Annotated in this window: 68 protein-coding genes, 1 pseudogene and 1 other annotated feature (1 of these 70 running past the window's edge); all 69 genes and pseudogenes read left to right on the top strand. The window is 38.4% G+C overall.

The genetic code is table 11. The features are described 5' to 3' along the window. On the top strand, positions 1–1,175 hold the 3' portion of the coding sequence (clpC, locus tag ACTJJ9_RS16975) for an ATP-dependent protease ATP-binding subunit ClpC (protein WP_095301327.1). 1,267 nt of this gene lie to the left of the window's left edge; the window shows 1,175 of its 2,442 coding nt (coding positions 1,268–2,442); its start codon lies off the left edge, out of view; its stop codon occupies positions 1,173–1,175. Positions 1,176–1,349: 174 nt separating this feature from the next. Further along, the gene (gene radA, locus ACTJJ9_RS16970; protein WP_095301328.1) at positions 1,350–2,723 is read left to right on the top strand and encodes a DNA repair protein RadA; all 1,374 of its coding nucleotides are present in this window, start codon (positions 1,350–1,352) and stop codon (positions 2,721–2,723) included. A gap of 3 nt (positions 2,724–2,726) precedes the next feature. Further along, positions 2,727–3,806, top strand: coding sequence for a DNA integrity scanning diadenylate cyclase DisA (gene disA, locus ACTJJ9_RS16965; protein ID WP_095301329.1), 1,080 nt, complete (start codon positions 2,727–2,729; stop codon positions 3,804–3,806). A gap of 314 nt (positions 3,807–4,120) precedes the next feature. Then, positions 4,121–5,218: a PIN/TRAM domain-containing protein gene (locus ACTJJ9_RS16960; protein ID WP_145582381.1), complete on the top strand. Its 1,098-nt coding sequence runs from the start codon at positions 4,121–4,123 to the stop codon at positions 5,216–5,218. A 145-nt stretch (positions 5,219–5,363) separates the two neighbouring features. Continuing rightward, positions 5,364–6,056, top strand: a complete 693-nt coding sequence (gene ispD, locus ACTJJ9_RS16955) for a 2-C-methyl-D-erythritol 4-phosphate cytidylyltransferase (protein ID WP_145582380.1) — start codon at positions 5,364–5,366, stop codon at positions 6,054–6,056. An 18-nt stretch (positions 6,057–6,074) separates the two neighbouring features. After that, on the top strand, positions 6,075–6,551 hold the full coding sequence (gene ispF / locus ACTJJ9_RS16950) for a 2-C-methyl-D-erythritol 2,4-cyclodiphosphate synthase (RefSeq protein ID WP_145582379.1): 477 nt from the start codon (positions 6,075–6,077) through the stop codon (positions 6,549–6,551). A gap of 145 nt (positions 6,552–6,696) precedes the next feature. Then, positions 6,697–8,154: a glutamate--tRNA ligase gene (gltX, locus tag ACTJJ9_RS16945; RefSeq protein ID WP_145582378.1), complete on the top strand. Its 1,458-nt coding sequence runs from the start codon at positions 6,697–6,699 to the stop codon at positions 8,152–8,154. A 587-nt stretch (positions 8,155–8,741) separates the two neighbouring features. Continuing rightward, positions 8,742–9,437 carry a serine O-acetyltransferase gene (gene cysE, locus ACTJJ9_RS16940; protein WP_095301334.1) on the top strand — a complete coding sequence of 232 codons (696 nt, stop codon included), beginning with the start codon at positions 8,742–8,744 and terminating at the stop codon, positions 9,435–9,437. Further along, positions 9,388–10,785 (top strand): cysteine--tRNA ligase, encoded by a 1,398-nt coding sequence (gene cysS, locus ACTJJ9_RS16935; protein ID WP_145582377.1) that lies wholly within the window; start codon positions 9,388–9,390, stop codon positions 10,783–10,785. The genes cysE and cysS overlap by 50 nt, the downstream gene beginning before the upstream one ends. Positions 10,786–10,927: 142 nt before the next feature. Then, on the top strand, positions 10,928–11,335 hold the full coding sequence (locus tag ACTJJ9_RS16930; RefSeq protein WP_095301336.1) for a Mini-ribonuclease 3: 408 nt from the start codon (positions 10,928–10,930) through the stop codon (positions 11,333–11,335). A 17-nt stretch (positions 11,336–11,352) separates the two neighbouring features. Continuing rightward, positions 11,353–12,096 (top strand): 23S rRNA (guanosine(2251)-2'-O)-methyltransferase RlmB, encoded by a 744-nt coding sequence (gene rlmB, locus ACTJJ9_RS16925; RefSeq protein ID WP_095301337.1) that lies wholly within the window; start codon positions 11,353–11,355, stop codon positions 12,094–12,096. A 5-nt stretch (positions 12,097–12,101) separates the two neighbouring features. After that, positions 12,102–12,608: an NYN domain-containing protein gene (locus ACTJJ9_RS16920; protein WP_095301338.1), complete on the top strand. Its 507-nt coding sequence runs from the start codon at positions 12,102–12,104 to the stop codon at positions 12,606–12,608. Between the two features lie 70 nt (positions 12,609–12,678). Then, the gene (gene sigH, locus ACTJJ9_RS16915; RefSeq protein ID WP_095301339.1) at positions 12,679–13,335 is read left to right on the top strand and encodes an RNA polymerase sporulation sigma factor SigH; all 657 of its coding nucleotides are present in this window, start codon (positions 12,679–12,681) and stop codon (positions 13,333–13,335) included. 129 nt (positions 13,336–13,464) lie between these two features. After that, positions 13,465–13,614, top strand: coding sequence for a 50S ribosomal protein L33 (gene rpmG, locus ACTJJ9_RS16910; RefSeq protein ID WP_095301340.1), 150 nt, complete (start codon positions 13,465–13,467; stop codon positions 13,612–13,614). 102 nt (positions 13,615–13,716) lie between these two features. Continuing rightward, entirely contained in the window at positions 13,717–13,902 is a 186-nt protein-coding gene (gene secE / locus ACTJJ9_RS16905; RefSeq protein ID WP_095301341.1) for a preprotein translocase subunit SecE, read from the top strand. A 404-nt stretch (positions 13,903–14,306) separates the two neighbouring features. Further along, a complete protein-coding gene (gene nusG, locus ACTJJ9_RS16900) occupies positions 14,307–14,840 on the top strand; it encodes a transcription termination/antitermination protein NusG (RefSeq protein WP_095301342.1) in 534 nt (177 codons plus the stop codon). Between the two features lie 251 nt (positions 14,841–15,091). Further along, positions 15,092–15,517, top strand: coding sequence for a 50S ribosomal protein L11 (rplK, locus tag ACTJJ9_RS16895; protein WP_026561207.1), 426 nt, complete (start codon positions 15,092–15,094; stop codon positions 15,515–15,517). A gap of 112 nt (positions 15,518–15,629) precedes the next feature. Next, on the top strand, positions 15,630–16,328 hold the full coding sequence (rplA, locus tag ACTJJ9_RS16890; RefSeq protein WP_095301344.1) for a 50S ribosomal protein L1: 699 nt from the start codon (positions 15,630–15,632) through the stop codon (positions 16,326–16,328). 49 nt (positions 16,329–16,377) lie between these two features. Continuing rightward, positions 16,378–16,520: a sequence feature (ribosomal protein L10 leader region), on the top strand. Positions 16,521–16,567: 47 nt separating this feature from the next. Then, on the top strand, positions 16,568–17,068 hold the full coding sequence (gene rplJ, locus ACTJJ9_RS16885; protein ID WP_095301345.1) for a 50S ribosomal protein L10: 501 nt from the start codon (positions 16,568–16,570) through the stop codon (positions 17,066–17,068). Positions 17,069–17,129: 61 nt separating this feature from the next. Beyond that, the gene (gene rplL, locus ACTJJ9_RS16880) at positions 17,130–17,492 is read left to right on the top strand and encodes a 50S ribosomal protein L7/L12 (protein WP_095301346.1); all 363 of its coding nucleotides are present in this window, start codon (positions 17,130–17,132) and stop codon (positions 17,490–17,492) included. A 119-nt stretch (positions 17,493–17,611) separates the two neighbouring features. Then, positions 17,612–18,214 (top strand): class I SAM-dependent methyltransferase, encoded by a 603-nt coding sequence (locus ACTJJ9_RS16875; RefSeq protein ID WP_145582376.1) that lies wholly within the window; start codon positions 17,612–17,614, stop codon positions 18,212–18,214. Positions 18,215–18,569: 355 nt separating this feature from the next. Next, positions 18,570–22,151, top strand: a complete 3,582-nt coding sequence (gene rpoB, locus ACTJJ9_RS16870; protein WP_095301348.1) for a DNA-directed RNA polymerase subunit beta — start codon at positions 18,570–18,572, stop codon at positions 22,149–22,151. A 113-nt stretch (positions 22,152–22,264) separates the two neighbouring features. After that, on the top strand, positions 22,265–25,864 hold the full coding sequence (gene rpoC / locus ACTJJ9_RS16865; protein WP_440768771.1) for a DNA-directed RNA polymerase subunit beta': 3,600 nt from the start codon (positions 22,265–22,267) through the stop codon (positions 25,862–25,864). A 117-nt stretch (positions 25,865–25,981) separates the two neighbouring features. Further along, positions 25,982–26,230 (top strand): 50S ribosomal protein L7ae-like protein, encoded by a 249-nt coding sequence (locus ACTJJ9_RS16860; protein ID WP_095301350.1) that lies wholly within the window; start codon positions 25,982–25,984, stop codon positions 26,228–26,230. 108 nt (positions 26,231–26,338) lie between these two features. Beyond that, complete coding sequence (gene rpsL, locus ACTJJ9_RS16855; protein WP_095301351.1) at positions 26,339–26,761, top strand: 30S ribosomal protein S12; 423 nt, start codon at positions 26,339–26,341, stop codon at positions 26,759–26,761. A 42-nt stretch (positions 26,762–26,803) separates the two neighbouring features. After that, the gene (gene rpsG, locus ACTJJ9_RS16850; protein ID WP_095301352.1) at positions 26,804–27,274 is read left to right on the top strand and encodes a 30S ribosomal protein S7; all 471 of its coding nucleotides are present in this window, start codon (positions 26,804–26,806) and stop codon (positions 27,272–27,274) included. A gap of 53 nt (positions 27,275–27,327) precedes the next feature. After that, positions 27,328–29,406, top strand: coding sequence for an elongation factor G (fusA, locus tag ACTJJ9_RS16845; protein WP_145582374.1), 2,079 nt, complete (start codon positions 27,328–27,330; stop codon positions 29,404–29,406). A 113-nt stretch (positions 29,407–29,519) separates the two neighbouring features. After that, positions 29,520–30,707: an elongation factor Tu gene (gene tuf / locus ACTJJ9_RS16840; RefSeq protein ID WP_145582373.1), complete on the top strand. Its 1,188-nt coding sequence runs from the start codon at positions 29,520–29,522 to the stop codon at positions 30,705–30,707. Between the two features lie 385 nt (positions 30,708–31,092). After that, positions 31,093–31,401: a 30S ribosomal protein S10 gene (gene rpsJ, locus ACTJJ9_RS16835; protein ID WP_095301355.1), complete on the top strand. Its 309-nt coding sequence runs from the start codon at positions 31,093–31,095 to the stop codon at positions 31,399–31,401. 42 nt (positions 31,402–31,443) lie between these two features. Further along, positions 31,444–32,073 carry a 50S ribosomal protein L3 gene (gene rplC, locus ACTJJ9_RS16830; protein WP_095301356.1) on the top strand — a complete coding sequence of 210 codons (630 nt, stop codon included), beginning with the start codon at positions 31,444–31,446 and terminating at the stop codon, positions 32,071–32,073. 27 nt (positions 32,074–32,100) lie between these two features. Then, positions 32,101–32,724 carry a 50S ribosomal protein L4 gene (gene rplD / locus ACTJJ9_RS16825; RefSeq protein WP_095301357.1) on the top strand — a complete coding sequence of 208 codons (624 nt, stop codon included), beginning with the start codon at positions 32,101–32,103 and terminating at the stop codon, positions 32,722–32,724. Beyond that, entirely contained in the window at positions 32,724–33,011 is a 288-nt protein-coding gene (gene rplW, locus ACTJJ9_RS16820) for a 50S ribosomal protein L23 (protein ID WP_095301358.1), read from the top strand. The genes rplD and rplW overlap by 1 nt, the downstream gene beginning before the upstream one ends. 27 nt (positions 33,012–33,038) lie before the next feature. After that, positions 33,039–33,869, top strand: coding sequence for a 50S ribosomal protein L2 (gene rplB, locus ACTJJ9_RS16815; protein ID WP_095301359.1), 831 nt, complete (start codon positions 33,039–33,041; stop codon positions 33,867–33,869). A 57-nt stretch (positions 33,870–33,926) separates the two neighbouring features. Further along, complete coding sequence (gene rpsS / locus ACTJJ9_RS16810) at positions 33,927–34,205, top strand: 30S ribosomal protein S19 (protein WP_095301360.1); 279 nt, start codon at positions 33,927–33,929, stop codon at positions 34,203–34,205. A gap of 17 nt (positions 34,206–34,222) precedes the next feature. Then, positions 34,223–34,567 (top strand): 50S ribosomal protein L22, encoded by a 345-nt coding sequence (gene rplV / locus ACTJJ9_RS16805; RefSeq protein ID WP_095301361.1) that lies wholly within the window; start codon positions 34,223–34,225, stop codon positions 34,565–34,567. A gap of 3 nt (positions 34,568–34,570) precedes the next feature. Then, complete coding sequence (rpsC, locus tag ACTJJ9_RS16800; RefSeq protein ID WP_095301362.1) at positions 34,571–35,227, top strand: 30S ribosomal protein S3; 657 nt, start codon at positions 34,571–34,573, stop codon at positions 35,225–35,227. Position 35,228: 1 nt separating this feature from the next. Next, positions 35,229–35,663 (top strand): 50S ribosomal protein L16, encoded by a 435-nt coding sequence (rplP, locus tag ACTJJ9_RS16795; RefSeq protein WP_440768770.1) that lies wholly within the window; start codon positions 35,229–35,231, stop codon positions 35,661–35,663. Next, positions 35,653–35,856 (top strand): 50S ribosomal protein L29, encoded by a 204-nt coding sequence (rpmC, locus tag ACTJJ9_RS16790; protein WP_095301363.1) that lies wholly within the window; start codon positions 35,653–35,655, stop codon positions 35,854–35,856. Before rplP ends, rpmC begins: the two co-directional genes overlap by 11 nt. Before the next feature lie 21 nt (positions 35,857–35,877). After that, complete coding sequence (gene rpsQ, locus ACTJJ9_RS16785) at positions 35,878–36,141, top strand: 30S ribosomal protein S17 (RefSeq protein ID WP_095301364.1); 264 nt, start codon at positions 35,878–35,880, stop codon at positions 36,139–36,141. A 38-nt stretch (positions 36,142–36,179) separates the two neighbouring features. Further along, a complete protein-coding gene (rplN, locus tag ACTJJ9_RS16780; protein ID WP_095301365.1) occupies positions 36,180–36,548 on the top strand; it encodes a 50S ribosomal protein L14 in 369 nt (122 codons plus the stop codon). A gap of 36 nt (positions 36,549–36,584) precedes the next feature. Next, complete coding sequence (gene rplX / locus ACTJJ9_RS16775) at positions 36,585–36,896, top strand: 50S ribosomal protein L24 (protein WP_095301366.1); 312 nt, start codon at positions 36,585–36,587, stop codon at positions 36,894–36,896. Positions 36,897–36,921: 25 nt separating this feature from the next. After that, positions 36,922–37,461, top strand: coding sequence for a 50S ribosomal protein L5 (gene rplE, locus ACTJJ9_RS16770; RefSeq protein ID WP_095301367.1), 540 nt, complete (start codon positions 36,922–36,924; stop codon positions 37,459–37,461). A 25-nt stretch (positions 37,462–37,486) separates the two neighbouring features. Continuing rightward, a complete protein-coding gene (gene rpsN, locus ACTJJ9_RS16765; RefSeq protein ID WP_010285078.1) occupies positions 37,487–37,672 on the top strand; it encodes a 30S ribosomal protein S14 in 186 nt (61 codons plus the stop codon). 30 nt (positions 37,673–37,702) lie between these two features. Further along, the gene (rpsH, locus tag ACTJJ9_RS16760) at positions 37,703–38,101 is read left to right on the top strand and encodes a 30S ribosomal protein S8 (protein ID WP_095301368.1); all 399 of its coding nucleotides are present in this window, start codon (positions 37,703–37,705) and stop codon (positions 38,099–38,101) included. A 29-nt stretch (positions 38,102–38,130) separates the two neighbouring features. Next, a complete protein-coding gene (rplF, locus tag ACTJJ9_RS16755; RefSeq protein WP_095301369.1) occupies positions 38,131–38,670 on the top strand; it encodes a 50S ribosomal protein L6 in 540 nt (179 codons plus the stop codon). Positions 38,671–38,703: 33 nt separating this feature from the next. After that, on the top strand, positions 38,704–39,066 hold the full coding sequence (gene rplR / locus ACTJJ9_RS16750; protein ID WP_095301370.1) for a 50S ribosomal protein L18: 363 nt from the start codon (positions 38,704–38,706) through the stop codon (positions 39,064–39,066). A gap of 23 nt (positions 39,067–39,089) precedes the next feature. After that, positions 39,090–39,590, top strand: a complete 501-nt coding sequence (rpsE, locus tag ACTJJ9_RS16745) for a 30S ribosomal protein S5 (protein ID WP_095301371.1) — start codon at positions 39,090–39,092, stop codon at positions 39,588–39,590. 13 nt (positions 39,591–39,603) lie between these two features. Next, positions 39,604–39,786 carry a 50S ribosomal protein L30 gene (gene rpmD / locus ACTJJ9_RS16740; protein WP_095301372.1) on the top strand — a complete coding sequence of 61 codons (183 nt, stop codon included), beginning with the start codon at positions 39,604–39,606 and terminating at the stop codon, positions 39,784–39,786. Positions 39,787–39,817: 31 nt separating this feature from the next. Then, positions 39,818–40,258, top strand: a complete 441-nt coding sequence (gene rplO, locus ACTJJ9_RS16735; RefSeq protein WP_095301373.1) for a 50S ribosomal protein L15 — start codon at positions 39,818–39,820, stop codon at positions 40,256–40,258. Further along, on the top strand, positions 40,258–41,547 hold the full coding sequence (gene secY / locus ACTJJ9_RS16730; RefSeq protein ID WP_145582372.1) for a preprotein translocase subunit SecY: 1,290 nt from the start codon (positions 40,258–40,260) through the stop codon (positions 41,545–41,547). Before rplO ends, secY begins: the two co-directional genes overlap by 1 nt. Positions 41,548–41,605: 58 nt before the next feature. Further along, a complete protein-coding gene (locus ACTJJ9_RS16725) occupies positions 41,606–42,268 on the top strand; it encodes an adenylate kinase (protein ID WP_145582371.1) in 663 nt (220 codons plus the stop codon). Then, positions 42,255–43,001, top strand: coding sequence for a type I methionyl aminopeptidase (gene map / locus ACTJJ9_RS16720; protein WP_095301376.1), 747 nt, complete (start codon positions 42,255–42,257; stop codon positions 42,999–43,001). The genes ACTJJ9_RS16725 and map overlap by 14 nt, the downstream gene beginning before the upstream one ends. Before the next feature lie 302 nt (positions 43,002–43,303). After that, a complete protein-coding gene (gene infA / locus ACTJJ9_RS16715) occupies positions 43,304–43,522 on the top strand; it encodes a translation initiation factor IF-1 (RefSeq protein WP_003348578.1) in 219 nt (72 codons plus the stop codon). Positions 43,523–43,557: 35 nt separating this feature from the next. Further along, positions 43,558–43,671 (top strand): 50S ribosomal protein L36, encoded by a 114-nt coding sequence (gene rpmJ / locus ACTJJ9_RS16710; protein ID WP_003156543.1) that lies wholly within the window; start codon positions 43,558–43,560, stop codon positions 43,669–43,671. 22 nt (positions 43,672–43,693) lie between these two features. Beyond that, positions 43,694–44,059 (top strand): 30S ribosomal protein S13, encoded by a 366-nt coding sequence (gene rpsM, locus ACTJJ9_RS16705; RefSeq protein ID WP_026561242.1) that lies wholly within the window; start codon positions 43,694–43,696, stop codon positions 44,057–44,059. A 21-nt stretch (positions 44,060–44,080) separates the two neighbouring features. Beyond that, the gene (gene rpsK, locus ACTJJ9_RS16700; protein ID WP_095301377.1) at positions 44,081–44,470 is read left to right on the top strand and encodes a 30S ribosomal protein S11; all 390 of its coding nucleotides are present in this window, start codon (positions 44,081–44,083) and stop codon (positions 44,468–44,470) included. 177 nt (positions 44,471–44,647) lie between these two features. Continuing rightward, the gene (locus tag ACTJJ9_RS16695) at positions 44,648–45,592 is read left to right on the top strand and encodes a DNA-directed RNA polymerase subunit alpha (protein ID WP_072581439.1); all 945 of its coding nucleotides are present in this window, start codon (positions 44,648–44,650) and stop codon (positions 45,590–45,592) included. Positions 45,593–45,691: 99 nt separating this feature from the next. Continuing rightward, positions 45,692–46,087 carry a 50S ribosomal protein L17 gene (gene rplQ, locus ACTJJ9_RS16690; RefSeq protein ID WP_095301378.1) on the top strand — a complete coding sequence of 132 codons (396 nt, stop codon included), beginning with the start codon at positions 45,692–45,694 and terminating at the stop codon, positions 46,085–46,087. A gap of 400 nt (positions 46,088–46,487) precedes the next feature. After that, positions 46,488–47,327, top strand: coding sequence for an energy-coupling factor ABC transporter ATP-binding protein (locus ACTJJ9_RS16685; protein WP_145582370.1), 840 nt, complete (start codon positions 46,488–46,490; stop codon positions 47,325–47,327). Next, a complete protein-coding gene (locus ACTJJ9_RS16680; RefSeq protein WP_145582369.1) occupies positions 47,303–48,169 on the top strand; it encodes an energy-coupling factor ABC transporter ATP-binding protein in 867 nt (288 codons plus the stop codon). The genes ACTJJ9_RS16685 and ACTJJ9_RS16680 overlap by 25 nt, the downstream gene beginning before the upstream one ends. Then, a complete protein-coding gene (locus tag ACTJJ9_RS16675) occupies positions 48,166–48,963 on the top strand; it encodes an energy-coupling factor transporter transmembrane component T family protein (protein WP_095301381.1) in 798 nt (265 codons plus the stop codon). Before ACTJJ9_RS16680 ends, ACTJJ9_RS16675 begins: the two co-directional genes overlap by 4 nt. A gap of 6 nt (positions 48,964–48,969) precedes the next feature. Continuing rightward, the gene (truA, locus tag ACTJJ9_RS16670) at positions 48,970–49,713 is read left to right on the top strand and encodes a tRNA pseudouridine(38-40) synthase TruA (RefSeq protein ID WP_095301382.1); all 744 of its coding nucleotides are present in this window, start codon (positions 48,970–48,972) and stop codon (positions 49,711–49,713) included. 154 nt (positions 49,714–49,867) lie between these two features. After that, entirely contained in the window at positions 49,868–50,305 is a 438-nt protein-coding gene (gene rplM / locus ACTJJ9_RS16665) for a 50S ribosomal protein L13 (RefSeq protein ID WP_095301383.1), read from the top strand. Between the two features lie 20 nt (positions 50,306–50,325). Next, the gene (gene rpsI, locus ACTJJ9_RS16660) at positions 50,326–50,718 is read left to right on the top strand and encodes a 30S ribosomal protein S9 (protein WP_095301384.1); all 393 of its coding nucleotides are present in this window, start codon (positions 50,326–50,328) and stop codon (positions 50,716–50,718) included. A gap of 546 nt (positions 50,719–51,264) precedes the next feature. After that, a complete protein-coding gene (locus ACTJJ9_RS16655) occupies positions 51,265–51,543 on the top strand; it encodes a heterocycloanthracin/sonorensin family bacteriocin (RefSeq protein WP_440768772.1) in 279 nt (92 codons plus the stop codon). A 159-nt stretch (positions 51,544–51,702) separates the two neighbouring features. Beyond that, positions 51,703–53,658, top strand: coding sequence for a putative thiazole-containing bacteriocin maturation protein (locus ACTJJ9_RS16650; RefSeq protein WP_145582367.1), 1,956 nt, complete (start codon positions 51,703–51,705; stop codon positions 53,656–53,658). After that, a complete protein-coding gene (locus ACTJJ9_RS16645) occupies positions 53,655–55,601 on the top strand; it encodes a TOMM precursor leader peptide-binding protein (protein ID WP_145582366.1) in 1,947 nt (648 codons plus the stop codon). The genes ACTJJ9_RS16650 and ACTJJ9_RS16645 overlap by 4 nt, the downstream gene beginning before the upstream one ends. A gap of 21 nt (positions 55,602–55,622) precedes the next feature. Further along, the gene (locus tag ACTJJ9_RS16640; protein ID WP_145582365.1) at positions 55,623–57,200 is read left to right on the top strand and encodes a SagB family peptide dehydrogenase; all 1,578 of its coding nucleotides are present in this window, start codon (positions 55,623–55,625) and stop codon (positions 57,198–57,200) included. Between the two features lie 3 nt (positions 57,201–57,203). Next, positions 57,204–57,263: pseudogene (gene rpsI, locus ACTJJ9_RS16635) on the top strand (30S ribosomal protein S9); the annotation flags it as partial. Between the last annotated feature and the right edge of the window lie 225 nt (positions 57,264–57,488).

The following is a 57,488-nucleotide window of genomic DNA, read 5'->3' as shown; positions in this document are numbered from 1 at the left end:
AAATCCGTAAAGAGAAGGATGCTTCAGTTCAAAGTCAAGAATTTGAAAAGGCGGCTTCCTTACGTGACACTGAGCAACGTTTACGTGAACAGCTAGAAGAAACGAAAAAAACATGGAAAGAAAAACAAGGTCAAGAAAATACAGAAGTAACAGTAGAAGATATTGCGATGGTTGTATCAAGCTGGACTGGTGTCCCAGTATCTCGTTTAGCACAAACAGAAACAGATAAGCTTTTGAATATGGAAAACCTTTTACATTCGAGAGTTATTGGTCAAGATGAAGCAGTAGTTGCTGTTGCTAAAGCTGTGAGACGTGCTCGTGCTGGGTTAAAGGATCCGAAACGCCCGATTGGTTCTTTCATTTTCTTAGGGCCAACTGGTGTTGGGAAAACAGAGCTTGCAAGAGCATTAGCTGAATCGATTTTTGGTGATGAGGATGCAATGATTCGCATCGATATGTCAGAGTATATGGAGAAACATTCTACATCCCGTTTAGTTGGTTCACCTCCTGGATATGTTGGATATGATGAAGGTGGTCAGCTAACTGAAAAGGTTAGAAGAAAACCTTATTCTGTTGTACTTCTTGATGAGATTGAGAAAGCACATCCAGATGTATTTAATATCTTGTTGCAAGTATTAGAAGATGGAAGATTAACTGACTCTAAAGGTCGTACGGTTGATTTTAGAAATACAATTTTAATTATGACGTCTAACGTTGGAGCAAGTGAATTAAAACGAAATAAATATGTTGGCTTTAACGTCCAAGACGAAACACAAAATTACAAGGATATGAAAGATAAAGTAATGAACGAGCTTAAACGTGCGTTCAGACCAGAGTTTATAAACAGAATTGATGAAATCATCGTCTTCCACTCATTAGAGAAAAAACATCTAAAAGAAATTGTTTCTCTTATGTCTGACCAGCTTACAAAGCGTCTAAAGGAACAAGATTTAACGTTGGAATTAACGGATGCAGCTAAAGAGAAAATTGCTGATGAAGGAATTGACCTTGAATACGGTGCAAGACCACTACGTCGCTCAATCCAAAAAAATGTTGAGGATCGTTTATCTGAAGAGCTGTTAAAAGGTACAATTGATAAAGGTCAAAAGATTATTTTAGATGTTGAAAATGGTGAATTTGTCGTTAAAACGGCTGAAAAAGAAGAAGTAAAATAGCAGTAAACAAATGGAACATGTGAGGCATACTGAAAAATGTGTGCCTCCTTTCTTTATAGTTTCTTGTTCTCAAACGAAAAGAACTCTCCTATTTTAATCTCCTTTCTATATAATGAAGATATGTATCATAATTAGCTAGTCTAATGGCTAATCTATTAAGAGAGGAACACATTTATGGCAAAAACAAAATTAAAATATATATGTCAATCATGCGGATATGAATCCCCTAAATGGATGGGGAAATGTCCAGGCTGTCAAGAATGGAACACAATGACAGAGGAACTCTTAAAACCAGCTTCACCTCGTAAGGCAGTGTTTGCACATTCATCGCAAACTGTACAAAAACCTTCCCCAATCACCAACATTGAAACAACTCAAGAACCAAGAATATATACGAACCTAAAAGAATTTAATCGAGTATTAGGAAGTGGAATTGTTAAGGGATCACTCGTATTAATCGGTGGCGATCCCGGTATTGGAAAATCCACTTTATTACTACAAGTATCATCCCAGTTAGCTGAAAATGGAAATGATGTTTTATATATTTCCGGGGAAGAATCAGTCAAACAAACAAAACTTAGGGCTGATCGTCTAGGGGTTAAATCTAATAAACTATACGTATTATCAGAGACAGATTTAAGCTTTATTTCCAAGGCAATTGAAGAAATGAATCCAACATTTGTTGTCGTTGACTCTATTCAAACGGTATTCCATAGTGAAATAAGCTCTGCCCCAGGTAGTGTTTCTCAAGTTAGAGAGTCTACAGCTGAATTAATGAGAATTGCAAAGACAAAAGGAATTGCGATCTTTATCGTTGGTCATGTTACGAAAGAGGGATCCATAGCTGGACCTCGATTATTAGAGCATATGGTTGATACCGTTCTTTACTTTGAAGGGGAAAGACATCATACATATCGAATTTTACGAGCTGTAAAAAATCGATTTGGATCAACTAATGAAATGGGCATTTTTGAGATGAAGGAATCAGGATTAGAAGAAGTTCTAAATCCATCAGAAATCTTTCTTGAGGAAAGGTCAAAGGGAGCTGCGGGATCAACAGTCGTAGCATCTATGGAAGGTACGAGACCGGTTCTTGTAGAAATTCAAGCATTAATATCGCCGACTAGCTTCGGAAATCCTAGACGTATGGCAACAGGAATTGATCATAACCGTGTTCCTTTATTAATGGCTGTTTTGGAAAAACGAGTGGGCTTACTATTACAAAATCAAGATGCTTATTTAAAAGTAGCTGGCGGTGTAAAGCTAGACGAACCTGCTATAGACTTAGCAGTTGCGGTTAGTATCGCCTCAAGCTTTAAGGATGCTCCGCCGAAACCAACGGATGTTATCATCGGAGAAGTTGGTTTAACAGGAGAAGTTAGAAGGGTATCTCGAATTGAACAAAGAGTCATTGAGGCTGCAAAGCTTGGATTCAAGAGGGCGATTATTCCGTCTGCCAATATCGGTGGTTGGCATGCTCCAGATGATATCGAAATAATTGGCGTAAAAAATGTAGCTGAAGCCCTCCAGAAAACATTAGGAGGATAATAAATGTCAGATAAAGAGAATAAATCGGGTGATAAAACGTTAAATGAAATTTTACAATTTGTTGCACCAGGGACACCGATTAGAGAAGGAATTGAAAATGTCCTTCGCGCAAAAACCGGTGGGTTAATCGTTGTCGGACATAATGAGAAAGTGAAAGAGGTTATTGATGGCGGCTTTTCTATCCAATGTCCATTTTCATCGGCACATTTGTATGAATTAGCAAAAATGGATGGGGCTATTATATTAAGTGATACAGGGAATAGGATTGTTTATGCAAATGCACAGCTTGTTCCCGATCCATCGATATATTCTTCTGAAACCGGTATGAGGCATCGGACTGCAGAAAGAGTGGCAAAGCAAACTGGTAACCTAGTGATTGCGATTTCGCAAAGACGAAACGTTATCACGTTATATCATGGTGAATTAAGGTATGCTCTTAGAGACATAGGTGTTATTTTAACAAAGGCAAATCAGGCCATTCAAACGTTGGAAAAATACAAGTTAGTGTTAGACCAATCAATTGCAACATTAGGAGCATTAGAATTAGAAGAACTTGTTACGTTTAAAGAGGTAATTCTTGTATTGCATCGCTTTGAAATGGTTTTTCGAATTAAGGATGAGATTAACGATTATGTAAATGAGTTAGGTGCAGAAGGTCATCTCATAAGATTGCAATTAGCTGAATTGCTCTCTGGATTAGAGGAAGAAGCGGCATTATTAATTAAAGATTATTCGAATGAGAAAATAGCGGATGCCTATCAAATTCTAAAACAACTTCAGGAGCTTTCCAGCTTTGAACTTATAGAGGATTCGGTTTTATTTAAATTGCTTGGCTATTCTTCATTTACAACGGTCGAGAGCCCTGTCATGCCACGAGGATATCGCATGTTAAATAAGATTCCGAGACTTCCGACAATAATTATTGAAAATTTAGTGACAGCTTTTAAAAATTTGAAACTTATTTTGCATGCATCCGTAGAACAGTTAGATGAGGTAGAAGGTATTGGTGAGGTTAGGGCGAAAAAGATTAAAGAGGGATTAAAGAGATTGCAAGATCAACTTTTAGTAGATCGTAAAATATAAGAAATTTTAATGAAACTTGCAACATTTTTGATTTAAATTCGTCAAATTAGGGTATATTAAAATTGTTTTTTAAAATCACTTTAAGTATATAGAGTCATTTTTTCAGTAATGTTTCTTTTCTCACTGTATATCAACCTCTATTTAGAAAAGGAGCGAAACCGAAACTGACAGAAAAAATGACAAAAATTTTAGAATGCTGTGCAAAACTCTGATAGTTTACAGCATTGTATCAATCTATTTACATTTTTGATTTTTTATTTCACAAAGACAAGAAGTAAGATAAAGTAAATATAACGTAAAAAGGAGGTGAAGGTATGTTAATTAAACGCATAATACAACTGTTATTTCTATGTGTGGGTGGAATGTTAGGGATCTTCCTTATGCCCAAACTACTAGAGCTTTTATCTATGCAGGACATACCTTTTATTAATACGCCATATACCTTAGCAGTATTAGGTGCAATTATATTTTTTGTTGCAACTTTTTGGATTGTAGATTACGTCGTGAATTGGATAAAGTTGTTAGAAGAGGCTGTTGTAAAGGCTCCTGTTACGGATGTTTTATTTGGAAGCTTAGGATTAATCTTTGGTCTTATAATTGCTTTTCTTATCGGAATTCCATTAAATGAAATACAATATCAATTGTTTAATACAATTATTCCTATATTTTTAACACTTTTGCTCGGATATCTTGGTTTCCAAATTGGTTTTAAGAAAAGAGACGAATTAATTAACCTATTTTCAATGCCAAATCGTATTGGAAAGAAAAAGGGCTCAACTGAGGAAGAGCTAGAACAAGAAGAGAAGAAGCTTAAAATTCTAGATACAAGTGTCATTATTGATGGTAGAATTGCGGATATTTGTCAAACAGGATTTTTAGAAGGAACAATTGTTATTCCTCAATTTGTATTAGAAGAGCTTCAACATATTGCGGATTCTTCAGATGTTTTAAAGCGTAATAGAGGACGCAGAGGATTAGATATTTTAAATCGGATTCAAAAGGAACTTGCAATTAATGTTGAAATTTATGAAGGTGACTTCGAGGATATTCAAGAGGTTGACAGTAAGTTAGTGAAGCTAGCAAAGCTTACCTCTGGTGTTGTAGTAACAAATGATTTTAATTTGAATAAGGTTTGTGAATTACAGAAGGTCCATGTTCTTAATATTAATGATTTAGCCAATGCAGTTAAACCAGTTGTTTTACCTGGGGAAGAAATGAATGTACAAGTGATTAAAGATGGTAAGGAACATAATCAAGGAATTGCTTATTTAGATGATGGAACAATGATTGTAGTTGAAGATGGTCGAAATTATATCGGTAAGCATATAGATGTTCTTGTCACAAGTGTACTTCAAACATCAGCGGGAAGAATGATTTTTGCTAAACCCAAAATGCTAGAAAAAGCATTATAACATTGGATAATGTAGGATAGAACATAAATTAAACTTAACAAGTAGCCCATGAAGCATATGCAAGCAAATGTTTCATGGGCTGTTTTACATATTTAGGCGAATCTTTTAAGATGATGGTATACTGAATTATTGAAGGAGAAACTCTATGAATTATCAAGTAATTATTCCAGCTGCAGGACAAGGGAAACGAATGAATGCAGGGAAAAATAAGCAGTTTATTGAGCTTAAAGGTACTCCCATTATTATTCATACATTAAAGATTTTTGAAGCACATCCAAATTGTTCAGGTATAGTGTTAGTCATTAATGAACAAGAGCGTGAAGAATTTATTAAGTTACTTGAACAATATGAAATCAAAAAAGTAAAACGTTTAGTTTCAGGTGGAGCAGAAAGGCAATTAAGTGTATATAACGGATTACAAGCAGTTGATTCTTGTGATTTTATTCTTGTACATGATGGGGCACGACCATTTATATCACATGAACAGATTGAACAGCTTATTAGTGGGGCAGTGCCTACAGGTGCAGCAACGTTAGCAGTTCCTGTTAAGGATACGATTAAACGAGTAAACAATGGTTTGGTTGTTGAAACAGTCGAGAGATCAAGCTTATGGTCAATTCAAACACCACAGGCATTTCGGTTATCTCTAATTTTAGAGGCACACCAACAAGCAGCAACAGATAACTACTTAGGAACAGATGATGCCAGCTTAATTGAACGGGTTGGGAAGCAGGTTTCTATCGTTTTAGGAGACTATACGAATATTAAGTTAACGACTCCAGAGGATTTATTGCTAGCAAATGCAATTCTTGATAGTCAAAAAGAGACAAATAAGTAATGAGGAAAGAGGGACATAATGATTAGAGTTGGACAAGGTTTTGACGTACATCAATTAGTCGAAGGTAGACCGCTAATAATCGGTGGGATTGAAATACCATATGAGAAGGGACTATTAGGTCATTCAGATGCTGATGTTTTATTACATACTGTCGCTGATGCTTGCTTAGGGGCAATTGGTGAAGGGGATATTGGCAAGCATTTTCCTGATACAGATCCTAAATTTAAAGATGCAGACTCAGCAAAGCTACTAACGCATGTTTGGTCTCTTGTAAAAGCAAAAGGGTATGAACTAGGAAACATTGATTGCACAATAATTGCACAGAAGCCAAAAATGGCACCACATATAGAAAAGATGAGAGAACGTATTGCACAGTTACTTGAAGCAGATATTTCACAGGTGAATGTGAAAGCGACAACCACTGAAAAATTAGGGTTTACTGGAAGACAGGAAGGGATCGCTTCTTTAACAACGGTCTTGGTTCAAAGTGTTTAACAGTCTAAAGAGTTAAATTATTGTTAAGAATGAAATAGTGAGTTTTGTATATTGAATAATTTGGTGATAAAATGAAGTCTGTTAATAAAGCGAATTTATTTATAGAGAAAATTCTCTTATAACCAAAGCGTGTGGAGGTTTAATCATGACAAATGAAGTAAGGGTGCGTTATGCACCTAGTCCAACGGGTCATTTACATATTGGAAATGCAAGAACGGCATTATTTAATTATTTATTTGCAAAAAATCTTAATGGAAAATTCATTGTTCGAATTGAAGATACTGATAAAAAGCGGAACATTGAGGGTGGAGAGCAAAGTCAATTAAAGTATATGAATTGGCTTGGAATCACTTGGGATGAAAGTGTAGATATTGGCGGGGAATATGGTCCATATCGTCAATCGGAGAGAAATGATATTTATAAAAAATATTATGAGGAACTACTTGCAAAAGATTTAGCATACAAATGCTATTGTACGGAAGAAGAGCTTGAGAAGGAACGAGAAGAACAAATGGCTCGCGGTGAAACACCACAATATTCCGGGAAGCATGCCCATTTAACTAAGGAAGAGCAGGATGAGCTTGAAGCAAAAGGTTTACCATACAGCATACGGTTCAGAGTACCTGCTAACAAAGAATATCGTTTTAACGATATGGTTAAAGGTGAAATTGCATTTGAATCAGAGGGAATGGGCGATTTCGTTATTGTGAAGAAGGATGGAACACCAACCTATAATTTCGCAGTAGCAGTAGATGACCACTTAATGAAGATTTCTCACGTCTTACGTGGTGAGGATCATATTTCAAATACACCGAAGCAAATTATGATTTACGAAGCATTTGGTTGGGAAGTACCTGTATTTGGACATATGACGCTTATTGTAAATGAAAATCGGAAAAAATTAAGTAAGCGCGACGAGTCCATTATTCAATTTATTGAGCAATATGAAGAGCTAGGCTATTTGCCAGAAGCGCTGTTTAATTTCATTGCTTTACTAGGCTGGTCTCCTGGTGGTGAAGAGGAGCTATTTAGTCAAGCTGAGCTTATTGAACGTTTCGATGCAGCACGATTATCCAAATCACCAGCTGTGTTCGATACCCAAAAGCTTGCTTGGATGAATAATCAATATATTAAACAATTAGATAAAGAGGCTCTTGTTAGATTAGCTTTACCTCATTTAGTTAAATCAGGAAAAGTATCTGAAAACATGAGTGAGGAAGAAAAGGAAAGAATTCACCAATTAATTACACTTTATCAGGAACAAATGAGTTATGGGGCAGAAATTGTAAGCTTAACAGAATTGTTCTTTAAAGAAGAGATTTCTTATAATAGAGAAGCAGAATCAGTTCTTGAGGGAGAAACGGTTCCTGAAGTATTAAAAGCATTTGTGAGCGAATTGGAAGGCATAGAAAAGCTATCTGATGAAAATGTAAAGGCTGCTATTAAGGCTGTACAAAAAGCGACTGGTCAAAAGGGTAAGAATTTATTTATGCCAATTCGTGTTGCGATTACAGGTCAAACACATGGGCCAGATTTACCAAAATCGATAGCTATTTTAGGAAAAGAGACTGTTATTTCAAGATTAAAAAATGTTATTAGTTAACTTTTTTTGAAAAATGTAATATAGTAATGGTAATCATATAAGGTAAAGCGATGAAAAGGAGAGTAGGGTTTTACTTCCTTATTAGAGAGAACCTCCATTGGCTGAAAGAGGTTTATGTGAAGTAATGCTTGAAATGCACCTTTGAGTCTTTTTCTAAACGTCTTGAATTTGGATTAGTAAGGGAAAGCGTGTTGCTCTGCGTTAAAGAGTGAAAGTTGAGGTGATGGGCTAGCAAAAAGAGTGCTGCTCGTCCCTAAACAGAGTGGAACCGCGCCCTTTAAGCGTCTCTGTATATTGATACAGAGGCGCTTTTTTTAATTCTTAGGCCATGTTAAAGGTTATTGTAGATTTTTATGGCACTTTCTAGATTGGAGTGGAGGGCATGAGTCTTCTACTTAGAAAAACGTGTCAATGGGAGACCCACAAGGTTGCGCTAAAGGAGCCCGGACCGCCCGTGAAAGAAAGGAATGCCTGAAGCTTAAAATCAACAACTATGTTTAACAGAGCAAATTCTTAAAAAAGCTTAATAAAAGTAGTCCTTGTTAAAAAAGTATAGCCAAACGATCAAAGTGATTGGAGGGAAATAAATGCTTAAAATGATGAAGGAAGATATCGATGTAATATTTGATCAGGACCCTGCAGCAAGAAGTTATTTTGAAGTTATTTTAACTTATTCTGGTTTACATGCGATTTGGGCACATCGAATTGCACATGCATTTTACAAAAGGAAACTATACTTTTTAGCAAGACTAGTTTCACAAATTAGCCGCTTTTTTACAGGAGTTGAAATTCATCCCGCAGCAAAAATTGGTCGCCGGTTCTTTATCGACCATGGCATGGGAGTCGTAATAGGAGAGACTTGTGAAATAGGTGATGATGTAACAGTGTTTCAAGGTGTTACATTAGGTGGAACAGGTAAAGAAAAGGGGAAAAGGCATCCTACTATTAAAGACCATGCATTAATTGCAACGGGTGCCAAGGTATTAGGCTCAATTACTGTAGGTGCCTATTCTAAAATAGGAGCCGGTTCAGTTGTTTTAAAGGATGTTCCGGATCATTCAACAGTTGTTGGAATTCCGGGTCGTGTGAAGGTGCAAAATGGCCGGAGAGTCGACCAAGACTTAAATCATTGTGACTTGCCGGATCCAGTGGCAGATCGTTTTAAAGAGCTAGAGGCAGAGTTATCGAGATTGAAGTTTGAAGTGCAACAGTTAAGGAAAGGAAAGAATGAACATGACAATAAAGTTGTACAATACGCTAACGAGGCAAAAAGAAACGTTTGAACCCCTTGAACAAGGCAAGGTAAAAATGTATGTATGTGGCCCAACTGTCTATAACTATATCCATATCGGAAATGCAAGACCTGCAATCGTCTATGATACAGTACGTCGGTATTTAGAATATCGTGGTTATGAAGTAAATTATGTATCTAATTTTACAGATGTTGATGATAAATTAATAAAGGCTGCAAATGAGCTAGGGGAGGATGTCCCAACAATTGCAGAGCGGTTTATTGAAGCCTATTTCGAGGATGTTACAGTACTAGGCTGCAAGCAGGCAACAGTTCACCCACGTGTTACAGAAAGTATCGATATTATTATCGACTTCATCCAAGCTTTAATTGATAAAGGGTATGCTTACGAAGCGGGTGGAGATGTTTACTATAAAACGAGAGAATTTAAAGAATATGGAAAGCTATCACATCAGTCGATTGATGAGCTACGTTTAGGAAATCGAATCGAAGTTGGTGAAAAGAAACAAGATGCTTTGGATTTTGTCCTTTGGAAAGCTGCAAAAGAAGGAGAAATTTCGTGGGAAAGTCCTTGGGGTAATGGGCGCCCAGGTTGGCATATTGAATGTTCAGCAATGGCGAAGAAATATTTAGGTGATACGATTGATATTCATGCTGGTGGCCAAGACTTAGCGTTCCCACACCATGAAAATGAGATTGCTCAATCAGAGGCGCTTAACGAAAAACCATTTGCTAAGTATTGGATGCATAATGGATATATCAACATAAATAATGAAAAAATGTCTAAATCACTTGGGAATTTTGTATTAGTACATGACATTATTAAAGAGATTGATCCACAAGTTGTAAGATTTTTTATGCTATCTGTTCATTATCGACACCCAATTAATTTTTCGCAGGAATTGCTAGAGAGCACACAAAATGCGTTTGAACGATTAAAAACTTCATACATGAACTTACAACATCGAAAAGAAAGCAGTAATAATTTAACACATAATGATGAAGATTGGTTACAGAAAATCTCTGAAGCGCAAACGCAATTCCAGACAGAAATGGATGATGATTTTAACACAGCAAATGCCATCTCTGTACTTTTTGATTTAGCTAAACATGCTAATTACTATTTAGAGGAGCAAAATACTTCTGAAAAGGTGATACAGACATTTCTTGATGTATTTGACCAATTGGGAGAAGTACTAGGAGTTAAATTTGCACAGGTAGAGCTTTTAGATGCCGAAATCGATGAATTAATTAATCAACGAATTCAAGCGAGAAAGGATCGCAACTTCGCATTAGCTGATGAAATTCGCGAAAAATTGAAGGAAATGAACATTATCCTAGAAGATACTCCACAGGGTACAAGATGGAAGCGGGGGTAATGGATTACTTTTTGCTCCATTAGGGTATAAAGGAAATAGAAACTAAAGTCCATATACTTGAATGGCAAGCATTTCGGGCACTTGATTAGTTGCTGAAATGTTCGATATGCTTGTCAAGGCTTTAAAAGAAAAGAGGAACTAAATGTTTTTAGATTTAGAACAAATTAAAGATTCAAAGCTATTAAATAGCTTAGCCTTAGCATATATTGGCGATGCTGTTTATGAGATCTATGTTAGGCATCATCTCCTTGCAAGTGGGAACGTTCGTCCAAACCAGCTTCATAATTTAGCAAAAAAATATGTTTCTGCTAAAGCTCAAGCTAGCATCTTACATCATCTGTCAACACAAGGCATATTTTCTGAAGAAGAGGAAGCGGTCATTAGGCGCGGGAGAAATGCGAAGTCAGGAACAGTACCAAAAAACACCGATGTCCAAACATACCGATATAGCACTGCCTTTGAAGCGCTTATTGGATATCTATATTTAGAAAAAAGACATCAACGTCTAGAAGAAATTATCCAACTCGCTCTTCAATTCATTAAAGCATAAGGAAAGGAGGAGGGCTAATGGAACAAGATTATATTATTGGGAGAAATCCTGTTATAGAAGTGTTAAAATCCTCCAGAGATATTAATAAGATATGGGTTGCTGAAAATTCATTAAAGGGACAAGCTCAGCAAATAACGAAGCTTGCAAAGGAAAGAGGCATTACCATTAATTTTGTCCCGAAAAAAAAGATTGACCAAATGGTTGAAGGAAATCATCAAGGCGTTGTAGCACAGGTTGCAGCGTATGAATATGTTCATGTTGACGATATTTTAGCAGCAGCGGAAAAAAAGGGAGAAGCACCGTTTATATTGCTTCTTGATGAATTAGAAGATCCACATAATTTAGGCTCAATCATGAGAACAGCTGATGCCGTTGGTGCGCATGGTATTATTATCCCAAAAAGAAGATCAGTGGGATTAACAGCAACAGTTGCGAAAGCATCTACTGGTGCAATCGAATATATTCCAGTTGCTCGTGTAACGAACTTAGCTAGAACAATCGAGGAATTAAAGGAACGTGGCGTTTGGATCGTTGGAACAGATGCTAAGGGAGCAGATGACTACCGAAACCTAGATGGGAAAATGCCGTTAGCACTTATTATTGGAAGTGAAGGCAAAGGAATTGGAAGACTAATTAAGGAAAAATGTGACTTTCTCATTAAAATGCCTATGGTTGGGCATGTTACATCACTGAATGCATCGGTGGCTGCTAGCCTTTTAATGTATGAGGTATACCGAAAGCGACACCCACTAGGGGAGTAGTTTTTATGGATATCCTACTAGTCGATGGATATAACATCATTGGGGCATGGCCTGACCTGCAGCAGCTGAAGAAAAGTAATCTATCTGAAGCAAGAGATCGTCTAATTGAAAAAATGGCTGAATATCAAGCATACACTGGTTATCGAGTCATTGTTGTTTTTGATGCCCATCAAGTAAAAGGGATAGAAAAAAAACAAAAAAATTATCGTGTAGAAGTTATCTATACTAGAGAAAATGAAACTGCTGATGAACGTATAGAAAAGCTAGCTATCTCATTAAATAACATAAAAACTCAAGTACATGTTGCTACTTCGGATTTTACAGAGCAATGGGCAATTTTTGGACAAGGCGCGCTTCGGAAATCAGCGAGAGAGCTGTTAAATGAAATGGAATCAATTGAAGGGCGTATACAGCATAAAGTAAAGAAGATTGAGGAGAAAAAGCCAGTTTCAAAAATTTTCTTACCAGATGATGTCTTGGAAAAGCTGGAAAAGTGGCGTAGGGGTAACTGATAGTTGGTTGACGCTTTCAAAATATATACTGTATAATATTGTTATCTTGTGTACGGTCGGGGGGATCGGCTTGAATTCACCAATCAACAAGGGTAAGGTCAACAAAGAAGAGTTTGTGATTTTGGAAGATGAACAAGTGGTTGAACTCGTACATAATGGACAAAGTGAAGCACTTGACTATTTAATTTCAAAATATCGAAATTTTGTACGAGCAAAGGCTAGGTCGTATTTTTTAATAGGCGCTGACCGAGAGGATATTGTTCAAGAAGGTATGATTGGTTTATACAAAGCGATTCGTGACTTCAAAGAGGATAAACTCACATCGTTTAAAGCGTTTGCGGAATTGTGCATCACGAGACAGATAATAACTGCAATTAAAACAGCAACTCGGCAAAAACATATACCTCTTAATTCATATGTATCATTGGACAAGCCTATTTATGATGAAGAATCTGATCGGACGTTGATGGATGTTATTTCTGGTGCAAAAGTCATGGACCCAGAGGAATTAATCATTAACCAAGAGGAATTTGATGATATTGAAGTGAAGATGGGAGAGCTGTTAAGTGATTTAGAACGTAAAGTCCTCGTGCTATATCTTGATGGCCGTTCTTATCATGAAATTTCAGAAGAATTAAATAGACATGTTAAGTCAATAGATAATGCGCTACAACGAGTGAAAAGAAAACTCGAGCGCTATTTAGAGCTTAGAGAAATTAGCCTTTAGTTATAAAGGTACTTACGATTGATATTTTGAGAAAATAATGCTTCCGTTCAAGTTTTATCGTTTATTGACGAAGAAACGACACTATGTTACATTTTTAGAGAATCTATACGCAAATAGTAGGTGACGGAAGTGCGGAAAAAAGTAACATTATCATGTACATCATGCGGAAGTCGAAATTATACTACCATGAAAAATACGGTCAGTTCAAATGACCGATTAGAAATAAAGAAGTTTTGTAAGGTTTGCAATTCGCATACGAGCCACCGTGAAACAAAATAGTACTTATATTTCTTACATCTTATTTTTGCATACCTTAGTGTTGGACAAGGTGCTTTAAGAATGAATTGCTAAGTTTCCCTATTATTCCTGGAGGTAACATTCATGCAACGTTTAGTTAATTTTTTTCAAAATGTATCACGCGAAATGAAAAAAGTTAGTTGGCCAAAAGGTAAAGAACTAACTAAGTACACAATAACTGTTGTAACTACAGTTGCATTTGTTACGGTTTTCTTTGCAGTAATTGATTTAGGAATTTCTTCATTAATTCGTTTAATTTTGAATAACTAATGGAAAATCGTGCTATAATAGAAATATTAATCTTTGTCTGCGAAACCCGTTAAACGGGTTTTTTCATTGTTCAAAAAAATTTTTGAACAGCCGTTCTATCTAACTAGGGATTAGAACCACTTAAACTAGTATATATGTTTTTAAATAGTTAGGTTATAAGGGAAACATCTTGAAATGAACTTTAGAGAAAAAGGAAATATTCTTCGGTGTTATGTTGCATTAAAAGCTTGTAATTAGATATGCCCTATAAACAAGGGGAGGATCTTGATTGCAAATGAGCTAATCCTATATGAATGCCGTTCTGGAATGAATGATGTTTTCATCAGTAGGGAATGGTATCGAACACCACAAGGAGATTGAACTACATTATTTGTGGGGAGGGAAGGACAAGTTGTCCTGAAACTATGGAAAAGAATTGGTATGTAGTACACACATATTCAGGTTATGAAAACAAGGTAAAGGCAAACCTTGAGAAGCGTGTTGAATCAATGGGAATGGAAGATAAAATCTTCCGAGTTGTTGTTCCTGAAGAAGAAGAAACAGAAATTAAAGATGGCAAGAAAAAGGTAATGAAAAAGAAAGTATTCCCAGGCTATGTGTTAGTTGAGATTGTAATGACAGATGACTCTTGGTATGTCGTGCGAAATACACCAGGTGTTACTGGGTTTGTTGGTTCAGCGGGGCACGGATCAAAGCCGACTCCATTACTTCCGGATGAAGTGAATTTCATTTTAAAACGAATGGGTATGGATGAGCGTCGTGTAGAGATTGACTTTGAATTAAACGAAACTGTAAAAGTTACAGAGGGACCTTTTGCGAATTTCACTGGATCCATTGAGGAAATTGATCACGATAAAAATAAATTAAAAGTGCTTGTTAATATGTTTGGAAGAGAAACACCTGTTGAGCTGGACTTTTCACAGGTAAGTAAATTATAATCTAAAAAAACTTGAAATCAAAAGTTAAAAGTGGTAGAATTTCATAGGTCAGTATGTCTCAGAAATCTGAGATGTCATTAAGCTTTTAACTGATCAGAAATACAATTCATTTCTGAATCGAATATGGTATTCAACAAATCTCGAAATGAGTTTCTGAATATCTGATTTTACCATTCTTATCAAGAGTGGTTTAGATGAGTGGGAGGGTTTTAACCCAATTACCACATCACGGACTTAAGGAGGTGTGTCTCGTGGCTAAAAAAGTAATTAAAATTGTAAAATTACAAATTCCTGCAGCGAAAGCTAATCCAGCACCACCAGTTGGTCCTGCATTAGGTCAAGCTGGTGTTAATATCATGGGATTCTGTAAAGAGTTTAACGCACGTACAGCTGATCAAGCTGGTTTAATCATTCCAGTAGAAATCACAGTATTCGAGGACCGTTCATTTACATTTATTACAAAAACTCCTCCTGCTGCAGTTCTTCTTAAGAAGGCAGCTGGTATTGAGTCAGGTTCTGGTGAACCAAACCGTAATAAAGTAGCGACAGTTAAACGTGACAAGGTACGTGAAATCGCTGAAACAAAAATGCCTGATTTAAACGCAGCAAGCGTTGAATCTGCTATGCGTATGGTTGAAGGTACTGCTCGTAGTATGGGTATTGTTATCGAAGACTAATGTTTCGTTAGTTTAGGAATGTTTTTTAGGGTTGCGAGTTTGCTTAAAAACAAGTTCGCAACCTTTATTCGTGGGAGGTTATTCCGCTAAAACCACTAAGGAGGAAAAAACAATGGCTAAAAAAGGTAAAAAGTTAGCAGAAGCTGCTAAGCTTGTAGATCGTTCAAAATTCTATTCTGTTCAAGAAGCAGTAGAATTAGTTAAAAAAACAAGCATCGTAAAATTTGATGCAACAGTTGAAGTGGCATTCCGTTTAGGAGTTGACCCTAAGAAAGCTGACCAACAAATTCGTGGAGCAGTCGTTCTACCGAATGGTACTGGTAAAACTCAACGTGTATTAGTATTTGCAAAAGGTGAAAAAGCAAAAGAAGCAGAAGCTGCAGGTGCTGACTATGTAGGCGATGCTGATTATATCAATAAAATTCAACAAGGTTGGTTTGAATTTGATGTAATCGTTGCTACACCTGACATGATGGGTGAAGTTGGTAAATTAGGTCGCGTATTAGGACCAAAAGGTTTAATGCCAAACCCTAAAACTGGAACTGTTACATTTGACGTAACAAAAGCTGTTAATGAAATCAAAGCTGGTAAAGTTGAATACCGTTTAGATAAAGCGGGAATCATCCATGTTCCTATCGGTAAGGTTTCATTTGAAGATAGCAAATTAGTTGAAAACTTTACAACAGTTTATGAAACATTATTAAAAGCGAAACCAGCTGCTGCAAAAGGTACTTACATGAAGAGTGTAAATGCTACTTCTACAATGGGACCTGGAGTAAAAGTTGATGCTTCTAGCTTCGCTGTAAAATAATAACTATTGACTTTGATTAGTAGTTTCTATATAATAATCAATGTTGTTTAAATAAATAATCGCTATACCGTAGACAGTAGGTGCTATTATTAGCTTAATTTCCTACCGAGGTGTATTTACGAATAAAGCATATATGCTTGTTGTTGTATTTACAAACCTCCATGTCTATCGTGGAGGTTTTCTCGTGCAGTCATCACCGAACGGTACTAGTGTCATATGAAACTACAGGAGGTGTAACAATGAGCGCAATTATCGAACAAAAGAAACAAATCGTTGAAGATATCGCTGCTAAATTCCGTGAAAGCAAATCTACTATCGTTGTAGATTATCGTGGATTAACAGTTGGTGAGGTAACAGAACTTCGTAAGCAATTACGTGATGCAGGAATTGAGTTCAAAGTATACAAAAATACAATGACTCGTCGTGCTGTAGAACAAGTTGAACTTACTGGCTTAAACGATGCGTTAACAGGACCTAATGCAATTGCATTCAGTAATGAAGATGTTGTAGCTCCAGCGAAAATTTTAAATGACTTTGCGAAAAATCATGAAGCTCTTGAAATTAAAGCTGGTGTTATTGAAGGTAATGTTGCTACTGTTGAAGAAGTGAAAGCTCTTGCTGAACTTCCATCACGCGAAGGCTTACTTTCTATGTTGCTTAGCGTTCTTCAAGCTCCAATCCGTAACTTTGCTCTTGCTACTAAAGCAGTTGCAGATCAAAAAGAAGAACAAGGTGCTTAATTTAACAAATCTAGTGTTAACTATCTAATACCATTAAAGGAAAAACAAGGAGGAAATTATAATGACTCAAGAACAAATCATTGAAGCAGTTAAAAATATGACTGTTTTAGAATTAAACGACTTAGTTAAAGCAATTGAAGAAGAGTTTGGTGTAACTGCTGCAGCTCCTGTAGCTGTTGCTGGTGCTGCTGCTGGTGAAGCTGCTGCTGAGAAAACTGAATTTGACGTAGTACTTGCAAGTGCTGGCGGACAAAAAATCAAAGTTATTAAAGTAGTACGTGAAGCTACTGGCCTTGGCTTAAAAGAAGCTAAAGAATTAGTAGACAACGCTCCAAAACCACTTAAAGAAGGCGTATCTAAAGAAGAAGCTGAAGAATTAAAAGCTAAACTTGAAGAAGTAGGCGCTTCTGTAGAAGTTAAGTAATTTAAAATCATTTATAAAAGAAGTCCGCTTTTTAGCGGACTTTTTATTTATGTATTTTTGTATGTATAAATTGACAGAAGTTAGTAAAATATAAACTCCTGAAAGAGGAGGAACGATTGATGAATGATCACTATTATTCAGAAAAGCCTACTGTGGAAAGTGACCGGAAAACATGGGAATTTGAATTAAAGGGATACAACTTTACTTTTCAGAGTGATAAAGGAGTATTTTCTAAGAATGAAGTTGATTTTGGCTCGAGAATTTTGATTGAAAACTTTATCCCACCTACAATTGATGGCGATTTTTTAGATGTTGGTTGCGGATATGGACCGATAGGACTCTCACTTGCAAAACATTTTGATAGACATGTTGATATGATTGATGTAAATGAAAGAGCAGTAGAGTTAGCGAAGGATAATGCAGTGAAAAATTCTATAAACAATGTAACAATATTTCAAAGTAACTTATTTTCTAATATTGATGAAAAACGCCAATATGCAGCAATTATCACAAATCCTCCTATCCGGGCTGGGAAAAAGGTAGTTCATGCAATTTTTGAAACTAGCTATCATCATTTAGTGAATGATGGGGAATTATGGATAGTTATTCAGAAAAAACAAGGGGCACCGTCAGCAATCGATAAATTAAAAGAGTTATACTCTGAGGTAGTGGTAGTTGATAAGAAAAAAGGCTATTTTATTATTAAGGCGAAAAAAAGTTGACTCAATATCCTTGTTATGTTAACATTATAAAATGCCAATATATAATTTCCATAACTGTCTAATTTTTTGTAAAAACTTGTATGAAAATTAGATATTTGGAAATACTTATAAAATCAATAGTACGATTAAATTGTGGTTTTTCTTAGTTAGAAACCCTTTTTATTTTTTGTTTTTTCCTTGCGTATGTGCTTCGTTTTCCTTTATTTTTAACTTCAGATTTTATAGTATATATTAAGATATTGATTTTTAAGAGAATGATCATATGTGAGTTCTCTTATTCGTCTGTCTAAAAAATAAGGTATACATAATAAGTACAACGCAAGATCTATTACGCTTGATTTGAGGGGTGAATGAGTTGACGCATCAACTAGTTCAGTATGGACGACACCGCCAACGTAGAAGTTACGCACGCATTAGTGAAGTGTTAGAATTACCTAATCTTATTGAGATTCAAACGTCTTCCTATCAGTGGTTTCTTGATGAGGGCTTGAGAGAAATGTTCCAAGATATTTCTCCTATTGAGGATTTTACTGGTAACCTCTCGCTAGAATTTATTGATTATAGCTTAGGAGACCCAAAGTACTCTGTTGAGGAATCAAAAGAGCGCGATGTTACCTATTCTGCACCGTTACGTGTGAAGGTGCGACTTATTAACAAGGAAACTGGTGAAGTAAAAGATCAAGATGTCTTTATGGGGGATTTCCCTCTAATGACGGAGACAGGTACATTTGTGATTAATGGAGCAGAGCGCGTTATCGTGTCTCAGTTAGTCCGTTCTCCAAGTGTATATTACAGTGCCAAGGTCGATAAAAATGGTAAAAAAGGCTTTACAGCTACTGTTATTCCAAACCGTGGAGCTTGGTTAGAGTACGAAACAGATGCAAAAGATGTCGTTTATGTACGTATTGACCGTACACGTAAGTTGCCAGTAACGGTTCTTTTACGTGCTCTTGGGTTTGGCTCTGATCAAGAAATCATCGACTTATTGGGTGAAAATGAGTACTTGCGTAATACGCTAGATAAAGATAATACGGAAAGTACTGAAAAAGCACTACTTGAAATTTATGAGCGTCTTCGTCCTGGTGAACCACCAACGGTAGAAAACGCAAAAAGTTTATTAGATTCTAGATTCTTCGATCCTAAAAGATATGATTTGGCAAATGTTGGTCGTTACAAGATTAATAAAAAGCTACATATTAAAAATCGACTTTTCAACCAACGTTTAGCTGAAACCTTAGTAGATCCTGAAACTGGGGAAATCATCGCTGAAAAGGGTACGATGATCGATAGAAGAACACTTGATCGAATCTTACCAAACTTAGAAAGTGGAGTAGGATTTAAAAAAGAGCATCCATCTGGTGGTGTTATTGAGGAAGAAGTGACTCTACAGTCAATTAAAATCTTTGCTCCAAATGATCCAGAGGGTGAAAAAGTAATAAATGTATTAGGAAATGCCTATGTAGAAGAGGCTGTTAAAAATATAACTGTAGCAGATATTTTAGCATCTATCAGTTATTTCTTTAACCTATTACATGGTGTTGGTGATACGGATGATATCGATCATCTCGGTAATCGTCGTTTACGTTCTGTTGGGGAATTATTACAAAATCAATTTAGAATTGGTTTATCTCGTATGGAACGTGTAGTTCGTGAAAGAATGTCTATTCAGGACACGAACACAATCACACCACAGCAATTGATTAATATTCGTCCGGTTATTGCGTCAATTAAAGAGTTCTTTGGTAGCTCGCAATTATCACAATTCATGGATCAAACAAACCCTCTTGCTGAACTAACGCATAAGCGTCGTTTATCTGCACTTGGACCTGGTGGTTTAACGCGTGAACGTGCTGGTTTTGAGGTTCGTGACGTTCACTATTCACACTATGGTCGTATGTGTCCAATTGAAACACCAGAGGGACCAAACATTGGATTGATTAACTCATTATCTTCTTACGCAAAGGTAAACAGATTTGGGTTTATTGAAACTCCATATCGTCGTGTTGATCCAGAGACTGGTAAGGTTACATCTCGAATTGACTATTTAACGGCGGATGAAGAAGATAATTATGTTGTCGCACAAGCGAATGCTAGATTAGCTGAAGATGGCTCTTTCATTGATACAGATATCGTATCTCGTTTCCGTGGTGAAAACACGGTTGTTCATAGAGATCGCATTGATTACATGGATGTATCTCCAAAACAAGTCGTTTCTGCTGCTACTGCATGTATTCCGTTCTTAGAAAATGATGACTCAAACCGTGCGTTAATGGGAGCGAACATGCAACGACAAGCTGTTCCATTATTAAACCCAGAGGCACCGATCGTTGGTACTGGAATGGAGTATGTATCAGGTAAAGACTCTGGTGCAGCTGTTATTTGTAAGCATCCGGGAATCGTTGAACGTGTCGAAGCGAAAAACGTTTGGGTTCGTCGTTATGAAGAAGTAGATGGACAAAAGGTTAAGGGTAATCTTGATAAGTACAGCTTGTTGAAATTTATCCGTTCAAACCAAGGTACATGCTACAACCAAAGACCTATCGTAAGTGTGGGTGATGAGGTTGTGAAGGGAGAAATCCTAGCTGATGGTCCATCTATGGAAAAAGGTGAACTTGCTCTTGGGCGAAATGTAATGGTAGCGTTCATGACATGGGATGGTTATAACTATGAGGATGCCATTATCATGAGTGAGCGTTTAGTAAAAGATGATGTTTATACTTCAATTCATATTGAAGAATATGAATCAGAATCTCGTGATACAAAATTAGGACCTGAAGAAATCACTCGTGATATTCCTAACGTTGGTGAAGATGCATTAAGAAATCTTGACGAACGTGGAATTATTCGAATTGGAGCAGAAGTAAAAGACGGCGACTTACTAGTTGGAAAAGTTACACCTAAAGGGGTAACTGAGTTAACAGCAGAAGAGCGATTACTTCATGCAATCTTCGGTGAGAAGGCACGTGAAGTTCGTGATACTTCATTGCGTGTACCACACGGCGGAGAAGGGATTGTTCTGGATGTTAAAGTCTTTAACCGTGAAGACGGTGATGAATTACCACCAGGAGTTAATCAATTAGTTCGCGTGTTTATTGTACAGAAGCGTAAAATACATGAAGGCGATAAGATGGCTGGACGTCATGGTAATAAAGGGGTTATCTCACGTATTCTTCCGGAAGAGGATATGCCTTATTTACCAGATGGAACACCTGTTGATATCATGTTGAACCCTCTAGGGGTACCATCACGTATGAATATCGGTCAGGTTCTTGAGCTGCATCTTGGTATGGCTGCTCGTAAGATGGGTATCCATGTTGCGTCTCCAGTATTTGATGGTGCCAGAGAAGAAGATGTATGGTCAACATTAGAAGAAGCAGGAATGGCGCGTGACGCTAAAACTGTATTATATGATGGCCGTACTGGTGAACCGTTTGATAACCGTGTATCAGTAGGGATCATGTACATGATCAAGCTAGCACATATGGTTGACGATAAGTTACATGCACGTTCAACAGGTCCATATTCATTAGTTACACAACAACCGCTTGGTGGTAAAGCACAGTTCGGTGGTCAGCGATTTGGAGAGATGGAGGTTTGGGCACTTGAAGCATACGGTGCTGCATATACTCTTCAAGAAATTCTAACTGTAAAATCGGATGATGTCGTTGGTCGTGTGAAAACATATGAAGCTATTGTAAAAGGCGAAAATGTTCCTGAACCAGGAGTTCCTGAATCATTTAAAGTATTAATTAAAGAGCTTCAAAGTTTAGGTATGGACGTTAAAATGCTTTCAAGTGATGAACAAGAAATTGAAATGAGAGATCTTGATGATGATGAGGATGACTCTCAACAAGCAGAAGGATTTTCAATTACTGAGCAAGAAGAACCAGAGCTTGAAGCTGTCGAACTAGAAAAGGACACAGTAGCGAAAGAATAATGTATACCTGAGCGTCTAGATCAGTAAATCTAGGCGCTACAGTTAACATTAAGATAAGAAAATGTATCTTATAATATGGGTAGAACCTGAAGACGAAAAGGGAGGTAGGCCCCTTGATAGATGTTAATAATTTTGAATATATGAGCATCGGCTTAGCTTCACCAGATAAAATCCGTTCTTGGTCTTTTGGTGAAGTGAAAAAACCAGAAACAATTAACTATCGTACTTTAAAGCCAGAAAAGGATGGACTTTTCTGTGAACGTATTTTTGGACCAACAAAGGATTGGGAATGTCATTGCGGTAAATACAAAAGAGTCCGTTATAAAGGTGTAGTTTGTGACCGCTGTGGCGTTGAGGTTACTCGTGCAAAAGTTCGTCGTGAAAGAATGGGGCATATTGAACTAGCGGCTCCTGTGTCACATATTTGGTACTTTAAAGGTATTCCTAGTCGTATGGGATTAGTACTAGACATGTCTCCAAGAGCGTTAGAAGAAGTTATTTATTTTGCTTCCTACGTTACAACTGATACTGGTGATACTCCACTCGAGAAAAAACAATTGTTATCTGAAAAGGAATATCGTGCATACCGTGAAAAATACGGTAACACATTCCAAGCATCAATGGGTGCTGAAGCAATTAAAAAGCTTTTATCTGATATTGATTTAGATAAAGAAGTGGATGCATTAAAAGAGGAACTAAAAACAGCCCAAGGACAACGTAGAACTCGTGCGATTAAACGTCTTGAAGTTCTTGAAGCATTCCGTAATTCTGGAAACGAACCTTCTTGGATGATTTTAGATGTTCTTCCTGTCATTCCACCTGAACTACGTCCTATGGTACAGCTTGATGGTGGACGTTTTGCAACATCTGATTTAAATGATTTATATAGACGTGTTATTAATCGTAACAATCGCTTAAAGCGTCTATTGGATTTAGGTGCTCCAAGCATTATCGTTCAAAATGAAAAGCGTATGCTCCAAGAAGCAGTAGATGCGTTAATTGACAATGGACGTCGTGGACGCCCTGTAACTGGACCTGGTAACAGACCATTGAAGTCTCTTTCACATATGTTGAAAGGTAAGCAAGGACGTTTCCGTCAAAATCTATTAGGGAAACGTGTTGACTATTCAGGTCGTTCAGTTATCGTTGTTGGACCAAACTTAAAAATGTATCAATGTGGATTACCGAAGGAAATGGCTCTTGAATTATTTAAGCCGTTTGTTATGAAAGAACTAGTTGAAAAAGGTTTAGCACACAATATTAAAAGTGCAAAACGAAAAATTGAAAGAGTACAGCCGGAAGTATGGGATGTTTTAGAATCGGTTATTAAAGAACACCCAGTATTACTAAACCGTGCTCCGACTCTTCACAGACTAGGGATTCAGGCGTTTGAACCAACATTGGTTGAAGGTCGTGCAATTCGCCTACATCCACTTGTATGTACGGCATATAATGCTGACTTTGATGGTGACCAAATGGCGGTACACGTTCCTTTATCTGCAGAAGCTCAAGCAGAAGCACGTATCTTAATGCTTGCTGCACAAAACATTTTGAACCCTAAAGATGGAAAACCAGTTGTTACACCATCTCAAGACATGGTTTTAGGTAACTATTACTTAACTCTTGAACGTGAAGGTGCAATTGGTGAAGGTATGATATTTAATGATACCAATGAAGCATTGCTAGCATATCAAAATGGTTATGTGCATTTACACACACGTGTGGCTGTAAATGCTGGTTCATTAAATAATGAAACATTTACTGAAGAGCAAAACAAAATGCTGTTAATTACAACAGTGGGTAAGCTTATTTTTAATGAGATTTTGCCGAAATCATTCCCATACATGAATGAACCGACAAAACAGAACATTGAAGATAAAACACCTGAGAAATATTTTGTTGATACAAATGTAAATGTAAAAGAGCATATTGCTGCTCAGGAGGAAATTGCTCCGTTCAAAAAAGGTATCCTTGGAAAAATCATTGCGGAAATCTTCAAGAAGTTCCATATTACAGAAACTTCAAAGATGTTGGACCGCATGAAAAATCTTGGATTTAAATATTCTACAAAAGCAGGTATCACTGTTGGTGTAGCTGACATTATCGTATTAAAAGAGAAACAAGAAATTATTAGCGAAGCACAAGCAAAAGTTGATAATGTTATGAAACAGTTCAGAAGAGGATTAATTACAGAAGATGAACGTTATGAACGTGTCATCTCAATCTGGAGTGCTGCCAAAGATAATATTCAAGGGAAATTAATGGCGTCTCTTGATAAGCGAAATCCAATCTTCATGATGAGTGACTCTGGTGCCCGTGGTAACGCATCGAACTTTACACAATTAGCTGGTATGCGTGGACTTATGGCCAACCCGGCTGGACGTATTATCGAATTACCAATTAAATCAAGTTTCCGTGAGGGACTAACGGTATTAGAGTACTTTATCTCTACTCACGGTGCTCGTAAAGGTCTTGCCGATACAGCACTTAAAACAGCAGACTCTGGTTACTTAACACGTCGACTAGTAGATGTTGCCCAAGATGTTATCATCCGTGAAGATGACTGTGGAACAGACCGTGGTATTCGTGCTGAAGCTATTAAAGAAGGTACTGAAATTATCGAGAAGCTTGATGAGCGCTTGATTGGAAGATACTGTCGTAAAGCAGTCAAACATCCTGAAACTGGTAAGATTATTGTAAATGAAAACGAACTAATTACTGAGGACATAGCTGTAGAGATTATCGAAGCTGGTATTGATGCAGTTTGGATTCGTTCTGCATTTACATGTAACACTAGACATGGTGTTTGTAAAAAATGTTATGGACGTAATTTAGCGACAGGTAGTGAGGTTGAAGTCGGTGAAGCTGTAGGTATCATTGCTGCACAATCAATCGGAGAACCTGGTACTCAGTTAACAATGCGTACGTTCCATACAGGTGGGGTTGCTGGAGACGATATCACTCAAGGTTTACCTCGTATTCAAGAACTCTTTGAAGCTAGAAATCCTAAAGGTCAAGCAATTATCTCTGAAATCGATGGTGTTGTAGCAGAAATCAACGAAGTAAGTGAAAAACAACAAGAAATTGTTATTCAAGGTGAAGTTGAATCACGTTCGTACACTGCGCCATATAATGCACGCTTGAAAGTAGCGCAAGGAGATAAAATAGAAAGCGGTCAGGTATTGACTGAAGGTTCTATTGATCCAAAAGAATTATTAAAAGTTAAAGATTTACAAGCAGTTCAAACATATCTACTACGTGAAGTTCAAAAAGTATACCGTATGCAAGGGGTAGAAATTGGTGATAAGCACGTAGAGGTAATGGTTCGTCAAATGTTACGTAAGGTCAGAGTAATGGACGCTGGAGATACAGATGTATTACCAGGAACACTTCTTGATATCCATCAGTTTACTGATGCAAACAAGCAAGTATTACTAGAAGGTAAACGACCAGCAACAGGTAGACCAGTTCTACTTGGTATTACGAAGGCATCACTTGAAACAGATTCATTCCTATCTGCTGCGTCATTCCAAGAGACAACACGTGTACTAACAGATGCGGCAATTAAAGGAAAACGTGATGAATTACTTGGACTGAAAGAAAATGTTATCATTGGTAAACTTGTTCCGGCTGGTACAGGTATGCCGAGATATCGCCAATCTGAACCAATCATGAAGGTAGAGCAAGCCGAAGAGGTTGTTTCAGTAGACTAATGTAATTGAAGATGGATGTTAAACTTTTTCACTAGGAATGTTGACATCCATCTTTTCTGATGTTAATATATTCAAGGTGTGTTAGTCACAACCTGTTACTTTGGAGGATATTTGATTATGTCTTATGAAAAAGTATCACAGGCACATAAAATCATTGTTGGTACAAAGCAAACAGTTAAAGCCCTGTTAAATAATCAAGTTAAAGAAATTGTCATTGCTGAAGATGCAGAACCAAGAATAATTAACAAAGTTATTCAAACTGCGGAACAAATGCAAGTACCTTTAACGAAAGTTTCTTCTATGAAAAAGCTTGGTAAAGCTTGCGGAATAGAGGTAGGAGCTGCAGCTGTAGCTATAATCCAGTAAAAACTGTTTTTGCACGATGAAAATAGTCATTATGCAGAAACTTTGTTTTTGCCTAAATATGAACCACCTGGATGTGTGGGATTAAAAGATGAGGGGAGGATATCCAAAATGCCTACAATTAATCAACTAGTTCGTAAAGGACGCGTAAGCAAAGTTGTGAAATCAGATTCACCAGCTTTGAATAAAGGTTACAATAGCTTCAAGAAAGAGCAAACAGATGTATCATCACCTCAAAAACGTGGTGTATGTACTCGTGTAGGTACGATGACGCCTAAGAAACCAAACTCAGCGCTTCGTAAATATGCTCGTGTACGTTTAACAAACGGTATTGAAGTAACTGCTTATATTCCTGGTATCGGTCATAACTTACAAGAGCACAGCGTTGTGTTAATCCGTGGAGGTCGTGTAAAAGACTTACCAGGGGTACGTTATCACATCGTGCGTGGAGCACTTGATACTGCAGGTGTAGATGGACGTATGCAAGGTCGTTCTAAATACGGTACAAAGCGTCCAAAAGCTGCAAAAAAATAATATAAATAAAATTTCAAACTAATTTGAAGGGAGGAACATAACATGCCACGTAAAGGTCCTGTAGCAAAAAGAGATGTATTACCAGATCCACTTTACAATTCAAAGCTTGTTACACGTTTAGTAAATAGAATTATGATCGACGGGAAAAGAGGTAAAGCACAATCTGTACTTTACAATGCTTTCGATCTAATCAAAGAACGTTCTGGAAAAGAACCTATGGAAGTGTTTGAACAAGCACTTAAGAACATCATGCCTGTTCTTGAAGTTAAAGCTCGCCGTGTTGGTGGTGCTAACTATCAAGTACCAGTAGAAGTTCGTCCAGATCGTCGTACTACTTTAGGTCTTCGTTGGTTAGTTAACTACGCTCGTCTTCGTGGAGAAAAAACAATGGAAGAGCGTTTAGCTAATGAAATTCTTGATGCAGCTAACAATACTGGTGCTGCTGTTAAGAAGCGTGAAGATACACATAAAATGGCTGAAGCAAATAAAGCATTTGCTCACTATCGTTGGTAATCAATATAATATAAATATACTAAATTTCCTATTAGGAAGGAGAAATTTACCCAATGGCAAGAGAGTTCTCCTTAGAAAATACTCGTAATATTGGTATCATGGCTCATATCGATGCTGGTAAAACAACAACAACTGAGCGTGTACTTTATTACACTGGTCGTATTCATAAAATTGGTGAAACTCATGAAGGTGCATCTCAGATGGACTGGATGGAGCAAGAACAAGAACGTGGAATCACGATCACATCTGCTGCAACTACAGCGCAGTGGAAAGGTCATCGCGTAAACATCATTGACACTCCTGGACACGTAGACTTCACAGTTGAAGTTGAACGTTCATTACGTGTTCTTGATGGTGCGATCGCTGTTCTTGATGCTCAATCAGGTGTTGAACCACAAACTGAAACAGTTTGGCGTCAAGCAACAACTTATGGAGTACCACGTGTTGTATTCGTTAATAAAATGGATAAAATCGGTGCAGACTTCATATATTCAGTGAATACATTGCATGATCGTCTTCAAGCAAATGCTCATCCAATTCAATTACCGATTGGTGCTGAGGATCAATTTGAAGGTATCATCGATTTAGTCGAAATGAAAGCTACGTTCTATGGTAATGACTTAGGAACTGATATCGAAGAGAGAGAAATTCCTGAAGAATACCAAGATCAAGCAAACGAATACCGTGAAAGATTAGTTGAAGCAGTTGCTGAATTAGATGAAGAGTTAATGGAAAAATACCTTGGTGGTGAAGAAATCACTAACGAAGAGCTTAAAGCAGCAATTCGTAAAGGTACAGTTAATGTTGAATTCTATCCAGTTATCTGTGGATCAGCTTTCAAAAATAAAGGTGTTCAAAAAATGTTAGATGCAGTAATCGACTACTTACCATCTCCATTAGACGTACCTGCAATCAAAGGTACTGTTCCTGATAGTGATGAGGAAGTAACTCGTGAATCTAGCGACGATGCTCCATTCGCTGCATTAGCATTTAAAGTTATGACAGACCCATATGTAGGTAAACTTACATTCTTCCGCGTTTACTCTGGTACATTAAGTTCTGGATCATATGTTCAAAACTCTACTAAAGGTAAACGTGAACGTGTAGGACGTATCTTACAAATGCATGCAAACAGCCGTGAGGAAATCTCTCAAGTACATGCGGGTGATATTGCTGCAGCAGTTGGTTTGAAAGATACAACAACTGGTGATACTTTATGTGATGACAAAAACTTAGTTATCTTAGAGTCTATGGTATTCCCTGAGCCAGTTATTGAGCTTTCAGTTGAACCAAAATCAAAAGCAGACCAAGATAAAATGACGACTGCTTTACAAAAACTTCAAGAAGAGGACCCTACATTTAGAGCTCACACTAACCCAGAAACTGGTCAAACGATCATTGCTGGTATGGGTGAACTTCACTTAGATATTCTCGTTGACCGTATGAAGCGTGAATTCAAAGTTGAAGCAAATGTTGGTGCACCTCAAGTAGCATATCGTGAAACATTCCGCCAAGGAGCAAAAGTTGAAGGTAAATTTGCTCGTCAATCTGGTGGTCGTGGACAATTCGGACATGTTTGGATCGAGTTTGAACCAAATGAAGAAGGTAAAGGCTTCGAATTTGAAAACAAAATCGTCGGTGGTGTAGTACCACGTGAATATGTTCCTGCTGTTCAAGCTGGTCTTGAAGATGCAATGCAAAACGGTGTATTAGCTGGTTATCCACTAGTAGACGTTAAAGCTGCACTAGTTGACGGATCTTACCATGATGTTGACTCAAGTGAAATGGCGTTTAAAGTTGCTGCTTCTTTAGCTCTTAAAAATGCTGTTTCAAAATGTAACCCAGTAATTCTTGAACCTGTCATGAAGGTTGAAGTTGTTGTACCAGAAGAGTACATGGGTGATATCATGGGTCAAGTAACTGCTCGTCGTGGACGTGTAGAAGGTATGGAAGCACGCGGTAACGCTCAAGTTGTTCGTGCAATGATTCCACTTTCTGAAATGTTTGGATATGCGACAGCATTACGTTCAAGTACTCAAGGTCGCGGTGTTTTCACAATGCACTTTGATCACTATGAAGAAGTACCAAAATCAGTTGCAGAAGAAATTATTAAAAAAAATAAAGGTGAGTAATTGATTTTACCCCTTTGTTGAGATATAACTACTTATGTGAGAACAGAAAGTGTTTACATCACTTTCTGTTACATAAATCCTAAAAAAATTAAACTCTAAGGAGGATTTTTAGAATGGCTAAAGAAAAATTCGATCGTTCCAAAACGCATGCTAATATCGGTACAATTGGTCACGTTGACCATGGTAAAACTACATTAACAGCTGCTATCACAACTGTTCTTGCTAAACAAGGCGGCGGTGAAGCAAAAGGTTATGATCAAATCGATGCTGCTCCAGAAGAACGTGAGCGTGGTATTACAATCAATACTTCACACGTTGAATATGAAACAGCTACTCGTCACTATGCACACGTTGACTGCCCAGGACACGCTGACTATGTTAAAAACATGATCACTGGTGCTGCACAAATGGATGGTGGTATCCTAGTAGTATCTGCTGCTGACGGTCCAATGCCACAAACTCGTGAGCACATCCTTTTATCTCGTCAAGTAGGTGTACCATACCTTGTTGTATTCTTAAACAAATGTGACATGGTTGATGATGAAGAGTTATTAGAACTTGTTGAAATGGAAGTTCGTGACCTTCTTTCTGAATATGAATTCCCTGGTGATGATGTACCAGTAATCAAAGGTTCTGCTCTTAAAGCATTAGAAGGAGAGCCTGAGTGGGAAGAAAAAATCGTTGAATTAATGAACGCTGTTGACGAGTATATCCCAACTCCAGAACGTGACACTGACAAGCCATTCATGATGCCAGTTGAGGATGTATTCTCAATCACTGGTCGTGGAACAGTTGCTACAGGTCGTGTAGAGCGTGGACAAGTTAAAGTTGGTGACGTTGTTGACATCATCGGTTTAGTTGAAGAGCCAAAGAACACAACTGTAACAGGTGTTGAAATGTTCCGTAAGCTTCTTGACTATGCTGAAGCTGGAGATAACATCGGTGCACTTCTTCGTGGCGTTTCTCGTGATGAAGTACAACGTGGACAAGTACTTGCTAAACCAGGTACAATCACTCCACACACTAAGTTCAAAGCTGAAGTTTACGTATTATCAAAAGAAGAAGGTGGACGTCACACTCCATTCTTCTCAAACTACCGCCCACAGTTCTACTTCCGTACAACTGACGTAACTGGTATCTGCCAATTACCAGAAGGCGTAGAAATGGTAATGCCTGGTGATAACGTTGAAATGTCTGTTGAGCTTATCGCTCCAATCGCGATTGAAGAAGGAACTAAATTCTCAATCCGTGAAGGTGGACGTACAGTAGGCGCTGGCGTTGTAGCTTCTATCCAAGAATAATTAACTATAATAGTTAGAAAAGACGAGTATTTGTTACTCGTCTTTTTTTGTGCATTATATCCTTTATATGAAACTAATCGATTTCATCTTTTCACAATTAATTAGAAAAGGTATTTTTAAGGATGATAGAAAATAAAACCATCTAGAATGAACTTGATAATCAACTATAATCTATGTATAATATGAAAAGTGCGCAAGAATACTATATAACTTTAATTTATTCTTGCATCTATCACGGTTTTTTTGTATAATAGACAATGTTGGTCTTTGACTGCGATGAGGCAGGAGGTTGCCGATACACACGGCCGCTTTGCCATGGCGTGTGTAGGAAAATTTCTGCTGAGAAAATGTCTATTTTAAAAATAGGCGAAAAGGAGGGAAAATAATGGCAAAACAAAAGATTCGTATTCGTTTAAAAGCTTATGATCATAGAATTCTTGATCAATCAGCTGAGAAAATCGTTGAAACTGCAAAACGTTCTGGAGCAAGTGTTTCTGGTCCAATTCCATTACCAACTGAAAGATCTGTATACACAATCCTACGTGCGGTTCATAAGTACAAAGATTCTCGTGAACAATTCGAAATGCGTACGCATAAGCGTTTAATTGATATCATCAACCCAACACCACAAACAGTTGATGCATTAATGCGTTTAGACTTACCATCTGGTGTTGACATCGAAATCAAATTATAATTTTAAGAATAATTTCTACGGAATATATAGGAGGTGTGACTCATGACCAAAGGAATCTTAGGAAGAAAAATTGGTATGACGCAAGTATTTGCTGAAAACGGCGATTTAATCCCTGTAACAGTTATTGAAGCTACTCCAAACGTTGTTCTTCAAAAGAAATCAGCTGAAACTGATGGATATAATGCTGTACAATTAGGTTTTGAAGATAAACGTGAAAAATTAGCTAACAAACCTGAAAAAGGACATGTTGCAAAAGCAAACACTGCACCTAAGCGCTTCGTTAAAGAACTTCGTGAAGCTAGCTTAGATGGTTACGAAGTTGGTCAAGAAGTCAAAGTTGATATTTTCACTGCTGGTGAAATTGTAGATGTAACAGGAATTTCTAAAGGGAAAGGTTTCCAAGGCTCAATTAAACGCCACGGACAATCTCGTGGACCTATGTCTCACGGTTCTCGCTATCATCGTCGCCCAGGTTCAATGGGACCTGTAGCTCCAAACCGAGTTTTCAAAAACAAATTATTACCTGGACGTATGGGTGGAGAACGTATTACAGTTCAAAACTTAGAAATCGTTAAAGTAGATGCAGAACGCAATCTATTATTAGTTAAAGGTAATGTACCTGGAGCTAAAAAAGCACTTATCACTGTAAAAAGCGCAGTTAAATCTAAATAATTTCTTTAGGAAAGGAGGAATTGGATAATGCCGAAAGTAGCATTATTAAACCAATCTGGATCTAATGTTGGAGAAATTGAACTAAATGATTCTGTATTTGGTATCGAACCTAATCAGCACGTATTATTTGATGCGGTTATCATGCAAAGAGCTTCCTTACGTCAAGGAACTCATAAAGTAAAAAATCGTTCTGAAGTTGCAGGCGGAGGTCGTAAGCCTTGGCGCCAAAAGGGTACTGGTCGTGCTCGTCAAGGATCTATCCGTTCGCCACAATGGCGCGGTGGTGGTATCGTATTCGGACCAACTCCACGTTCATATTCTTATAAATTACCTAAAAAAGTTCGCCGTTTAGCGATCAAATCTGCTTTATCATCAAAAGTAATTGACAACAATATCGTTGTTTTAGAGGATTTAACGTTTAATGCACCAAAAACAAAAGAAATGACTGCAGTTCTTAAAGGTCTTTCTGTTGATAAAAAAGCATTAATCGTTACTGCTGACAACAATGAAAATGTTGCATTATCAGCACGTAATATCCCAGGCGTAACAGTTGTTACAGCTAATGGAGTAAACGTACTTGATGTACTTAACCATGATAAGCTTATTATGACGAAAGCTGCGGTGCAAAAAGTAGAGGAGGTGCTTGCATAATGAAAGATCCTCGTGATATTATTAAGCGCCCCGTAATCACTGAACGTTCAACAGATCTTATGACTGAAAAGAAATATACATTTGAAGTTGATGTTAAAGCAAATAAGACTGAAGTAAAAGATGCTATCGAAGCTATCTTTGGCGTAAAAGTTGAAAAAGTAAACATCATGAACTACAAAGGTAAATTAAAACGAGTAGGCCGTTACACTGGTTTAACAAACCGTCGTCGTAAGGCTATCATTAAACTCGCTGCGGATAGTAAAGAAATCGAATTATTCGAAGTATAATTTTAAAAGAAAAGGAGGGATATCGATATGGCGATTAAAAAATATAAACCAACCTCAAATGGTCGTCGTAATATGACTGTTTCTGATTTTGCTGAAATTACGACTGACAAACCAGAAAAATCGTTACTTGCACCTCTACACAGTAAAGGTGGACGTAATAACCAAGGTAAATTAACGGTTCGTCACCAAGGCGGCGGACATAAGCGCCAATATCGTGTGATCGATTTTAAACGCAACAAAGATGGAATACCAGGACGCGTTGCTACAATCGAGTACGATCCAAATCGTTCAGCTAACATCGCATTAATCAACTATGTTGATGGTGAGAAAAGATATATCCTTGCACCAAAGAACTTAACTGTAGGATTAGAAATCATGTCTGGTCCAGACGCTGATATTAAAGTAGGGAATGCACTTCCACTACAAAACATCCCAGTTGGTACTGTTGTGCATAACATTGAGTTAAAACCAGGTAAAGGCGGACAATTAGTTCGTTCTGCAGGTACATCTGCTCAAGTATTAGGTAAAGAAGGTAAATATGTACTTGTACGTTTAAATTCTGGTGAAGTACGTATGATTCTTGCTACTTGCCGTGCAACTATCGGTCAAGTTGGTAACGAACAACACGAACTTATTAATATTGGTAAAGCAGGTCGTTCTCGTTGGTTAGGTAAACGCCCAACTGTTCGTGGATCTGTAATGAACCCTAATGACCATCCACACGGTGGTGGTGAAGGTCGCGCTCCTATCGGACGTAAATCACCAATGTCACCATGGGGTAAACCAACTCTTGGAGCTAAGACTCGTAAGAAATCAAATAAATCAGATAAGTTTATCGTACGTCGTCGTAAAAAATAACGTGATTGAACTACGGTTCTTTCGAACCGTAGCACGATCGCGAAGGGAGGTACAATCATGGGCCGTAGCTTAAAAAAAGGACCATTCGTGGATGAACATTTAATGAGTAAAGTTGAAAAGTTAAATGAAGCGGATAAGAAACAAGTGATTAAAACTTGGTCTCGCCGTTCTACAATTTTCCCGCAATTCATTGGTCACACTATCGCTGTTTATGATGGACGTAAACATGTTCCTGTATATGTAACTGAGGACATGGTAGGTCACAAACTTGGTGAGTTTGCACCTACACGTACGTACAAAGGTCATGCAAGTGATGACAAGAAAACAAGACGTTAATGAGAGGAGGCATTTATATGCAACAATCTAAAGCTGTCGCTAAAACAGTTCGCATTGCTCCTCGTAAAGCTCGTTTAGTTTTAGATCTTATTCGAGGTAAGCAAGTAGGCGAAGCAGTAGCAATTTTAAACCATACTCCAAAAGCTGCTTCTCCAATCATTGAAAAAGTATTAAAATCAGCAGTGGCAAACGCTGAACATAACTATGAAATGGACATTAATAGCTTAGTTGTATCTGAAGCTTATGCAAATGAAGGTCCAACTCTAAAACGTTTCCGTCCACGTGCTCAAGGTCGTGCAAGTGCTATTAACAAACGTACTAGCCACATCACAATCATCTTAACAGAAAAGAAGGAGGGATAATCCGTGGGTCAAAAGGTAAATCCAGTCGGTCTTCGTATTGGAGTTATTCGTGATTGGGAGTCTAAATGGTTCGCTGGTAAAGACTACTCAACTCTTTTACATGAAGATATTAAAATTCGTGAATACATTAGCAAACGTCTTAATGATGCATCTGTTTCTAAAATTGAGATCGAGCGTGCTGCAAACCGTGTAAACATTACAATCCACACTGCAAAACCTGGTATGGTTATTGGTAAAGGTGGTACGGAAGTTGAAGCATTACGTAAAGCGTTGAACCAATTAACTGGCAAACGCGTCCACATCAACATTTTAGAAATCAAAAAAGCTGATTTAGATGCTAAATTAGTTGCTGAAAACATTGCACGTCAATTAGAAAACCGTATTTCTTTCCGTCGTGCTCAAAAACAAACTATTCAACGTGCAATGCGCGCTGGTGCACAAGGTATTAAAACTCAAGTATCTGGTCGTTTAGGTGGAGCAGATATCGCACGTGCGGAGCATTATAGCGAAGGAACAGTTCCACTTCACACTCTTCGTGCTGACATTGATTATGGAACAGCTGAAGCTGATACAACTTATGGTAAATTAGGTGTTAAAGTTTGGATCTATCGTGGAGAGGTTCTTCCTACTAAGAAGAAAACTGAGGAAGGAGGAAAATAATATGTTATTGCCAAAACGCGTAAAGTATCGCAGAGAACATCGTGGAAAAATGCGTGGTCGTGCGAAAGGCGGTACTGAAGTACACTTCGGTGAATTCGGTATTCAAGCATTAGAAGCTTCTTGGATTACTAACCGTCAAATCGAGGCTGCTCGTATTGCGATGACACGTTATATGAAACGTGGCGGTAAAGTTTGGATTAAAATCTTCCCTTCTAAACCATATACAGCAAAACCTCTTGAGGTTCGTATGGGATCTGGTAAAGGTGCTCCAGAAGGTTGGGTAGCAGTTGTTAAGCCAGGTAAAGTATTATTCGAAATTTCTGGTGTTTCTGAAGAAGTAGCGCGTGAAGCACTTCGCTTAGCTTCTCATAAATTACCGATTAAAACGAAATTCGTAAAACGTGAAGAAATTGGTGGTGAATCTATTGAAAGCTAATGAAATTCGTGACCTTACCACTGCTGAAATTGAACAAAAAGTAAAGTCTCTTAAAGAAGAGTTATTTAACCTTCGCTTTCAACTAGCGACAGGACAATTAGAAAATACTGCTCGCATCCGTGAAGTACGTAAATCGATCGCTCGTATGAAAACTGTTATCCGTGAAAGAGAGATCGCAGCTAATAATCGTTAATAAGAGAGGAGGTTTACGAAAATGAGTGAACGTAACCAACGTAAAGTGTATACTGGTCGTGTTGTTTCTGACAAAATGGATAAGACAATTACTGTTCTTGTAGAAACTTACAAAACACACTCGCTATACGGTAAACGAGTAAAATACTCTAAAAAGTTTAAAGCGCATGATGAAAACAACCAAGCTAAAATTGGTGATATCGTTAAAATCATGGAAACTCGTCCATTATCAGCTACTAAACGTTTCCGTCTAGTAGAAGTAGTAGAAGAAGCTATTATCATTTAATTTGTTCGGATAGTTAATTCCGAAGGGAGGTAACATAAGTGATCCAACAAGAATCTCGTTTAAAAGTTGCTGACAACTCTGGTGCTCGTGAAGTTCTTACAATCAAAGTATTAGGTGGTTCTGGTCGTAAAACTGCTAATATCGGTGATGTGATTGTTTGTACGGTAAAACAAGCAACACCAGGTGGCGTTGTCAAAAAAGGTGAAGTTGTAAAAGCGGTTATCGTTCGTACAAAGAGTGGTGCACGTCGTTCAGACGGTTCATATATCAAATTTGATGAAAATGCATGTGTTATCATCCGTGATGACAAGAGCCCTCGTGGAACTCGTATTTTCGGACCTGTTGCACGTGAATTACGTGAAAACAACTTCATGAAAATCGTTTCTTTAGCTCCGGAAGTATTATAATAAATTCGATTGCCTTACTAAGGAGGTGCAACTAGGATGCATGTTAAAAAAGGTGACAAAGTAATGGTTATCTCTGGTAAGGATAAAGGTAAACAAGGCGTTGTACTTGCTGCTTATCCGAAAAAAGATCGCGTACTTGTTGAGGGAGTTAATGTTGTGAAAAAACATTCAAAACCTTCTCAAGCTAATCCACAAGGTGGAATCTTAAACCAAGAGGCACCTATCCATGTATCAAATGTTATGCCACTTGACCCTAAATCTGGTGAGCCGACTCGCGTTGGTTATAAAGTGGTAGACGGTAAAAAGGTACGTGTAGCAAAAAAATCTGGTGAAACTTTAGATAAATAGTAAATAAGGAAGGGAGGTCTGTGGTATGAACCGCCTTAAAGAAAAGTATCAAAAAGAAATTACACCTGCATTAATGAGTAAGTTTTCTTACAAATCAGTAATGCAAGCTCCAAAAATTGAAAAAATCGTTATCAACATGGGTGTTGGTGATGCAGTTTCAAACTCAAAAGCATTGGATGTTGCTGTTGAAGAATTAGCTCAAATCACTGGTCAAAAACCAGTTATTACAAAAGCTAAAAAATCTATCGCTGGTTTCCGTCTTCGTGAAGGAATGCCTATCGGTGCAAAAGTTACATTACGCGGTGAGCGTATGTACCAATTCTTAGACAAATTAATTTCTGTTTCTTTACCACGTGTACGTGACTTCCGTGGGGTTTCTAAGAAATCATTTGACGGTCGTGGTAACTACACTTTAGGTGTTAAAGAGCAATTAATTTTCCCTGAGATTGATTATGATAAAGTTAACAAGGTTCGTGGTATGGATATCGTTATCGTAACAACTGCGAATACTGATGAAGAAGCACGCGAACTATTAACACAGTTCGGTATGCCGTTCCAAAAATAATCGCTAAGTAAAGGGAGGCGAAATTGTGGCTAAAAAATCAATGATTGCGAAGCAAAAACGCACTCAAAAGTTCAAAGTACAAGAGTACACTCGTTGTGAGCGTTGCGGACGTCCACATTCTGTACTACGCAAATTTAAGCTTTGCCGTATTTGTTTCCGTGAACTTGCTTATAAAGGTCAAATTCCAGGCGTGAAAAAAGCTAGCTGGTAAAACCGTAAAACGGGAAGGAGGTTATTTTAGATGGTTATGACAGATCCTATTGCAGATATGCTTACTCGCATTCGTAATGCGAACATGGTACGTCACGAGAAGCTTGAGTTCCCTGCTTCTAAAATTAAGAAAGAAATTGCTGAAATTTTAAAGCGTGAAGGTTTCGTTCGTGATGTTGAATATGTAGAAGATAACAAACAAGGTATCATTCGTATTTTCTTGAAATACGGATCAAACAATGAGCGTGTAATCACTGGTCTTAAAAGAATCAGTAAGCCAGGTTTACGTGTATATGCAAAAGCTGATGAAGTACCACGTGTACTTAACGGATTAGGAATTGCAATTGTTTCAACTTCTCAAGGTGTTTTGACTGATAAAGAAGCTCGTGCAAAACAAACTGGTGGAGAAGTATTAGCATACGTTTGGTAAAAAGTTCAAAAAGAATGGAGGTGTATTGAATGTCTCGTATTGGTAAAAAGCCACTAGAAATTCCTGCTGGTGTTACAGTTACAATCGCTGATGATAATACGGTAACAGTAAAAGGACCTAAAGGTGAATTAACTCGTACATTCAACTCTGATATTAAAATCTCTTTAGAAGATAACGTCTTAACTGTAAGTCGTCCTTCTGATGTTAAAGAACACCGTGCTCTTCACGGTACTACACGTAGTCTACTAGGTAATATGGTAGAAGGCGTTTCTAAAGGTTTTGAAAGAGGATTAGAACTAATCGGTGTCGGTTACCGTGCTTCTAAATCTGGAAATAAACTAGTTCTTAATGTTGGTTACTCACACCCTGTTGAAATCACACCTGAGGCTGGTATTGAAATCGAAGTACCATCTCAAACAAAAGTTCTTGTTAAAGGTACTGATAAAGAGCGTGTAGGTGCTATTGCAGCTAACATTCGTGACGTTCGTCCACCAGAACCTTACAAAGGTAAAGGTATTCGCTATGAAGGCGAACATGTACGTCGTAAAGAAGGTAAAACTGCGAAGTAATATCGCCTAGATGATAAGAAAGGAGTGACCTAAATGATTACTAAAGCTGATAAAAATGCTGTACGTAAAAAAAGACATGCGCGTGTACGTGCGAAATTAACAGGTACTGCTACTCGTCCACGTCTTAACGTATATCGTTCAAATCAACATATTTATGCACAAGTAATTGATGATACTAACTCTGTAACTTTAGTAAGTGCTTCTACTTTAGATAAAGATTTTGATCTTGATGCAAAAAGCAATGTCGAAGCTGCACAAAAAGTTGGCGAATTAGTTGCTAAACGTGCTATTGAAAAAGGTGTTAAATCAGTCGTTTTTGATCGTGGAGGATATTTATATCATGGTCGTATTAAAGCTCTAGCTGATGCAGCTCGCGAAGCTGGACTTGAATTTTAATCGCAAAAGGAGGGACATAAAGAATGCGTCGTATTGATCCAAACAAATTAGAGCTTGAAGAACGCGTAGTTACCGTTAACCGCGTAGCGAAGGTTGTTAAAGGTGGTCGTCGTTTCCGCTTTGCAGCACTTGTTGTTGTTGGTGATAAAAACGGTCACGTAGGTTTCGGTACTGGTAAAGCACAAGAGGTACCAGAAGCGATTCGTAAAGCAATTGAAGATGCAAAGAAAAACCTTATCGAAGTACCAATGGTAGGGACTACAATTCCTCACCAAGTTATCGGACAATTTGGAGCAGGAAATATTCTTTTAAAACCAGCATCCGAAGGTACAGGAGTTATCGCAGGAGGACCTGTTCGTGCGGTATTAGAATTAGCAGGTGTTGCTGATATCCTATCTAAATCTTTAGGTTCAAACACTCCAATTAATATGATTCGTGCTACTATTTCTGGTTTGAAAGACTTAAAGAGTGCTGAAGATGTTGCAAAGTTACGTGGAAAAACGGTAGAAGAACTGTTAGGATAAGGAGGGAACTAAAATGGCGAATAAGTTAGAAATTACCCTCACTCGCAGTGTGATTGGTCGTCCTGAGGATCAACGTGTTACTGTTAGAACACTTGGACTTAAAAAGTTACATCAAACTGTAGTACAAGATGATAATCCTGCGATTCGCGGTATGATTAATAAAGTGTCTCACTTAGTTACAGTAAAAGAACAATAATAGATACAACAATAAATAAGGAGGTGTCCCGATGAAACTTCATGAGTTGAAACCAGCAGAAGGATCACGTAAAACTCGTAATCGTGTTGGACGTGGTACAGGATCTGGTAACGGTAAAACAGCTGGTAAAGGTCATAAAGGACAAAACGCTCGTTCTGGTGGTGGAGTACGTCCAGGATTCGAAGGTGGTCAAACTCCTTTGTTCCGTCGTTTACCAAAACGTGGATTTACAAACATCAACCGTAAGGATTACGCAATTGTTAACCTTGAGACTCTTAATCGCTTTGAAGAAGGTACTGAGGTTACTCCAGAATTATTACTTGAAACAGGTATTGTTAGCAATGTAAAATCTGGTGTGAAAATCCTAGGTAACGGACAGTTAGAGAAAAAACTTACTGTAAAAGCTAACAAATTCTCTGCTTCAGCTAAAGAAGCTATTGAAAATGCTGGCGGTACAGCTGAGGTGATCTAATGTTAAAAACAATCTCCAATTTTATGCGCGTGGGTGATATTAGAAATAAAATTATATTCACCCTTTTAATGTTAGTAGTATTTCGTATTGGGACGTTCATTCCTGTGCCGAATGTTAATGCAGAAGTGCTTAAAGCACAGGATGAACTAAATGTATTCGGAATCTTAAACACATTCGGTGGCGGTGCATTATTTAATTTCTCAATCCTAGCGATGGGGATTATGCCATATATCACTGCATCAATTATCGTTCAACTTCTTCAAATGGATGTTGTTCCGAAATTCACTGAATGGTCTAAACAAGGTGATGTTGGGCGACGCAAGCTTGCTCAATTTACAAGATATTTTACGATAATATTAGGTTTTATCCAGGCGTTAGGTATGTCCTATGGGTTTAATGCTCAGTCAGGCGGTGCCTTAATTGAGAATCCCGGAATCGGCACATACTTGTTAATTGCGATTGTATTAACAGCTGGAACAGCATTTTTAATGTGGTTAGGGGAGCAAATTACCTCTAAAGGTGTTGGGAATGGTATTTCCGTTCTTATCTTTGCAGGGATTGTCGCGGGTATCCCATCTACATTGAATCAAATATATGCACAACAATTCGAAAATGCAGGGGATCAATTGTTTATTCGTATAATTACCGTTGTTATCCTTGTATTAGCAATATTAGCAGTAGTAGTAGGGGTTATTTTTATCCAACAAGCACTACGTAAGATTCCAATTCAATACGCTAAGCGTACTGGTAACAATATGGCTGGTGGTCAAACGACTCATCTACCATTAAAGGTTAACCCTGCTGGCGTTATTCCTGTAATCTTTGCTGTGTCGTTCGTCATTACACCTCCAACGATTGCTTCGTTTTTCGGTCCTAATGATGTAACGGAATGGATTCAAAAAATCTTTGATTATACTCAACCAATCGGTATGATTATCTACATTGCGTTAATTATTGCATTTGCATATTTCTACACATTTGTTCAAGTTAATCCTGAGCAAATGGCTGATAACTTGAAGAAACAAGGTGGCTATATACCTGGTATTCGTCCGGGAAAAAGCACGCAGGAATACGTTACAAAGGTATTATATCGTCTTACTTTTGTTGGTTCTATTTTCTTAGCAGCAATAGCTGTTCTTCCTGTTTTCTTCATTAAATTTGCTAACTTACCTGATTCTGCACAAATTGGTGGAACTAGCTTGTTAATCGTAGTAGGGGTTGCCCTTGAAACGATGAAACAACTAGAAAGTCAGTTAGTGAAGAGACATTATAAAGGTTTTATTAAATAATGGGGATATGGGAGCTGCTTCCCATGCCCTTTAAACAGAGACTGAGGGGGAAATACAAGTGAATTTAGTATTGATGGGCCTTCCAGGTGCTGGAAAGGGTACTCAGGCTGAACGTATTGTCGAAAAGTACGACATCCCTCATATCTCAACAGGAGATATGTTCAGAGCTGCTATGAAAGAAGAAACAGAACTAGGTTTACAAGCAAAATCTTTTATTGATAAAGGTGAACTTGTACCAGATGAAGTAACTATAGGTATCGTTCGTGAACGTTTAGGGAAGAATGATTGCCAAAAAGGTTTTCTTCTTGATGGGTTTCCAAGAACTGTTGCTCAAGCTGAAGCGCTTGAGGGAATTCTAGCAGAGCTTAACAAACAGATTGATTACGTAATTAACATCGATGTAAATAAAGATATCTTAATGGAGCGTTTAACGGGTCGCCGCATCTGTAAATCATGTGGTGCTACTTATCATCTAGTATTTAACCCACCTGCTAATGAAGGCAAGTGTGATAAATGTGGTGGTGAGCTTTATCAACGTGCCGATGACAATGAAGAAACGGTTGCAAATCGTTTAGAGGTTAACCTTAAACAAACCGAACCTTTATTGAACTTTTATAACGAAAAAGGTTATTTAAGAAATATTAATGGTGAACAAGATATTAATAATGTGTTTGTTGACGTTAATCAGCTGCTTGGAGGATTAGTGCATGATCGTTTGTAAGACTCAGCGTGAACTCGAAATTATGCGAGAAGCTGGTCGAATCGTTGCTCTGACACATCAAGAGTTGCAAAAGTTCATACAACCTGGTATAACAACAAAAGAATTGGATTCCATAGCTGAAAAGTTTATCCGTGGATATGATGCAATTCCGTCCTTTAAAGGGTATAATGGTTTCCGCGGGAGTATTTGTACTTCTGTAAATGAAGAACTCGTTCATGGAATACCTGGAGATCGTGTATTGCGTGAAGGAGATATAATTAGCATCGATATCGGTGCAAAGTATAATGGTTATCATGGAGATTCTGCTTGGACTTATGCAGTTGGCAACATATCTGATGAGACGAGAAGACTTTTAGAGGTAACAGAAGAGTCTTTATATAGAGGTCTTAAAGAAGCGAAGCCAGGTGATAGACTTTCAAATATTTCTCATGCGATCCAAACTTATGTTGAAGAACATCAGTTTTCTGTCGTTAGAGAGTATGTCGGTCACGGCGTAGGTCAAGAATTACATGAAGATCCGCAAATTCCTCATTATGGTCCACCTAATAAAGGCCCAAGGCTAAAGCCCGGAATGGTATTAGCGATTGAACCTATGGTAAATGCGGGTACCCGTTATGTTAAGACATTGGCTGATAATTGGACAGTTGTTACGGTTGATGGGAAAATGTGTGCTCATTTTGAACATACTATCGCTATTACCGAAACAGGCTATGAAATCCTAACAAAAGCCTAATTGAAGGTGACATTGCTTGAACGAACCTAATTCGATTCCATACATTAGTCAAATGTTCTAAACAAAGACTTATGTAATATTGATGGGAAATTTCGGATGACATTTCGTTTAAATACTGAAGGAGAATGGGCGTCATTTCAATCTCTCCAGTAAGAAGAATGTTCATCATCTAGATTTTTTATCCTAAGTATCTCCGGAAGTTCAGAACAGTATAATGGAAACAGGTCGTGCGACAAAATGAGATGTAGTTTTCATAATTGTCAATGAGCAAGTTACTGATTTTGAGAAGGGAGAACAGTTCAATGGCGAAAGACGATGTAATTGAAGTTGAAGGAACTGTCGTTGAAACATTGCCTAATGCAATGTTCAAGGTAGAACTTGAGAACGGTCATACGGTTTTGGCGCATGTATCTGGAAAGATTCGCATGCATTTCATTCGTATTTTACCTGGAGACAAAGTAACGGTAGAATTATCTCCATATGATTTAACACGTGGTAGAATAACTTACCGTTTTAAATAATTAGCACTCCGTACTATTAAGGAGGTATTAGAATCATGAAAGTCAGACCATCTGTTAAACCGATTTGTGAGAAATGTAAAGTCATTCGCAGAAAAGGCAAAGTCATGGTTATTTGTGAGAATCCTAAACATAAGCAAAAACAAGGTTAATTATTAAGGAGGTGCAAGCTTAATGGCTCGTATTGCAGGTGTTGATATTCCTCGCGACAAACGTGTTGTGATTTCTTTAACATATATTTTTGGTATTGGACGTTCTACTGCTCAAAAAGTTTTAGCTGAAGCTGGAGTTTCTGAAGATACTCGTGTACGTGATTTAACTGAAGAAGAATTAGGAAAAATTCGTGATGTAATCGATAAGCTTAAAGTTGAAGGGGATCTTCGTCGTGAAGTTTCACTTAACATTAAGCGTCTAATTGAAATTGGTTCATTCCGTGGTATCCGCCACCGTCGTGGATTACCAGTTCGTGGACAAAATACGAAAAACAATGCTCGTACACGTAAAGGACCACGTCGTACTGTAGCAAACAAGAAGAAATAAGGTAAAGGAGGTTAACCAATAATGGCACGTAAAACAAACACTCGTAAACGTCGTGTGAAAAAGAATATTGAGAGTGGAGTTGCTCATATTCGTTCAACTTTTAACAACACGATTGTTACAATTACTGACACTCATGGTAATGCAATTTCATGGTCAAGTGCAGGTGCGTTAGGCTTTAGAGGTTCTCGTAAATCTACTCCTTTCGCTGCACAAATGGCTGCTGAAACAGCGGCAAAAGCATCTATGGAACATGGTTTAAAAACTCTTGAGGTTACAGTTAAAGGACCAGGTGCTGGTCGTGAAGCTGCAATTCGTTCATTACAAGCTGCAGGTTTAGAAGTAACTGCAATTAGAGACGTTACACCAGTTCCTCATAACGGATGCCGTCCACCAAAACGTCGTCGTGTATAAATTTTCTGTATAGATTTTGTATCCCTGTCAATAATGGGTTATGATACAGTATATAAGTTCTAACAGAATCACTTTGTTGTTGTGCACATTCGGGAACTTTTGAATGGGGAATTTCGGTTAGACATTTTAACATGTTAGTCTAGCCGGGGTTTCGACGTTTTGAAGGAGGGTTTATAGATGATAGAAATTGAAAAACCAAAAATCGAAACGGTTGAAATCAGCGATGATGCCAAATACGGTAAATTCGTCGTCGAGCCACTTGAGCGTGGATATGGTACAACTTTGGGTAACTCCTTACGTCGTATTCTTTTATCCTCACTCCCTGGTGCCGCTGTAACATCGATCCAAATAGATGGCGTACTTCATGAGTTTTCAACGATCGAAGGTGTTGTTGAAGATGTTACTTCGATTATCTTAAACATTAAAAAACTTGCTCTTAAAATCTATTCAGATGAAGAAAAGACGCTTGAAATTGATGTTCAAGGCGAAGGTAGTGTAACCGCATCGGATATTACTCATGATAGTGATGTGGAAATTTTAAATCCAGATCTTCATATCGCAACTCTTGCATCAGATGCTAGCTTTAGAATGAGACTAACAGCTAAGCGTGGACGTGGATACACTCCAGCTGATTCAAACAAGAGAGAAGATCAGCCAATTGGTGTCATTCCAATTGATTCGATTTACACTCCTGTTTCACGTGTTTCCTACCAAGTAGAAAAAACACGTGTAGGTCAAGTTGCTAATTATGATAAATTAACGCTTGATGTCTGGACTGATGGTAGCACTGGACCAAAAGAGGCGATCGCTTTAGGTTCAAAGATCCTTACTGAACACTTAAATATTTTTGTTGGTCTTACTGATGAGGCTCAAAATGCAGAAATTATGGTGGAAAAAGAAGAGGATCAAAAAGAAAAAGTTCTTGAGATGACGATTGAAGAATTAGACTTATCTGTTCGTTCCTATAACTGTTTAAAACGTGCTGGTATTAATACTGTACAAGAGCTTGCTCATAAAACAGAGGAAGATATGATGAAGGTTCGTAATTTAGGTCGTAAATCTCTTGAAGAAGTTAAGGCAAAGCTAGAAGAACTAGGATTAGGTCTTCGAAAAGACGACTAGTTAGAAAGTTAACTAGCGTTTTCGTATGTTTCAATAGACAATTTGTTTCTTAGTAGAAACAATAAAAACATACATTAAGAACGAAGGAGGGGACATCTGATGTCATACAGAAAATTAGGCCGTACAAGTGCTCAACGTAAAGCGATGCTTCGTGATTTAACTACTGATTTAATCATCAGTGAGCGTATTGAAACAACTGAAGCTCGTGCTAAAGAATTACGTTCAGTTGTTGAAAAGATGATCACTTTAGGAAAGCGCGGAGATCTTCATGCTCGCCGTCAAGCAGCTTCTTATGTACGTAATGAAGTTGCAGAGGTTGTAACTGTTACAACTGAAGAAGGTAAGGAAAAAGATAAACCTAAATATGCTTTAGAAAAGCTATTCAGTGATATCGCTCCACGCTATGAAGAGCGTCAAGGCGGATATACTCGTATCATGAAACTTGGACCACGTCGTGGAGACGGTGCTCCAATGGTTATCATTGAATTAGTTTAATTTACATTTTTTACTCTCAAGGGCGTGACAGTTGTTAAACTGGTTCAATGCCCTTTTTTTATAGGTGCTTTGTTGTGAATTAATAAAGTGTCTTCATTATAGCGCCAAGCGACTAATAAACTTCACAATCCTCTTTACGATAAGCGAGCAGCGAATCACTTAAGATCTTCGTGTTTCCTATATCATGGATTGCTCTTATTTTTACGTCGCTGAGAAAGGCGCTAACAACTTTAGAGGTGTCTAGCTATAGCGCCCTAGTGACTAGTAACTTCACAATCCTTTATGAGACTAAACGGGTTTTGGATATGTTTACAATCTCATATGGATTGTCCTTCTTTCTAAATCGTTACAAAGCAAAGGCGCTCATGCTTTTTTAATTGGAGACTAGGAGAGACGAGCGATGGGTCAAACAATCATAGATGTGAAAGATGTAACATTTCATTATCATCAGGAAGCAACTCCCGCATTAAGCAATGTATCATTTCAGGTGAAACAAGGTGAATGGCTAGCCATTGTTGGACATAATGGTTCTGGTAAATCAACCTTAGCTCGGATTTTAAATGGATTATATATTCCGAGTACCGGTAGTGTTCATGTATGTGGCATCCAGCTTTCAGAAGAGACGATATGGGACATTCGAAAGCAGGTCGGAATGGTTTTTCAAAACCCAGATAATCAGTTTGTTGGATCAACAGTAAAAGATGATGTTGCTTTTGGACTTGAGAATAATGCAATTCCGCGTGAAGAAATGATTAGACGGATTGAATGGGCGACGAAAAGGGTTAAAATGGATGGTTTCCTCGATCGAGAACCACATCATCTTTCAGGGGGTCAAAAACAAAGGGTAGCAATTGCGGGTGTTCTAGCTGTCCAACCTACTATCATTATTTTAGATGAAGCAACTTCGATGTTAGATCCTATAGGTAGAAATGAAGTGATTGAAACTGTTCGTGAGTTAAAGAATCAAAGCTCATTAACGGTCATATCAATTACACACGATTTAGAAGAGGCATCAAAGGCTGACAGAATCATTGTGATGAACGGTGGAAAAAAGTTTGTAGAAGGAACACCTGAAGAAGTCTTTCTTTTGGATGACAAACTTGTAGAAATTGGACTAGATTTACCTTTCCCTTTTCAGTTAAGTAAAAAACTAAAAGAGGCTGGCATTCCAATTCAAAAACATCATCTTACAGAGGAAGGCTTGGTGAATGAGTTATGGACATTACGATCAAAGATCTAGAACATCGCTACCAAGCTAGAACTCCTTTTGAAAGATTAGCTCTTTACGATGTGAATTTAACAGTGAAAAAGGGAACATATCTATCGATCATCGGACATACAGGATCAGGGAAGTCAACGATTCTTCAGCATTTAAATGGACTGCTAAAGCCTACAAAGGGATCAATTCAGATAGGAGACTATTTGATTGAGGCTGGTAAGAAGCAAAAGCAGCTAAAGGTTGTTAGGAGTCTAGTCGGGATAGTTTTTCAATTTCCTGAGCATCAGCTTTTTGAGGAAACGGTTGAAAAGGATATTGCCTTCGGACCAATGAATTTTGGTATGAGTGATGAAGAAGCGCTAGCAAAAGCTAGAGAAACATTAGAGCTAGTTGGATTACCTGAAGCGATCCTTAAAAAATCCCCCTTTGACTTAAGTGGAGGGCAAATGCGCAGGGTTGCTATTGCCGGCGTGCTAGCGATGGGACCAGAAGTTCTTGTTTTAGATGAACCAACTGCTGGATTGGATCCAAAAGGGAGAAAAGAGATGATGGAATTATTCTATCGTCTTTACAAGGAACATCACTTAACCATTATCCTCGTAACACATAGTATGGAGGATGCGGCAACATACTCTGATGAAATTATCGTTATGCATAAAGGGACGATTGAGATGAAGGGAACGCCGAAGGAAATATTTCAGAAGGCAGATAAATTAATCTCATTAGGTCTCGACCTACCAGAAACTGTGAAGTTCCAGCATAAGTTAATTGAAAAGGGAATGGCAATTAGAGATACCGCCCTCACAATGGATGATATTGTTACGCAAATAAAGGCCTCTTTGAAGGAAGGTGGACCTTTATGATGGATAGCATTATCATTGGAAAATATGTCCCTGGGAATTCTGTTATTCACAAACAGGACCCCCGTTCAAAGCTGCTAATGATTTTTCTTTTTGTTTTTATTGTCTTCCTAGCAAATAACTTTATTACTTATTTATGTCTCGGTCTTTTTACAATCATTATTGTTCTTTTAACGAAGCTGCCTTTCCGGTTTTTGCTAAGAGGTCTAAAGCCGGTATTATGGATTATCCTGTTTACTTTTATTTTGCATATTCTTGTGACAAAGGAAGGGAGAGTATTGCTAGATTTAGGTTTTTTCCGTCTACATGAGGAAGGGCTTAAGCAAGGGTTTTTTATATCTCTCCGTTTTTTGTATTTAATCGTGATGACAACGATATTGACGTTAACAACAACACCGATTGAAATTACAGATGGAATGGAAAGTTTACTAGCTCCATTAAAGAAGCTGAAGTTCCCGGTACATGAGCTAGCTCTAATGATGTCAATTTCGTTAAGGTTTATTCCAACGTTATTAGAAGAAACGGATAAAATATTAAAGGCACAGATGGCCAGGGGAGTAGATTTTACTAGCGGCCCAATAAAGGACCGTATAAAGGCAGTTGTCCCGTTGCTAGTCCCTCTCTTTATAAGTGCGTTTAAACGTGCTGAGGAGCTCGCTACGGCGATGGAGGCAAGGGGTTATAGAGGTGGAGAAGGAAGAACAAAGCTAAGGCTGTTGAAATGGGGCTACAAAGACACGATATTATTAATAGCCCTTCTTGCTTTAGGAATATGTTTATTTTATTTACGGACATAGGAGCAGATGATGAGAATAAAATGTATTGTTTCTTATGACGGCACTCAGTTTCATGGCTATCAAATTCAACCGATGAAAAGAACAGTTCAACAGGAAATTGAATCGGCTTTGACAAAGCTTCATAAGGGGCAAAATGTTAAAATCTATGCTTCTGGAAGAACAGATGCTGGAGTGCATGCTGTTGGGCAAGTTTTCCATTTTGATACAAAGATGAACATTCCAGAGGAAAAATGGCCATATGCACTCAATCGCTATCTACCAGAAGATATTGTACTTCAGGAAGCAAAATATGTTCCAAGTGACTTTCATGCAAGATATGATACAACTGCAAAAGAATACCGATATATCATTAGTCAAAGAGAAATAATCGATGTATTCAAAAGAAATTACAGCTATCATTTTCCATTTAGACTGGATTTAACGGCCATTAGGCGGGCATGTACGCATTTATGTGGTACACATGATTTTACAAGCTTCTGTGCGGCTAAAACAGAAGTCGAAGATAAAGTGAGAACCATCTATTCGATTCAAGTAATAGAGGAAGGCACTGACATTATTTTTTGTTTTAAAGGAAATGGTTTTTTGTATAATATGGTAAGAATTTTAGTTGGTACTTTGCTAAATGTTGGACAAGGTTTAACTGACCCTGATAGTATTCCTTCAATCATTGAAGGACGTGACAGAAGCTTAAGCGGAAAGACTGTTCCGGGGCATGGATTATATTTATGGAAAGTTTACTATGACAACTAAACCAGGTGTAACATTTTCTTGACATTATAGGTTATACGTTATATTATATTTGATGGTATGTATTTCAACCCCACGTATAAGCCCCGGAAACTTATCGTGTTATGAAATAGAATAGGAACCATAAAAAATAGTTATCAATTTAGGAGGGAATATCATGCGTACAACGTTTATGGCAAACGCTGGAAATATCGAACGTAAATGGTACGTAGTAGATGCAGCTGGCAAGACTTTAGGTCGTCTTTCAAGTGAAATCGCATCTATCTTACGTGGTAAGCATAAACCAACATATACACCACACGTTGACACTGGTGATCACGTAATCATCATCAATGCTGAGAAAATTGAATTAACAGGTAAAAAATTAACTGACAAAATTTATTACCGTCATAGTATGTACCCAGGTGGTTTAAAAACTAGAACTGCTTTGGAAATGCGCACAAACTATCCTGAAAAAATGCTTGAATTAGCAATCAAAGGTATGCTTCCAAAAGGTTCATTAGGACGTCAAATGGCGAAAAAATTACACGTATATGCTGGTAGCGAACATCCACACCAAGCACAACAACCAGAAGTTTACGAACTTCGCGGATAATATTAAAGGAGGTTATTAATTTGGCACAGGTTCAATATTACGGTACTGGTCGTCGTAAAAGCTCTGTAGCACGTGTACGTTTAGTACCAGGCGAAGGCCGTATCGTTGTAAATAATCGCGATGTAAAAGATTACATCCCATCAGCTGCTTTAATCGAAGATATTAAACAACCATTAAACTTAACTGAAACTGCAGGTAGCTACGATGTTCTTGTAAATGTTTCAGGTGGTGGATATGCAGGCCAAGCAGGCGCTATCCGTCACGGTATCTCTCGTGCTTTATTAGAAGCAGATCCAGAATACCGTGCATCACTTAAACGTGCAGGTTTATTAACTCGTGACGCTCGTATGAAAGAACGTAAAAAATACGGTCTTAAAGGCGCTCGTCGTGCACCTCAGTTCTCAAAACGTTAATTACTGGCGTTTCAAAGGCTCTTTTCACTTATGTGGAAAGGGTCTTTTTTATGTTTAAACGTGCTTTTGACCACATTTGACAGCTAATTATAGCTTGATATAATTTTGGAATTTTGAAGTGGTTTGCTTTTTAAGGGTATGGGTTAGTATTCGTTACTCTAGCGCTCAGATATACGGTGAACATACTATCGAGACAGCAATTATTGACACTATTAATATTTATAGCGTATCCAAATTAAACAAACAAAAAAGATGTTGATTTGTCAGTGAATTTTAATTCGGATAAATGGGAAAGCACATTTTCTACTCAATAACAGGATTTTCCTGTTTTTCTAGTTTAGGTAAATTGGGCTCTTGTATCAGTAACATTACCCATCTACTCTACATAATTTGTTGAGGAGTATTCGAAGTATTTAATCAATGTTTCAACCCTAGAATACAGTTCTTTTTGATTTAACTTTGATGTTTCCGTTTTAAGTTGCTGCACCCTTTGTTAATTTGTTTGAGGAGGAAAAGAAAGTGAATAATTTCCAAAATGAACTTCAAATGTTGAATGTTGGCGATTTCCATGCGACTCAGGCAGTCCCTTGGGATCCTCATCAGTATTATACTGATGAGGATCGACAATTCACTGGTTTGGGATTTGGTTTTGGTCGGTGCTTTAGTTGTTTTAGCTGTTTTAACTGTTTTAACTGTTTTAACTGCTTTAGATGCTTTAACTGCTTTAACTGCTTTAGTTGTTTTCGTTGCTCAAATTGCTCCAGATGCGGAGGAGGTGGCCGTTGCGGAGGTGGCGGTCGCTGCGGAGGTGGAGGCAGCTACTAAGTTAGTTAATCGTTTAGTGTTCTATTTGAGAAGGCCCCCTGCATTGCTGCAGGGGGTCTTCTCAAATGAGATAAGACATAACGGACAAATTGCTGTACATACGATGGTAGTGACAGTGATATTGAACATTTATGGACACAAAGGGTAAGGAGGAGAGAGATGGAAAATTTGAACCCTTCGATGCGTCTGAAAGTAAAAAGGGATACGTTTTATCTCCCTGAACCAAACAGAGGTGTGTATTTTCGAAACAACTTAAGTTCATTCCGTATAGAAGGAAGTGGGATCGATCAGTGGGTTGAAAAGTTGTTACCGATGTTCAATGGGGAACATACGTTAGGATATTTGACTAATGGATTGCCTGACCTATACCGGAATCGGGTATATGAAATTGCGAAGGTGCTGTATGCGAATGGATATGTTCGAGATTTAAGCCAGGATCTTCCAGATCAATTGTCGGATTATCATCTTAGAAAGTATGCATCACAAATTGAATTTGTGGACAATTTAGTTGGTTCTGGGGCGGCTCGTTTTCAAGTTTTTCGTCAGGCTAAGGTGCTGGCAGTGGGCTCTGGCCCTATTTTAAATTCATTGGTTTCTTCGTTGATTGAATCCGGTTTAACTGAGGTCCATGTGCTAATCACAGACGAGGTTCCGACTAATAGAAAGAGGTTAAAAGAAATCGTGGAACATGCACGAAAAATAGATCCAGAGGTTGACTATAAGGAGGTTGTGCAAAAGAAAGAAAGTTGGCAAGAAATAGTGAGGCCTTTTGACTCAATTGTATATGTAAGTCAGAAGGGGGAACTGGAAGAACTTAGAAAACTCCATACGGCTTGCAGGGAAGAGAAGAAAATGTTTCTTCCTGCAATATGCCTACAACAGGTAGGTTTAGCAGGTCCATTAGTTCGACCAGATTCCGAGGTGTGTTGGGAGACAGCATGGCGTCGTTTGCATCATTCTGTTATCAATAAAAACGAGGAATTCCCTGCCTTCTCTGCTACTCCAGGATCGTTGTTAGCCAATGTTATTGTATTTGAATTGTTTAAAGAGTTTACAGGAGTCTTGGGATTGGAACAGAAGAATAGGATGTTTCTTCTGGATTTGATCACTTTGGAGGGAAACTGGCATTCGATTTTGCCTCATCCACTAGTAACAAACAGTATATCTGCTGAATGGGTTGAAGATGTAGAAAACCGTCTCCAAGTAGGCTTAGAGAAAGTGGAGCCAAGTAAATTACTTCTTTATTTCAACAAGTTAACATCAGCGGAATCGGGAATCTTCCATATTTGGGAGGAGGAAGATTTAAAGCAGCTTCCGTTAGCTCAGTGCCGCATTCAGGCAGTCGACCCTTTATCGGAGGGACCAGCTGAGTTGATGCAAGACATTGTCTGTTCAGGTTTGACTCATGAGGAAGCGCGAAGAGAAGCAGGCTTAACTGGGATTGAAATGTATGCTTCGCGAATGGTCAGTCTGATTGTTAATACCCTGCCATTAGATAAAAATGTGGATGGAGGTTTAGTGGTACCTGATGAAATTGTAGGAGTTGGGGCTGGTGAATCGTTTGTGGAGGCTGTTGGCCGTGGGTTGCAAAAGTGTTTGGCAGAGGAGCTTAGCAAGCAATTACTTAATCAGAACTATTCTGTTTCTCAAGTACAGTTGAATTTTATAGAAGACGAGAGATGTCGGTTCTATTTAAAGGCACTGACTACGATGCAGGGCGCACCAATTATCGGAACAGGAAAGGAAGTATTCGGTTTACCTGTCGTATGGGTAGGTACGAAAGATGGATGGTATGGCAGTGTTGATTTTAATATAACAATGGCGTTACGGAAGGCATTGCAGTATGCGCTTATGAAAGTGCTAAACAAATCGGATATTTCTAATGAGCTAGCCTGTGGACTAACATCCGTACTTTTGGAAGAGAAGATGCCGGTTAGTCTTAACATTCCTGTGTGTGAAGAGAGGATTGAAGTCGACATTCTACAAGGGGCCATGGAAATATTGAAACGGAATGGAAAACGGGTCTTAATATTCGAATTAGAGATTGAACCTATTTTTAAAGAGCAACTAGACGGAGTGTTTGGTGTTTTGCTGCGAGAGGAGGATTCACATTGAGTTCCTTCGTGTTGATTGTCGGAGAAGGGGTGCTGGCTGACCGTGTAAGCGAAGAACTGTCTGCACAGCATCTAGTTATACGTAAGTCCAATTTTGAGGAAGGAGTTCCAAAAAATATTGATTTGGCTCTTTTTTTGGATGATGGTTGGGAGCCCTCTCTTCATCAAAAGGCGGAAGAAGTATTACGAAAGACTGGTACTCCCTGGCTCAGAGGCTTCGTTTCCTTTGGAGAAGGTGTAGTTGGTCCGCTTGTACGCCCAGGTGCAGCTGGTTGCTCTCAATGTGCGGACATGAGACGTCTCATGGGAGGACGTGACCGCACAGAGATGTGGGAAGTACAACAAAGGCTGACTGTGGCTGGAGGAATGGGACGTGACCCGTGGGCTTCAAGTACTGGCCTTTTGCAAATGGCTTACCTGATTGAGGAAGAGGTACAAAATTTTTTACGAGGTCATCAGGCTTATTCGGAAGGTAAGGTATATCTAATTGATTTGAAAACTTTGAAGAGCTCATGGCATTCTTTTCTACCTAACCCATTGTGTCCGTTCTGTAGCCGAATACCTGATGATTCAAAGAAATTAGCCCGAATTTCACTGCAGCCAAGCCCGAAAATCAGTTCCAGCAGTTTTCGCTGCCGTCCGTTGGATGAGATGAAGAAGGTTATTGTTAAAGACTACCTGGATAATCGTACTGGCCTTTTGAATAGTAAAATGTATGACCTAGTGCCCCCATTTGCTGATGCAAGTGTCAATCTGCCTATGTTGGCCGGGGACGAGGGAACAGCTGGCCGTACGCATTCATATGAAGAAAGTGTGTTGACAGCCATTTTAGAGGGATTGGAGCGGCACTGTGGTTTAGAGCCACGTGGCAAACGAACAGTTATCCATGATAGTTTTCGTAATTTGGAAAATCAAGCTCTCAATCCATTGAGGGTAGGTGTACACGCAAAGGAACAATATGCCCAGCCTGGTTTTCCATTTAAATCGTTTGATCCTGACCGTTCTATTAATTGGGTATGGGGTTATTCGTTGATAGAAGAGCGTCCAATTCTGGTACCAGAGCTACTTGCCTATTATAGTGTTGGATGCGGGTCACAAGGTTTTATCTATGAAACGTCCAATGGATGTGCGCTAGGAGGAAGTTTAGAAGAGGCCATTTTCTATGGAATTATGGAGGTGGTCGAGCGTGATTCATTCCTGATGACCTGGTACGCAAAGCTGAACCTTCCGCGATTGGATCCTTTTACAGCTGACGACCAGGAGTTGGAATTAATGGTCGAACGGATGAGAGCGGTCGCTGGGTATGATTTGTATTTGTATAACTCCACGATGGAACATGGTATTCCGAGTATTTGGGCAATGGCTAAAAACAGAAAAGGAAAGGGATTGAATCTCATCTGTGCGGCCGGAGCTCATCTGGATCCGGTACGGGCGGTGAAAAGCGCGGTTCATGAGCTTGCTGGCATGATGCTAAACCTAGATGGAAAATTTGAGGCGAACCGGGAGGAGTATGAAAGAATGCTGCATGATTCTTCCCTGGTACGGCAGATGGATGACCACGGTATGTTGTACGGTTTGCCGCAAGCAGAAGAGCGCTTAAGCTTTTTGCTTGACGATAATGGCCCAATGCGAACTTTTAAAGAAGAGTTTAAGTGGAAGTCGAATCACTTGGATCTTACTGATGATTTGCAAGACATCCTTAAGGTGTTCTGTCAGTTAAACCTTGATGTAATCATAGTAGACCAGACGACACCGGAAACGAGACGAAACGGATTGTATTGTGTAAAAGTGTTGATTCCGGGGATGCTACCGATGACATTCGGGCATCACCTTACCCGCCTGACAGGGCTTGAGAGGGTATTCCGAGTCCCTATGGAGCTTGGGTATACGAATAAACCATTGACACCAGAACAAATCAATCCACATCCGCATCCGTTTCCTTAAGCGGTGATTAGGAGGTAGAAGATGAGTCTGGAAGAGTTTCTGTACAATCTGCATTTTAATATTGATAAGGCAAATCAGCCGAACTGGGAAACGGATTGGGAGGATGCACCGCTTGCATATAAACTTTACCGTGGTTTACCGGTTGCTCCATTGTCCACGGAAGTACCATTGACGCTTACTGGAGGAGAACCTCCAGTAAGTTTGGACCTTAATAGAGTCGGTCATTTTCTCTGGTACGTATTCGGTTTTACTCAATTGAGCCAATCAGTCTTTCCAATGGATTCCAAAGAAAAAGATTTCTACCCTTTGCAGTCATATAGGCGGTTTGCTCCTTCTGGTGGAGCGTTGTACCCTAACGAATTGTATTTGTATTTGAAGATAAAGGGACTTCCTGATGGAGTCTACCATTATGATGTAGCACACCATAGTCTGGTATTGCTACGGGAGGGGAATTTCGATTCCTATTTAACCAGGGCTCTGGGCAATCGGTGTGACATCTCCTCGTGTTTTGGTACTATCTTTGTGTCAACAATGTTCTGGAAAAATTTCTTTAAATACAACAACTTTGCTTATCGACTCCAAGGATTGGATGCTGGTGTGCTAATTGGACAGTTAATGGAGGTAGCGAAACGATTTGGCTTCGCCTCAGGTGTATACTTTCAATTTCTTGATTCCGCAATCAATCATCTGCTTGGACTATCCGAACAGGAGGAGAGCGTATATAGTGTAATCCCATTATCTGTGGAAGCTACCATCTGGTCTACTAACGGAAGGGGCCTATACAGAAATGTTATATCGGAGGAATTGAGACAGGAGTTGCCAGCGATTCAACCAGAACATTTCGAGCGGTCACTTAGTGTCAAAGAATGTCCGATGATAACTGCGATGAACGAAGCTTCTAAGCTGGATTCCACATGGTCATTTCGGGTGATTAAGGGGAGTGAAATTGCGGAACGTGGGGATTCAACTGTGGCATTGCCTCATCTAAAGTCTCTGTCTTATGATCTTGCCGAGGCATGTGGAAACCGATTTTCTCCTGATATGGATTTTATTTTGGGGAAAGTGAGTCAACACCAACTGGCCACCCTTCTTCAAGAAGCAATGGCTTCTTTTTCATATAGAAATGATTTGGATGAAGCATATAGGAGGAATGTCCCGCGTGTAACAATCTACAGCTGTTTATATAATGTCGAGGGTATTTCAAATGGAACTTACTATTATGACAGCACAGAGCACTCATTAAGAGAAATATGCCCAGGTGACCATCGACTCCATTTGCAGACTGGAATGTCTCTGGATAATGTGAATTTGCTTCAGGTACCACTTTGCCTGCATGTGGTTGGTGACAAGGAATTCTATAAAAAGGAACTAGGATATAGGGGCTACCGAATCCAACAGATGGAAGCAGGCATGCTTGTGCAACGATTGCTTTTGGTTGCATCAGCTCTCGGGATGGGAGGGCACCCGCTTCTTGGATTTGATGCGAAATTGAGCGATAAACTCTATAAAATAGATCAACAAGGAAAGACCAGCCTAATTCAAATCCCAATTGGTCCCTATCGCCCTCGTCCTTGGCTGAGGGGAAGTTTGCATAGCTAAAATGAACGTAAAAAATACGGTTTTAAAGGCGCTCGTCGTGCACCTCAATTCTCAAAACGTTAATTACTGGCGTTTCAAAGACTCTTTTCACTTATGTGGAAAGGGTCTTTTTTATTGTGCGCCCGGCATGGGTACAGTCTATAGGGTGCAAGTCCCGAGCCACGAAGGTAGTAGTAGTGGTTAGTTTAACGCAAGGGTGTCCGTGGTGACGCGGAATCTGAAGGAAGCGGGCGGCAAACCTCCGGTCTGAGGAACACGAACTTCATATTAGGCTAGGTACCATTGGAT

The organism is Metabacillus sp. 22489 (assembly GCF_052044855.1).
Classification (GTDB): Bacteria; Bacillota; Bacilli; order Bacillales; family Bacillaceae; genus Metabacillus; species Metabacillus niabensis.
Note: the sequence above shows the minus strand (reverse complement) of the source record. Positions and strands in the feature narration are given on the sequence as shown.

Bases quoted from the DNA above. Each gene is read 5' to 3' on its own strand.
- radA (WP_095301328.1), top strand. From the start codon at position 1,350: ATGGCAAAAACAAAATTAAAATATATATGTCAATCATGCGGATATGAA.
- disA (WP_095301329.1), top strand. From the start codon at position 2,727: ATGTCAGATAAAGAGAATAAATCGGGTGATAAAACGTTAAATGAAATT.
- ACTJJ9_RS16960 (WP_145582381.1), top strand. From the start codon at position 4,121: ATGTTAATTAAACGCATAATACAACTGTTATTTCTATGTGTGGGTGGA.
- ispD (WP_145582380.1), top strand. From the start codon at position 5,364: ATGAATTATCAAGTAATTATTCCAGCTGCAGGACAAGGGAAACGAATG.
- ispF (WP_145582379.1), top strand. From the start codon at position 6,075: ATGATTAGAGTTGGACAAGGTTTTGACGTACATCAATTAGTCGAAGGT.
- gltX (WP_145582378.1), top strand. From the start codon at position 6,697: ATGACAAATGAAGTAAGGGTGCGTTATGCACCTAGTCCAACGGGTCAT.
- cysE (WP_095301334.1), top strand. From the start codon at position 8,742: ATGCTTAAAATGATGAAGGAAGATATCGATGTAATATTTGATCAGGAC.
- cysS (WP_145582377.1), top strand. From the start codon at position 9,388: ATGACAATAAAGTTGTACAATACGCTAACGAGGCAAAAAGAAACGTTT.
- ACTJJ9_RS16930 (WP_095301336.1), top strand. From the start codon at position 10,928: ATGTTTTTAGATTTAGAACAAATTAAAGATTCAAAGCTATTAAATAGC.
- rlmB (WP_095301337.1), top strand. From the start codon at position 11,353: ATGGAACAAGATTATATTATTGGGAGAAATCCTGTTATAGAAGTGTTA.
- ACTJJ9_RS16920 (WP_095301338.1), top strand. From the start codon at position 12,102: ATGGATATCCTACTAGTCGATGGATATAACATCATTGGGGCATGGCCT.
- secE (WP_095301341.1), top strand. From the start codon at position 13,717: ATGCAACGTTTAGTTAATTTTTTTCAAAATGTATCACGCGAAATGAAA.
- nusG (WP_095301342.1), top strand. From the start codon at position 14,307: ATGGAAAAGAATTGGTATGTAGTACACACATATTCAGGTTATGAAAAC.
- rplA (WP_095301344.1), top strand. From the start codon at position 15,630: ATGGCTAAAAAAGGTAAAAAGTTAGCAGAAGCTGCTAAGCTTGTAGAT.
- rplJ (WP_095301345.1), top strand. From the start codon at position 16,568: ATGAGCGCAATTATCGAACAAAAGAAACAAATCGTTGAAGATATCGCT.
- rplL (WP_095301346.1), top strand. From the start codon at position 17,130: ATGACTCAAGAACAAATCATTGAAGCAGTTAAAAATATGACTGTTTTA.
- ACTJJ9_RS16875 (WP_145582376.1), top strand. From the start codon at position 17,612: ATGAATGATCACTATTATTCAGAAAAGCCTACTGTGGAAAGTGACCGG.
- ACTJJ9_RS16860 (WP_095301350.1), top strand. From the start codon at position 25,982: ATGTCTTATGAAAAAGTATCACAGGCACATAAAATCATTGTTGGTACA.
- rpsL (WP_095301351.1), top strand. From the start codon at position 26,339: ATGCCTACAATTAATCAACTAGTTCGTAAAGGACGCGTAAGCAAAGTT.
- rpsG (WP_095301352.1), top strand. From the start codon at position 26,804: ATGCCACGTAAAGGTCCTGTAGCAAAAAGAGATGTATTACCAGATCCA.
- fusA (WP_145582374.1), top strand. From the start codon at position 27,328: ATGGCAAGAGAGTTCTCCTTAGAAAATACTCGTAATATTGGTATCATG.
- tuf (WP_145582373.1), top strand. From the start codon at position 29,520: ATGGCTAAAGAAAAATTCGATCGTTCCAAAACGCATGCTAATATCGGT.
- rpsJ (WP_095301355.1), top strand. From the start codon at position 31,093: ATGGCAAAACAAAAGATTCGTATTCGTTTAAAAGCTTATGATCATAGA.
- rplC (WP_095301356.1), top strand. From the start codon at position 31,444: ATGACCAAAGGAATCTTAGGAAGAAAAATTGGTATGACGCAAGTATTT.
- rplD (WP_095301357.1), top strand. From the start codon at position 32,101: ATGCCGAAAGTAGCATTATTAAACCAATCTGGATCTAATGTTGGAGAA.
- rplW (WP_095301358.1), top strand. From the start codon at position 32,724: ATGAAAGATCCTCGTGATATTATTAAGCGCCCCGTAATCACTGAACGT.
- rplB (WP_095301359.1), top strand. From the start codon at position 33,039: ATGGCGATTAAAAAATATAAACCAACCTCAAATGGTCGTCGTAATATG.
- rpsS (WP_095301360.1), top strand. From the start codon at position 33,927: ATGGGCCGTAGCTTAAAAAAAGGACCATTCGTGGATGAACATTTAATG.
- rplV (WP_095301361.1), top strand. From the start codon at position 34,223: ATGCAACAATCTAAAGCTGTCGCTAAAACAGTTCGCATTGCTCCTCGT.
- rplP (WP_440768770.1), top strand. From the start codon at position 35,229: ATGTTATTGCCAAAACGCGTAAAGTATCGCAGAGAACATCGTGGAAAA.
- rpsQ (WP_095301364.1), top strand. From the start codon at position 35,878: ATGAGTGAACGTAACCAACGTAAAGTGTATACTGGTCGTGTTGTTTCT.
- rplX (WP_095301366.1), top strand. From the start codon at position 36,585: ATGCATGTTAAAAAAGGTGACAAAGTAATGGTTATCTCTGGTAAGGAT.
- rplE (WP_095301367.1), top strand. From the start codon at position 36,922: ATGAACCGCCTTAAAGAAAAGTATCAAAAAGAAATTACACCTGCATTA.
- rpsH (WP_095301368.1), top strand. From the start codon at position 37,703: ATGGTTATGACAGATCCTATTGCAGATATGCTTACTCGCATTCGTAAT.
- rplF (WP_095301369.1), top strand. From the start codon at position 38,131: ATGTCTCGTATTGGTAAAAAGCCACTAGAAATTCCTGCTGGTGTTACA.
- rplR (WP_095301370.1), top strand. From the start codon at position 38,704: ATGATTACTAAAGCTGATAAAAATGCTGTACGTAAAAAAAGACATGCG.
- rpsE (WP_095301371.1), top strand. From the start codon at position 39,090: ATGCGTCGTATTGATCCAAACAAATTAGAGCTTGAAGAACGCGTAGTT.
- rpmD (WP_095301372.1), top strand. From the start codon at position 39,604: ATGGCGAATAAGTTAGAAATTACCCTCACTCGCAGTGTGATTGGTCGT.
- rplO (WP_095301373.1), top strand. From the start codon at position 39,818: ATGAAACTTCATGAGTTGAAACCAGCAGAAGGATCACGTAAAACTCGT.
- secY (WP_145582372.1), top strand. From the start codon at position 40,258: ATGTTAAAAACAATCTCCAATTTTATGCGCGTGGGTGATATTAGAAAT.
- map (WP_095301376.1), top strand. From the start codon at position 42,255: ATGATCGTTTGTAAGACTCAGCGTGAACTCGAAATTATGCGAGAAGCT.
- infA (WP_003348578.1), top strand. From the start codon at position 43,304: ATGGCGAAAGACGATGTAATTGAAGTTGAAGGAACTGTCGTTGAAACA.
- rpmJ (WP_003156543.1), top strand. From the start codon at position 43,558: ATGAAAGTCAGACCATCTGTTAAACCGATTTGTGAGAAATGTAAAGTC.
- rpsM (WP_026561242.1), top strand. From the start codon at position 43,694: ATGGCTCGTATTGCAGGTGTTGATATTCCTCGCGACAAACGTGTTGTG.
- rpsK (WP_095301377.1), top strand. From the start codon at position 44,081: ATGGCACGTAAAACAAACACTCGTAAACGTCGTGTGAAAAAGAATATT.
- ACTJJ9_RS16695 (WP_072581439.1), top strand. From the start codon at position 44,648: ATGATAGAAATTGAAAAACCAAAAATCGAAACGGTTGAAATCAGCGAT.
- rplQ (WP_095301378.1), top strand. From the start codon at position 45,692: ATGTCATACAGAAAATTAGGCCGTACAAGTGCTCAACGTAAAGCGATG.
- ACTJJ9_RS16685 (WP_145582370.1), top strand. From the start codon at position 46,488: ATGGGTCAAACAATCATAGATGTGAAAGATGTAACATTTCATTATCAT.
- ACTJJ9_RS16680 (WP_145582369.1), top strand. From the start codon at position 47,303: ATGGACATTACGATCAAAGATCTAGAACATCGCTACCAAGCTAGAACT.
- ACTJJ9_RS16675 (WP_095301381.1), top strand. From the start codon at position 48,166: ATGATGGATAGCATTATCATTGGAAAATATGTCCCTGGGAATTCTGTT.
- truA (WP_095301382.1), top strand. From the start codon at position 48,970: ATGATGAGAATAAAATGTATTGTTTCTTATGACGGCACTCAGTTTCAT.
- rplM (WP_095301383.1), top strand. From the start codon at position 49,868: ATGCGTACAACGTTTATGGCAAACGCTGGAAATATCGAACGTAAATGG.
- ACTJJ9_RS16655 (WP_440768772.1), top strand. From the start codon at position 51,265: ATGTTGAATGTTGGCGATTTCCATGCGACTCAGGCAGTCCCTTGGGAT.
- ACTJJ9_RS16650 (WP_145582367.1), top strand. From the start codon at position 51,703: ATGGAAAATTTGAACCCTTCGATGCGTCTGAAAGTAAAAAGGGATACG.
- ACTJJ9_RS16640 (WP_145582365.1), top strand. From the start codon at position 55,623: ATGAGTCTGGAAGAGTTTCTGTACAATCTGCATTTTAATATTGATAAG.